Below are 55,132 nucleotides of genomic sequence, written 5' to 3'. Positions count from 1 at the left end.
ACGAAGATCCCGCCGTAGGCGGCGAGGATGCGGCCGAAGTGGGCGTCGGGCTGGAAGGTGGCGACGAAGCCGTACGCGCCGAGCGCGAGGACGCCCCCGGTGATCCACAGCGCGCCCCGGTGCTCCCGTACGCCCTGCCAGACCAGCCAGGCGCCGCCGATCTCGAACAGCGCGGCGACGACGAACAGGGCGGCGGAGCGGAGGATCGGCATGCGGGCAGCTTCGCACGCGGCGCTCGCGCGGTCCGTGCCGCCGGCCACGGGGACGGTCCGCGCCCTGCGGTACGGGTGAGGAATATCCGGGCCCGGGCTACAGTTGGAGGGGTGTAGTTGAACGATCAACCAAATGGAGGCGGTCATGCAGTTCGGGATCTTCAGCGTCGGGGACGTGACCACGGACCCGACCACCGGACGGACGCCGACCGAGGCCGAGCGGATCAAGGCGATGGTCGCCATCGCGCTGAAGGCGGAGGAGGTCGGGCTGGACGTCTTCGCCACCGGTGAGCACCACAACCCGCCGTTCGTGCCGTCGTCGCCGACCACGATGCTCGGCTACATAGCCGCCCGCACCGAGAGGCTCATCCTGTCCACCTCCACCACCCTGATCACCACCAACGACCCGGTGAAGATCGCGGAGGACTTCGCGATGCTCCAGCACCTGGCCGACGGCCGGGTGGACCTGATGATGGGCCGGGGCAACACCGGGCCGGTGTACCCGTGGTTCGGCCAGGACATCCGGCAGGGCATCAACCTCGCCATCGAGAACTACGCCCTGCTGCGCCGGCTGTGGCGCGAGGACGTCGTGGACTGGGAGGGGAAGTTCCGCACTCCGCTGCAGGGCTTCACCTCCACGCCCCGCCCGCTGGACGGGGTCGCGCCGTTCGTCTGGCACGGCTCCATCCGCTCCCCGGAGATCGCCGAGCAGGCCGCGTACTACGGCGACGGCTTCTTCCACAACAACATCTTCTGGCCCGCCGACCACACCAAGCGGATGATCGAGCTGTACCGCAAGCGCTACGCCCACCACGGGCACGGCACCCCGGAGCAGGCGATCGTCGGCCTGGGCGGCCAGGTCTTCATGCGGAAGAACTCCCAGGACGCGGTACGGGAGTTCCGCCCGTACTTCGACAACGCCCCGGTCTACGGCCACGGGCCCTCGCTGGAGGACTTCACCGAGCAGACACCGCTCACCGTGGGCTCCCCGCAGCAGGTGATCGAGAAGACGCTCTCCTTCCGCGAGTACGCCGGCGACTACCAGCGCCAGCTGTTCCTGATGGACCACGCCGGCCTGCCGCTGAAGACCGTCCTGGAACAGCTCGACATGCTCGGCGAGGAGGTCGTGCCCGTGCTGCGCGAGGAGTTCGCCAAGAACCGTCCGGCCGACGTGCCGGACGCCCCCACCCACCAGTCCCTGACCGCCGCCGCGCGGAAGGAGGCCGTCGCATGAAGCTCGTCGTCATCTCGGCGGGACTGAGCGTCCCGTCCTCCACCCGGCTGCTGGCCGACCGGCTGGCCGCCGCCGTCCACGGGCACACGCCGGTGGACGTCCGGGTGGTCGAGGTGCGCGACCTCGCCGTCGAGATCGCGCACCGGTTCACCAACGGCTTCCCGGGCAAGGCCCTCGCCGCCGCGCAGGACGCGGTGGCGGAGGCCGACGGGCTGATCGTGGTCACGCCGGTGTTCAGCGCGTCGTACAGCGGGCTGTTCAAGTCCTTCTTCGACGTGCTGGACAAGGACGCGCTGGCGGGCAAGCCGGTGCTGATCGCGGCGACCGGGGGCTCGGCACGGCACTCGCTGGTGCTGGAGCACGCGCTGCGCCCGCTGTTCGCCTACCTGCGGGCCGTGGTCGTCCCCACCGCCGTGTACGCCGCCTCCGAGGACTGGGGCGCCGAGGGACTGCCCGAGCGGATCGAGCGGGCGGCGGGGGAGCTGGCCGCGCTGATGCCGGCTACGGCGGCCCGGCGCGCGGCGGACGAGGATGTGGTGCCGTTCGCCGAGCGGCTGGCGGCGCTGGGGCAGTGACGGACCACGGGTCACGGGCCACCGTCGCCCGTCCCGGCCGGCGGGGAGGTACGCGTCGGCTGGGACGGGTGGCTCGGGACGGGGCCCGTGGGCCGGGACGGCGGTGGTCCGGGCGGCTCGTGGGCCGGGCGGGTGGCGGATCGCGTGGCCCGCGGGGCGGGTGGCCGGTCCGGCGGGCCCCTTCGGTCCGTGCGGGTGGTTCGGGCTCCCGGGGTGGTGAGGGGCCGCCGGGCCCCGGTGGGCGGGCGACGGGCTCGGTGGGCGGGCGGTGGCCGGTGAGAGAGCGGTAAAAAGCGTGCTCCGGGGCCATCGTGTCCGGCCGGGCCGCCGGGGGCCTTGGCAGACTGGGGACGTGCCCCAGACTGTGCTGCTCGCCGAAGACGACCGTGCCATCCGCCATGCCCTGGAGCGGGCCCTGACCCTGGAGGGGTACGAGGTCAGGGCGGTCGCCGACGGTGTGGAAGCGCTGGCGCAGGCCCACACCGACCCGCCGGACGTGCTCGTCCTCGACGTGATGATGCCCGGCATCGACGGCCTCCAGGTGTGCCGGGTGCTGCGCGCCGAGGGCGACCGCACCCCGATCCTGATGCTCACCGCCCTGGTGGAGACCGCCGACCGCATCGCGGGCCTGGACGCCGGCGCCGACGACTACGTGGTCAAGCCGTTCGACGTCGAGGAGGTCTTCGCGCGGCTGCGCGCGCTGCTGCGCCGCACCAGCCCCGCCCCGGCCGCCGCCGTCCCCCCGGAGGGCCCGGCGCGGGAGGCGGCGCAGGTCGCGGGCCGGCAGCTGGAGGCCGCCGGCCTGCGCATGGACCTCCAGGCCCGCCGGGCCTGGCGCGGCCGGCGCGAACTGGAGCTGACCCGCACCGAGTTCGAGCTGCTGGAGCTGCTGGTGCGCAACGCGGGCATCGTCCTGGACCACTCCACCATCTACGACCGGATCTGGGGCTACGACTTCGGCCCCGGCTCCAAGAACCTCGCCGTCTACGTCGGCTATCTGCGCCGCAAGCTGGACGAGCCCGGCGCCCCGCAGCCGATCCACACCGTGCGGGGCGTGGGCTACGTGCTGCGGGAGGACTAGATGGGCCCGCGTCGGCGGCCGCCGGAGCGGCCCCGGCCCAGGCTGGTCTCCCTGCGCACGACCTTCGCGGTCTCCTTCGCCGCCGTCACCGCCGCCGTCACGGTCCTCGTCGGTATCCTGTCGTACAACTCCGCCGCGCGGCTCGTCCGGGTCGACCAGCAGTCGGTGTTCACCCAGGTCATGCAGGACGTCCGGGACGAGGTCCGGCAGCAGCCGATGAGCCCCGACGACTTCTCCTCCTCCCGTCCCGGGCACGACCTGGTCCGCCCCGCCCGCACCGACGTCCAGGTGCTCGGCGCGTCGGGGCAGATCGTGGACCACGGCAGTCCGGTACTGCCCGTCACCGCCCAGGACCGTGCGGTGGCCGTCGCCCGGCGGGCCGGGGAGGTCGTCGAGCACAAGGACGTACGGGTGGACGCGGACCTGTTCCGCATCGCCACCGTCTCGCTCGGCGGCGGGCGGGGCGCGGTGCAGGTCGCGCAGGAGTTCAGCGACACCGAGGACCTGCTGCGGGCCCTGCAGCAGCGGACGCTGATCCTGATGGCGGCGGTCGTGGTGGCGGCCGGGCTGTTCGGCTGGTGGCTGGCCCGGCGCATCACCCGCCGGCTGGTGGTGCTGACCTCCGCCGCCGAGGACGTGGCCCGCACCCGGCGGCTGGGCATCCAGGTGCCGGTGACCGGGCTGGACGAGGTGGGGCGGCTGGGCCGCGCCTTCGACCGGATGCTGGGGCGGCTCGCGCAGTCGGAGGAGGACCAGCGCCGGCTGGTGCAGGACGCCGGGCACGAGCTGCGCACCCCGCTCACCTCCCTGCGCACCAACATCTCGCTGCTGCGGCGCATCGAGGAGCTGCCGCCCGAGTCCCGGGAGGAACTGGTCGCCGACCTCACCCAGGAGGCCCGGGAACTGACCGACCTGGTCAACGAGCTGGTCGACCTCGCCGCCGGGCAGTCCGACGCCGAGCCGCCGCAGCGGGTGGACCTCGCCGACCTCGCCGAGGACGTGGTCGGGCTGGCCCGGCGCCGTACCGGGCGGCAGGTCGTGCTGCGCGTGAGCGGTGAGACGACGGCCCACGGGCGGTCCGGGATGCTCCAGCGGGCCATCTCCAACCTGGTCGAGAACGCCGCCAAGTTCGACCGGGGCGGCACCGCGCCGATCGAGGTGAGCGTCACCGGGCCGGCCCGGCCGGGCACGGTACGGGTGGAGGTGCTGGACCGGGGGCCGGGCATCGCCGACGGCGACCTCGTGCGCATCTTCGACCGCTTCTACCGCGCCGCCGACGCCCGCTCGCTGCCCGGCTCCGGGCTCGGCCTGTCCATCGTCCGCGAGGTCGCCCGGGCCCATGACGGAGCGCCGTTCGCCTACCGGCGCGAGGGCGGCGGCTCGGTCATCGGCTTCACGGTGGCCGGCGGGCCGGTGGGGGACGGCGGGGGCGGCGACTGAGCCGGCTGCGGGCCGGGAGCGGTACGGGTGCCGGCTCCGGCCGGTGTGATCTTGTCGGGCCTGCGGGGACGCCACGGCCCCCGGACGACCCGAGGCCGTGACGCCGTCCGTGCTCGGACCGGGCGGCCGGTGAGCGTCAGGTGTTGTCGCCCGCGTCGCCCTCGCGCCGCCGGGCCGCCGTCAGCAGCCAGGCCAGGTTGCCCACCGCGGCTCCGGCGGCGACCGCGGCGGCGATCACCCCGCCGGTCGCCAGGCCGTCGCCGAACAGGTGCGGGCGCCGGTCCAGGCTGTGCAGCCCGAAGCCGCACAGCTGATACACGCCGACGGCGGCGATGACCAGGCTGACGACCAGCACGGCCACCGTCGGCGCGAGACTGTGCGCACAGACCTCCGTGCCGGGCTCCGTCTCGGTCGTGTCCTGCATGCGTCCCCCGTTGAACGGGCGTGTGAACGGCCCGGTAGTTGTCGGCGGTTGGGAACCTACAATACGTAGGGCCGGATAGGGTCGACGCCGTGCGGATCTACATCAGCGCGGACATGGAGGGCGTCACCGGGCTCGTCGACGCGGACGACGTCCAGCCGGGCGGCCGGGACTACGAGCGGGGCCGCGCCGAGATGGCCGCGGACGTGAACGCCGCCGTCCGGGGCGCGCTGGCCGCCGGTGCCGCCCACGTCCTGGTCAACGACGCCCACGGCCCGATGCGCAACCTCCTCCCCGAGGCCCTGCACCCGGCGGCCCGTCTGGTGCGCGGCAGGCCCAAGCGGCTCGGCATGCTGGAGGGGCTGACCGGGGAGTACGACGCCGTGCTGTGCGTCGGCTACCACTCCCGGGCCGGTGCGCCGGGCGTGCTCAGCCACAGCTTCATGGGCCACGAGATCGAGGACATGTGGCTGGACGGCCGCCCGGTCGGCGAGATCGGGCTCGCGCAGGCCACGGCGGCGGCCCTCGGCGTGCCCGTCGTCGCCCTCACGGGTGACGACGCGGCGTGCGCGGAGATGACGGAGTGGGACGCCTCGGTCGCCACCGTCCCGGTGAAGTACGCCCGCGACCGGTTCGCGGCCGAGCTGCGCGAGGCGATCGAGGAGACGGTGGCCGCCGCGCTGGCCACGGCCCCGCGCCGCCCCGCCCCGTCCGCCGCCGAGGCCACCCTCGCCGTCCGCTGGCAGTCCGCGTCGGTCGCCGAGACCCTGCTCGGCATCCCCGGGGTGACGGCCGACGACCCCCGGACGGTCCGGGCGAGCGGTCCGCTGCCCGCGCTGTACCGGCAGTTCGGGGTGTGGATGCGGGTGGCGTCCTCGCTCACCAACCAGCCGCCGTACTGCTGAGGACTCACCAGCCGACCGGCCGGAGCCCCCGGCCGGGGGCTCCGGCCGGGGGTACGGGTGCCGATGTCCGCGGAGACCAGGACGGCGGGTCTTCCGTGACCGGACGGGACCGGACGTGACCGGAAGGGACCGGCCCGCCCGTCACCGGTGGCGGGGCGTGCGCAGGAACACCGCGCTGCCGACGGTGCCGACGAGGGCGAGGGCCGCGTTCAGCGCGATCGCGGTCTTCAGCCCGCCGAGGACGGCCAGGGTGCCCGTACCGGTCATGGCGGCGGTGGCGACGGCGCTCATCACCGGAGTGCCCATGGTGATGCCGACCTGCTGGGTCATCGTCGCGAGCCCGGTGGCCAGCCCCTGTTCGTCGTCGGCGAGACCGGACGTGGCGGTCACCATGAACCCGACGATGACCAGCATGTTGCCCACCCCGCCCGCGAAGGTCGCGGCCAGGAGCAGCCACAGCGAGGCGTGCCCGGTGCCGAGCCCGAGCAGGGCCGCCGTGGACAGGGCCTGCACCAGCCCGCCGGCCAGCAGGGTGCGGGTCGCGCCGTACCCGCCGATCAGCCGCGGGGCGAGCGCGCCGCCGACCACGGTCCCCGCGCCCAGCACGCCGAACGACAGCCCGGCCGCCAGCGGGGAGAAGCCCAGCACCTCCTGGAGGTAGAGGGTCAGCAGGAACACCAGGGACGTCTCGGTGAGGAACGCGATCAGCCCGGCGAGGTTGCCCCATGCCACCGACCGCCGGCCCAGTACCCGGGGCGGCACCAGCGGCGCGGACACCCGGCGCTCCACGGCCGCGAACATCCCGAGCAGCACCGCCCCGGCCGCGAGCGGCAGCAGCGTGGCCGGCGCGCCCCAGCCGTGCTCCCCGGCCCGGGTCAGACCGAGGATGACCGCCAGCAGGCCGAGGGTGACCGTGACGGCACCCGGTACGTCCAGCTTCGGCCGCTCGGCGGGCCGGGACTCGGCGATGACGGCGGGCGCGACGAGGAGCACGGCGAGGGCCACGGGCACGTTGACGAAGAACGCCCAGCGCCACGACAGCAGGTCGGTCAGCAGGCCGCCGAGGATCGCGCCCGTGGTGAAACCGGCCGACATCAGCGCCCCGTTGGGACCGAGCGCCTTCTCCCGCAGCGGTCCCTCCGGGAACGACGTCGTCAGCAGGGACAGCCCGGCCGGGGTGACCGCCGCGGTGGCCAGTCCCTGGAACACCCGGGCCGCGAGCAGCACCTCGGGGCTCTGCGCCAGCCCGCCGGCCAGCGAGGCCGCGCCGAGGACGACGAGGCCGCCGAGGAACAGCCGGCGGCGGCCGAAGAGATCGGCGATCCGCCCGAACAGCAGGGTGAACCCGGCCGCGCACAGGGCGAACGCGGTGCCGATCCACTGGAGCCGGTCGAGGGAGAAGCCGAGGCCCGCGCCGATCACCGGCAGGGCCACGTTCAGGATGGAGAAGTCCACGGCCAGCATGAACTGGGCCGCGAGCAGCAGCACCAGCACCAGGCGCAGCCGCGGGGTCAGCACGGCGGGCGCGGCGTCGGCCGGCCGGGTCACGGTGACGGACATGGCGGGTCCCTTCTGTACGGCGGGATCGGGCGTCGGGGGGACGTCGGGGGTGGCGAACTCGCCGGGGAACAGCGGGAGTCGCCGTGCAGAAGACTCGTCCGCCGTGGTCGGACCAGCCAGCACCGCCGTGGGACCGGTCGCCGTGAGGGTGGTCATCGCGTGACCACCCTCGGGCATCCCGTTCGGGCCGCCGGGCGGGCAGGATGGACGACGACCGCGGCATCCGCCGTACCCGCCGTACCCGCCGTACCCGCCGTACTCGTCGTACTCGTCGTTCCCGCCGTACTCGTCGTCGGAGTGCGCCGCACGCCCCGGAGGCAGCCATGGACGCGTCGTCCGAGCTCGGAGAGTTCCTGAAGTCACGCCGTGCCGCGGTGCGGCCGGAGGAGGTCGGGATCGCGACCGCGCCGGCCCGCCGCCGGGTCGCCGGGCTGCGCCGCGAGGAGCTGGCCCTGCTCGCGGGCGTCAGCATCACCCACTACACCCGCCTCGAACAGGGCCGCGCGGCCGGGGTGTCCGACTCCGTGCTGGAGGCGATCGCCCGCACCCTGCGGCTCACCGAGGACGAGACCGCCCACCTGAAGGACCTGGCCCGTCCCGCCGCCCCGCGCCGCCCGGCCGCGCCCCGTGCCGGGCACGCGTCCCCCTCGGCCCGCCGGCTGCTCGCCGCCATGACGGACGTACCCGCGCTCCTCCTGGACCGGCGGGGCGACGTCCTGGCCTGGAACCGGCTCGGCCACGCCCTGCTCGCCGCGCACCTGCCGTGGGAGGCTCCGGAGACTCCCGGCGCCCGGCCCAACCTGGTGCGGATGCTGTTCCTGGACGAGGAGTACCGGGCGCGGTACACCGACTGGACGGAGGAGGCCCACCTCGCGGTCGCCTCCCTGCGCCTGGTCGCCGGCCGGCACCCCGACGACCGCGCGCTGGCCGGGCTGATCGGCCATCTGTCCATCCAGAGCGAGGAGTTCACCGCGCTGTGGGCCCGGCACCCGGTCCGCACCTGCGTCTCCGGCACCAAGATCCTGCGCCATCCGGCGGTCGGCACCCTGGAGCTGGGCTTCGAGAACCTGTGCCTGCCGGGCACCGCCGGCCAGCGCGTGATCACCTACACCGCCGAGCCCGGCTCCCCGTCCGACGCGGCCCTGCGCCTGCTGGCCGCCACGGCGGTACCGGCCGCGCGGGAGGACCTGCCCGCGTGAAACTCGGCGACTGAGCCGTCAGCGGCTGCCCCGCACGCGCGGGCAACCGTGGGCTACGACCGAGGTCCGGCCCCGAGGACGTCGAGCATGGCCCGGGTCGCCGGGCTCGGCGGGAAGCGGCTCCAGGCGAGGTACTCCACGCGGTGCGGCCCGTCGGCCACCGGGACCAGCGCCAGCGCGGGGTCGGCGGCGGCCAGTGGCCGGACGAACGCCGAGGGCAGCAGCGCGACGCCGAGCCCGCACCCGATCAGCCGGGGGATCAGCTCCACCACCCCCGCCTCGTAGGCGACCTCGCGGACCAGGCCGGCCGCGGCGAACGCCTGGTCCGACTGGGCCCGGGCGGGCGACCCGGCCACGAAGTCCACGAACGTCTCCCCGGCGATGTCCCGCAGCGTGACCCGCTCCGCGCCGGCCAGCCGGTGCCCGGCCGCCACCACCAGCACGTGTTCGTCGTGGTCGAGCACCACGCTCTCCACCCCCGTGGGCCGCTCTCCCTCCGGCAGCCCGAGGAAGGCGATGTCCAGCTCGCCGCGGCGGATCGCCGCCACCAGCGCGTCACTGCGCCCGGACCGCAGCAGCACCCGGACCTCCGGGTGCCGGTCGCGGTAGCGCCGCAACACCTCCGGTACGTCCACGGCGGCGGTGGTCACGATCACGCCGACGGCGAGCCGGCCGCGCACCACGCCGGTCGCGGCGGCGGCGTCGGCCACCGCGCGGTCGGCGGCGGCCAGCGCCTCGCGCGCCCGGGCCACGAACGCCTCGCCCGCGTCGGTGAGTTCGACCCGGCGGCTGGAGCGGGCGAACAGCCGTACCCCCAACTCCCGCTCCAGGCCCGCGATCCGGTGACTGAGCGAGGATTGCGTGACGTAACACCGTTCGGCGGCACGGGTGAAGTTACGGGTCTCGGCCACGGCGACGGCGTACCGCATCTGCTGGAGGTCCACCCAGCCATGGTTTCCGTACATGGCTGTGATGGCAACCATGTCTTGGACGCATGACGGGGGAGCGGCCGAGACTCCTGGCATGTCCTCGTCCGTCCACCCCCCGGCCACCGTCCTGCCGGCCGCGCACCGGCCGGCCTCCGCCCTGTCGGCCGCGCACCGGCCGGCCGCCGTGCTGCTGACCGCGCTCGCCCCCGCCGCCTGGGGCACCACCTACATCATCACCACCGAACTCCTCCCGCCCGGGCACCCGTTGTTCGCGGGCCTCATGCGCTCCCTGCCCGCCGGGCTGGTCGGCCTGGCGCTCACCCGGGTGCTGCCGCGCGGGGACTGGTGGTGGAAGGTCATCGTCCTCGGCCTGCTCAACATCGGCGCCATGCCCCTGCTGTTCGTGTCGGCCGAACGGCTCCCCGGCGGGGTCGCCGCCACCCTCGGCGCGGCCCAGCCGCTGCTGGTCGCCGGGCTGGCCCTGCTCGTCCTGCGCGACCGGCCGACGCCCTGGCGGCTGATCTGGGGCGTGCTCGGCGTGTTCGGCGTCGGACTCGTGGTCCTCGGTCCCGACGCCCGGCTGGACGCCGTGGGCCTGCTCGCCGGCTTCTGCCATACGGCGACCATGGGGGCCGGGGTCGTCCTGACCAGGCGCTGGGGCCGTCCGCCGGGGGTCGGCCCGCTAGCCCTGGCCGGCTGGCAGCTCACGGTCGGCGGCCTGCTCCTGCTCCCGGTGACCCTGGCCTTCGAAGGCGTGCCGGAGCGGATCGACGCCGGCGCGGTGGGCGGCTACCTATGGCTGGGCAGCATGGGCGGCCTGATCGCGTACACGCTGTGGTTCCGCGGCATAGCCACCCTGCCGGTGGGCGCCATCGGGCCCCTGGTGCTGCTGTCCCCCCTGGTCGCCACGGCCATCGGCGTGGCCCGGGGCGAATCCCTGAGCCCGGCCCAGGCCTGCGGCTTCGCCCTGTCCCTGGCGGCGCTGCTCGCCGCGCAACTGAACCCGCCCCGCCGCGGAAGGAGCACCGCCCCGATGACTTCCGCCATGACGATCGCGGTCCTCGGCGCCACCGGTACGGTCGGCAGCCGGATCACGGCCGAGGCCGCCGCGCGCGGGCACCGGGTGCTGGCCCTCGCCCGCAAACCGGCGAGCGGCCACCCGGCCGTGACCCCGGTCCCGCTGGACGCGGCCGACCCGGACGCCGTACACCGGGCGCTGACGGACTCGGGCGCGGACGCGGTGGTGCTGGCCCTGCGGACGTACCCGGCGGACGAGGACTTCCTGGTCGGCGCGACCCGGACCGTCCTGGACACCGCGGCCGGCCTCGGCATCCGGGTCCTGGTGATCGGCGGCGCCGGCGCCCTGCGCACGCCCGGCAGCCCGGACCTCCTCCTGGCCGACAACCCGGCCTACGTCCCCGCGGAACTGCGTCCGGTCGCCGCGGCCGGAGTGGCCCAGCTGCGTGCCTGCCGCACCCACGCCCACTCCGGCTGGACCTACCTCAGCCCCCCGGCCCTCCTCGAACCCGGCGCCCGTACCGCCCGCTACCGCCGAGGCACGGACACCCTGCTCACCGCTCCCGACGGCCGCTCCTGGATCAGCGCGGAGGACCTGGCGGCGGCGGCCGTGGACGAACTCGAACACCCGGGTGGGGAGCGGCACTTCACGGTCGTGCAGGCCTGACGGAAGCGTTCACGTCGGCCGCGCGTCCCGCCTTGACGCGTGCCCATGAGAAAGAAGTCCTGGCCCGGATCGCCATCGGCTACGGCTTGGCGCCGGCAGCGTCGTAAGCCGCGACTATCGCTCCGCGTAGCGCAGGAACTGCCAGCCCAGAACGGCCAGGGCGGGTATCTGCGCAAGGGAGACGATCAAGAGCAGAGGCTGGACGGCGGAGGAGCACCAGAAAGCCGTCACGCAGATCACCGGCACGGCCACGTACGTGAAGAGGTCCACCACAAGCTGCAGTCGCTTGCGCGTCGTTCGGGTGGCATCGACGCGGTGGTAGGTCTCCCAGCCGAACACCGTGCCGTGAGCGCCGCTGAGCTCGGCCAGCCGCGGTCCCAGCCGGTCGCGGATGTAGCAGCCGACCGCCGAGATCTTCTCGTCATTGACCAGGTAGGTCCAGCCCAGGACCAGGCAGACCGCGGGGACGGCGAGCAGCAGTTGGACCTGACTGCTCTGCACGGCGATCGCCACGATCGCGGTGACCGCGGCGAGCGTGAAGTAAAGCAGGTTGTCACGGAAACCTATTCGGGTTTTCTGCTCTTCCTTGAGGCGGTCGTACTCGGTCAGCAGCAGGCTGCTCTCGGTGACGTCTTCCGTGGTGGTCACGACCATTCCTGATCTCGGGTTCCGACTGGGGTGAGGAGCGGGCGGGGAACCGGCGCACCGGCCCCCGCTCGCTCCGCAGGTCCGGGAGGATCAGCCGACAGTATGGAAGAAGGGAAGGTTCTTGGGGTTGTTCCGGTCGATCCAACCCTTTCCGTCCGCCGCGATTCCTTCCAGGAGGTGGAAGGTGTGGACGAAACCAGCCGCATCGAGGTTGATGTCGGTGATTTCCTGGGCATTCTCGCCCGGCACGAGCTGATCGGTGTCGGCGTCCTTTACGCGGATGTTCCTGGCCGGCCCGTTGGTGAGGTAAAGCTCCAGTTCGTAGCCGGTCTCGCTGTGTTCCGTGACCTGCACGGAGGACAACGCGTCGAACCTGTAGTTGCTCCGCTGCCGGTTCCCGCGCCGCGCGCTGGTGAAATCGAATTCCGCACCGACTTCGCGAACGCCGTCCTGCGTGACCAGGAAAATCCGGAAGGTGTAGCGCGAGTATCGCCAGGGACCACCCTTCACGCGTCCTCGCCTGTAGGGGCGCGCGGGGGTCAGCAGGATGGTGTGGGTGATCAGATCATGCCAGGTGAGCTGGTAGTGGCGGAGCGCTTCGTCGATGAACAGGGTCTTGTCGCAGGCGAGCCAGGTCTCCATTTCCAGCTCACTGGGTCGCGTGGCGTCCAGGTGCGACTTCCACTTCTGGTACGCCGCCTGTCGCGCGGCGAGCTGCTCCTGGTATTCCCGGGTCTCCTCGGCCAGACGGCGCTCCTCGCCCCCGGCCTCCAGCCACGAGGACGCGGCCGCGCGTCCGGACCAGACCGCGCCGGCCACGGCCAGGACGGCCAGCACCAGCTGCGATCCGCCACCGCCCGAGGCCACCGTTCCGAGCAGGCTCAGCGTCATGAAGCCGAGAACGGCGAGGGCGACCACGCACAAGCCCTTGGCCCCCGCGGACGTCTGGTTCATGCGGCGCTGATCGAACAGAGTGCCCTTGCCGTACCGGTCCCGGGCATCCTCGGCGAGGTAGCGGATCAGCCAGTTGACGCGGTCCACGCTGATCCGGCTTTCGCGGTAGAGGACCGCGATCTCGGCGACGAGGTTGTCACGGATGTGGGTGGTGTGACCGAGCCATTCCTGCGGGGTGAATCCGTACGGCACGCGGACGCTGAAGTAGTGGTCGAACGAATGGCGGACGCGGTTGGTGAACCCGTCCCCGGTGGAGGCGGGATCGCGCAGGTTCGGGATCTGGAGCCATCGGCTCCTGATCTTCAGGTGATGTTCCTGGTACCACCACCGGCGACCGAAGTGAGCCGAGGTCAGGCCCGCGGCGAGCGCCACCAGTAACTCGACGGCCGCCGAAGCCGGATCCGCGACCAGAGCCAGGACCGCGAGGCCCGCCGTGACGACGGCGAACAGGCCGGCTCGGACGGGGAGAGCCGCCCGGGCGGCAGCAGCGGTGCTCGGACGGGGTGGCAGGGCCCGTGGGCCGATGGGGACGGCTTCGAAATAGGCCCAGACCCGTTGCACCCGCTGGTTGCCCAAACGCTCCGCCTCGGCCCGCATGCGGCGCTCGGCCCACAGGCCGTCCTTCAGCCCCCCGGTGAGCACCAGGTCGAAATGGTGGAGGATCTTGTCACGCAGGCCGGGAGACAGGGCCCGCAGCCGCTCCAGCACGCGTTCCGTCTCGCCGTCCGGGGTGCCGCGCATCGCCAGCAGGTCGAAAGCGACACGAAGAGCGTCCTTCCACTCTCCCTCGGCATAGGCGCGTACGGCCTCGGAGGCGCGCTGTAACTGCTGGCGTTCTTCGGTGCCGAGGTCGTGATAGGCGCGCGTACTGAGCATCGCCAGCACCCAGTGGAAACGGACCTCCGCGTTGTCGTACTTCTGGGCGATCGCCTGACGGATCAGGTCGCGAGCACGGCTGGGGACACCGTCCTCGAGGAACCGCACGCCGACCTTGTACTTTTCCTCGGGCGTCGCGTCCTGATGGCCGATGGAGATATTGGCGTTGTGTACGACCCCGGCCTGCATTCCGATGGTGGAGTCGTATGCCGTGTTGTGCGTGACACCGCTGTCGTCGTTCATGACCGGCCACCCGCCGCGACGACCAGAGGTGCCAGCCTGGTCACCAGCTCGGGGGAGTCCGCGACCAGGCCGCGTAACCTCTTGAGCGCGATGGTCGCCCTCTTGATCGACTCGGGAGCGTTCTCCCTCGCCGCGTGGCGGGCGAGGCCCAGCTCTACCAGCGCCTCCCGGTAGGTGTCGTCGTCGAGGACGCCCTCGGCGTGGGTGCGGCCCAGCAGTCCCTGGAAACCGTCGAGTTCGGCGACCAGGTCGGTCGTCGCGCCGGTCGCTTTCGGGTCCGCGTGCAAGTGGACGCTGCTTCCGTCGACCGAGCCGGCCATGATGCCGACGGTGCTGTTGTAGGCGGTGTTGCGGACATGGTCCTTGGGCCTGTCCGCCGAACGAGTCCTGTCTTCCTCGGACATCGCGGTCTTCTCCTGTTCCCCCACCAGTTCCACGGCGAGCCGTGCGGCGAACGCCGCCGCGTTCGCCGCGGCTCGTGGCTGCCAGTTGCGGTCCTTCGCGCTGTTCTTCGTGCCGTCCGCCCGGTCGCTGATTCCTCGGATGATGGCCACCGGTGCCCCGCTGAGATGACCGGCCTGCGCCACACCGGCGGCCTCCATCTCGATGGCCAGCGCGTCGTTGTAGTGCTGCCGGATCCACCGTGCCTCGGCGGAGATCGTCGAGTTCTGTACGATCTCGCCGGCGGCGATCGCGCCGAAGCGCACCTGAGGGGTGCGCCCGTGGCCGGTCGTGTCGTCGGCCCAGTCGTTCACGCGGGCCAGGTGCGAGCCGAGCTGGCTGATGCCGTGCGCCGTCTCCCACACCCGGGGGCGGCTCTTGAGCCCGTCGTCCTCGCTGGTCCCGCCGTGGTAGGCGTACACGTGGGTCGCCATCACCACGTCGCCCAGCCTGGCGGTGTCCCACAGGGCACCGGCGACGCCGACGAACAACACGGCCACCGGCGAGAACTCCTGGATCGCGCGCTCGGCGATCACCGCGGCGGAATGATTTCCCTTGTTCGTCAGACCGAGCGCGACACGGCATGAAGTGCCCTGCACGGCTCCCACCTCGAACAGCGTCCCACGCTCGTGCCGGTGCACCTGTGCGCCGGCCAGTTTCCGGCGCACGGCCTGGTATTCGAGATTGAGGGCGGTGAGAATCACCACCAGGTCTTTCGACATCTATTCTCCCTGCTCTCCCGTGCTCTCCTCCGGCGTGACCGGCACAGGCCGGATCAGCGGCGGGATCAGCACCTTCTTGGGCCCGGCCCGGTACAGCCGCGCGGGCCGCCCTCCCGTGCTCCTGCGTCCCGAACCGGCGGCGACGATGAACCCCTCCGTCGCCTGGACTTTGCGGTAGAAATTTCGGGTGTCGAGTTCCGTGCCCCAAACTGCCTCGTACACCTGTTGCAGCTCGGCAATGGTGAAGAGTTCTCCGCAGAATGCCGTGGCCAGTGCCGTGGATTCGAGTTTGGCACGCGCACGCTCGATCCCGTCCGTCACGATCCGCCGGTGATCGAAGGCCAGTCTCACCTCACCTGAGAGGACGGCTTCGACGGGGACCCACGTGGCGTCCGCGGCGTCGGTTCCCGCGACCGGCTCGGGGAGTCCCGGCGCGATCGCCAAATGGGCCACGGAGACGACTCGCCCGCGCGGATCGCGGCCCGCTTCCCCATAGGTGGCCAGCTGTTCAAGGTGCACCCACCCGGCGGTGAGAGAGGTTTCCTCACTCAACTCGCGGTGGGCGGCGTCCAGGATCTCCTCCCCGGCGTGATTCAGGAATCCGCCGGGCAGGGCGAGCATGCCCTGGAAGGGATCTTCACCCCGCTCCACGAGCAGGACGCACAATCGCCCCTCGCGCAGCGTCAGGATCACGAGGTCGACAGTCAGCAGTACAGAGGGAGGTGACCACTCGTCAGCTTCCATGTCGGCTACCGTACTTCGCTTACTGTCGTTTTGACAAGAAGCGAGTGTCCGGCGTCGCTCTTGCTGTACGGTGCGGTCCTTCGCAGAGGTCGAGCCGCCGTCCTCTCGTCGAGACCCGGACGACGAAGACGACCGTGAGGAAGCCGCCCGGGGCTTCCATGTCCCGGGCACCGTGGATCACGTGGGCGACCTTGAGCGCTTCCGGTCCGACGGTCGGACCGGTCTCCTCGCTACAGCTCGCGGACGGTCGTAGCGGTGCTCGGTTCCTTGGGCTCGTTCCTGCCGGAGGGGAAATCCGACCTGCCCTTGGCGAACTTCGCCCGCTCGCCGCGCTGGAGGAGGACCACGCGGCCGTCGGTCTCGCCGTGGACGATGACGGCGGCGACCGGCAGGGTCATGGATCCAATAGCGCGCTGGAATGCTTTGGTCCGGTCATCGGCTGTGAGCTGAGCCATGGGGATCTCTCTGTCGGCCGGGGTGGGCCTGCCGGGGCAGCTCCCCGTGGGCGCGGCGGCGAGTTCGGCGCCGCCAGCCGCCAGGGGAGAGAGAGCGGACATTCCTGTGCGCCTCGCAAGATCACAAGGTGCGGTATCCGCTCTGAGTCCCCTGGGCGGGGATGTGGTCCGCAGAAATGCTGAGCCTTATGTGTCACGGATCTCTGGCCTGACCAGGTGGTTGTTGGGGCGGCAGTGGTCAAGCAGTGGCCGGGCGCGGTTCGCCGTGGAAGACCTGCCGGGTGTGCCAGGCGCGGTGTGCGGCGGCGACCGGAGGGGTACCGGGCTGGGGGCCGGTGAGCGGCCGGCCGGCGAGGGCTGTGACGTGCTGCTGGGCGGCGGGGCTGTGCCCGACGAAGCGCCGGCTGACCAGGACGCGGTGATCGTCCCCCACCCCGAGGACGCCCTTGTCGAAGAGCTTGTGGTGCAGCGAGCACAGGCACAGCCCGTTGTCGATCTCGTCCGGGCCGCCGAACGCCCACCAGCGCACGTGGGCGGCCTCCAGCCCGACCGGAACGGTGCCGATCCTGCCGTCGTAGCCGCAGAAGGCGCACTGGTACTCGTAGGCGGTCAGCACCAGTTCGCGCATCCGCGGGTCCCGCTGCCTGCGCGCCGGCACCAGCCGCTCGGACTCGGCCGGCTCCAGCTCCAGCCCGACGGCCTCGCACAGTTCGCCGTGGAGGGAGGGCGGGAAGTGCAGGTCCAGCAGCAGCCGCGCGATCCTGCCGAGCAGGTCCGGCTCACGCCGCAGCGCCGCCCGCAACTCCGGCGAGAGCCGCCCGGTCGCACCCGTCTCCCGCAACTCCCGCACCCGGGACTGCCGCCTCCCCGGTCGGTACGCACCTCCCACACCCCGTCACTGACCAGGTGATGGAAGGGGTAGGCGGGCGTCGTCCTGTGGGGCGGACCGTACTCGGCCAGCAGTCGCCGCAGATCCTGCTCCACCGCGGTGAACCGCAGCTCCCCGTCGGCATCCTCCTGGAACCGCGCGAGGGCATACAGCAGCAACAACGGCTTGTGCGGAGCCCGCGCCCCGTTCCTGGCCCACTGCCGCAACGCCGCTATCCGGTCCAACCAGTTCATGGGGGGTGATCGTAGAGGGGCGGCGTGGCTTGGGGCGGGGCGGTACTCCGGGCCCGGCGGCGGCCGGCGGCGCCGTGGTGGTGAAGGGCGTTCGCCCGGCTCAGCGGTGGCGCAGCGTGGTGAGTGTCGTGTCGAGGTCGGCCGTGCGGGGCCGGTTGTGCGGCAGTTTGCCGAGTACGGCTGCCATGCCGCAGGTGTCGGTGAGGGCGGAGAGGACGAGGCCGCCCGCGATGCCCGCGGAGAGCAGTTGGAACGCCGGGTGCGCGAGCACGCCGAGCAGCAGCCCCAGGAGCACCACCGCTCCAGCGGTGAAGCGGACCTGCCGTTCCATGCTCCAGCCCGCTCGGGTGTCGCACGTGGCGGGCCGGTGCAGGTCGTACCCCTGCGCGGCCCACCCGTTGGTGCCGCCCGCGAGGCCGGCGGCCGGGATGCCCTGTTCGGCCAGCAGCGCTCGGGCCTTCTCCGAGCGGGCGCCGGAGGCGCACACCACGAGCACGTCCCCGCGGCCGGCCGCGTGCCGGAGTTCGGGCAGTGCGCGGCGGACGTGGTCCAGGGGGATGTTGAGGGCGCCCGGCAGGTGACCGGAGGCGTATTCGCCGGGGGTGCGGACGTCGATGACGATGAGGTCGTGGAGCCGCTCCCGTACCTGGTCGGCGCCGAGCGTGGTGGGGGCGAGGGGGCTGGTCATGACAGCGTGATCCTTGTCGTTGTTCGGTGATCGTCCAGAGGTTCGATCGACCCCGTCCGCGCAACCGGGGACGTACAGTACCCCTAGGGGTATAGGCGGAGGAGTGACCGTGGAACTGGAGCTTGAGGGCGCGTCCCTGAAGGCCGTGCTGAACCGGCTGCGCAGGGCGCAGGGGCAGATCTCCGGGGTGATCCGGATGATCGAGGAGGGGCGGGACTGCGAGGAGGTCGTCACCCAGCTGGCCGCGGCCTCGCGGGCGCTGGACCGGGCGGGTTTCGCGATCATCGCCACCGGGCTGCAGCAGTGCGTCGCGGACATCGAGTCGGGCAGGAAGAACGGGGAGGACGCGGAGGCGATGCGCGCGCGGATGGAGAAGCTGTTCCTGTCCCTGGCGTGAGGGCCGCGGTCATGCCACCGCGTCCACCAGCATGAAGCCGGCCACCGCGAGCAGGACGTACGCGAAGACGCGTCGCAGGGTCTCCCCGGGCAGCTTGGCCGACAGGCGTTTGCCGTCCCAGGCGCCGAGGACCGCCGAGCCGGCGAAGGGGCCGATGACGGCCCAGTTCAGGCCGCTGGCCGTGCCGGCGCGCACGGCCAGCGCCGCGAGCGAGTTGACGGTGATGACCAGCAGGCTGGTCCCCACCGCCGCGCGCATGCGCAGGCCGAGGACGTTGACCAGTGCCGGTACGGCGAGGAAGCCGCCGCCCACGCCGAGCACGCCGGTGACCGCGCCGAGCCCGGCGCCGGCGGCCACCGTCCTGAGCGGCCGCACCGGTGCGGCGGTTCCCGGCGCCGGGCGGTGCCGCAGCATGCGCAGCGCGGCGACCCCCGCGACCACGGCGAAGGACACCGCCAGCACCGCTTCCGGCAGGCGCCCGGCGAGCGCCCCGCCCAGCATCGCCGGGCCGATTCCCGCCGCCGCGAACAGCAGCCCCGTACGCCAGCGGACTTCGCCTTCGCGGGCGTGCGCGGACAGCGCGGTGGCGGAGGTGACGGTGACGATGACCAGGCTCGCGGTGGTCGCCGCGACCGGGGTGAAACCGAGCAGGTAGATCAGGGCGGGGACGGCCAGCACGCTGCCGCCGCCCCCGAGCGCGCCGAGGGCCAGGCCGATGACGGCACCGGCGATCAGCGCGAGTATCACGGCGCTCATCCGGCGGCCCCGCCCCCGCCGTGCCCGCCCCCGGCGTGCCCGCCCCCGCCGTGCCCGCCCCCGCCGTGCCCGTCCCCCACCGGCGGACCGGCGACGGCCCGGCCCCGCGTGCCGCCGATCACGCCGGCGGCCTCCACGTTTCCGACGAGCGCCGCCAGGGGAGCGCCCCCGGCCTGCCCCTCGTAGGGCTCGCGTACGTAGTGACTCGTCATGGTGCTCACCGCTGTTCTCTCTCGACTCCCGGTCCCTGGTCAGGAGGCGCGGACGGTGAGCCCGGCCGCCTCGGCCGAGTCGAAGGAGTCGTCCACGGCCACCACCTCCCGGCCGGCCGCGTCGAGCAGGGACGCGGCGATGGCGGCCCGCATGCCGCCCGCGCAATGCACCCAGACCCGCCCTGCCGGGATCTCGTCGAGGCGATGGCGCAGGGCGTGCAGCGGGATGTGGACGGAGTCCCGGAGGAAGCCGGCGGCCCGCTCGGAGTCCCGGCGGACGTCCAGCACGACGACGCCGTCCCGGGGGACCGCCGCGAGGTCGGCGAAGGTGGCGCGCGGGAAGGAGGCGAGGGCTTCGCCGTCCCTCACCCAGGCGGTGGGCCCACCGGTGGCGGCGGCGGCCGGGCGGTCGATGCCGACCCGGACCAGTTCGCGCTGGGCGGCGGCGAGTTGCTCCGGGGACTCGGCGAGGAGGGTCACGGGCTTGCCCCAGGGGATCAGCCAGGCCAAGTAGGTGGCGAGCCGGCCCTCGGCCTCGAAGTTGAAGGAGCCCGCGAGGTGGCGCTCGGCGAAGGCGACGCGGTGGCGCAGGTCGACCACCCACTCGCCGGCGGCCAGCCGGGCGCCGATCTCGTCGGCGTCGGCGACGGGGGGCGGGGTGAGGTCGACCGGGGCGGGGCCGCCCGCGTTGGCCGGTGCCATGTGGGCGTAGTAGGCGGGGGTGTCGTCCAGGCCGGCCAGCAGGTCCGCGACGAAGGTGTCCACGTCCCGGGTGAGCGCCTCGTTGACCGCCTTCTCCCGGCCGATCGTGGTGGACCCGCCCCGCGCCGGGGAGGAGGAGCAGAAGCTGCCGAAGCCGTGGGTGGGCAGCACGGCCGCGTCGTCGGGCAGCTCGGCGGCCAACCGGTGCGCGGAGGCGTGCTGGGCCCGGGCGAGGTCCCGCGTCAGCCGCGGCTCGACCAGGTCGGGCCGGCCGACGGTGCCGATCAGCAGCGAGCCGCCGGTGAACACCGCGACCGCCGTGCCGTTCTCCTCCAGGACGTAGGAGGTGTGGTGCGGGGTGTGGCCGGGGGTGGCGAGCGCCCGCAGGGCCAGTCCGGCGGTGGCCTCGATCTCCCAGCGGTCGCCGTCGTGCACGGGTACGCGTGCGTAGGAGACGTGGGCCGCGGCGGGTACGAGATAGGCGGCGCCCGTCATCCGCGCCAGCTCCAGGCCGCCGGTGACGTAGTCGTTGTGGAGGTGCGTCTCCACCACGTGGGATATCCGCACCCCGCGCCGCGCGGCGGCCGTGATCACCTGCTCGACGTCACGCGGCGGATCGACCGCCACCGCGCCCCGCTCGCCGCCGGCCAGGTAGCTGCGGTTGCCGATCCCGGCGATCTCAAGGGTGTCGATGAAGAACATGCGCTGCTCCGCTCCAGTGACGATTTACCCCGGGGGGTATGCATCGACGGTAGCACTGGTACCCCGGGGGGTATTCAGGAGGTCAGGGAAAGCCCTGGGGAGAGAGGTCAGGGAAAGCCCGGGGAAGAGAGGTCAGCGAAAGCCCTGGGAAGCAGGGCATGGATGCCCGCGGCGAGACGGAGAACCAGTGGGCGGCGGCCTGGACGCGCCCGGACCGCCACATGAAGAGGGCGGGGCCCGAAGACCCCGCCCATCGCTCAAGAGACCCGGCTCACGGCCACACCAGGCAATAAGGCTGATGCCCCGCCTCGTGCAGCCGTACCGAGAAGTCCTGCCACTCGTGCAGCAGCTGGTACACGTTGAACGCGTCCCGGGGGCCGCCGCGGTCCGGGACCGTGGACCAGATGAAGGCCGCCGCGCCGACCGCCTCCTCGCCGACGCCGCGCAGGGGGTCGACGACCGTCATGGGAAGTTTGACGACGGCGTAGTCGGGGTGCAGGACGACGAGTTCGAGGGGCGGCACCTTGTGCAGGGGGACGCCCTGGATGCCGGTGAGGACCATCGCGGCCATCGTCTCCGGCTTGATCTTCGTGAACATGCCGTTCATGCCCAGCTCGTCGCCGCCGAGTTCCTCGGGGCGCATCGAGATCGGGACGCGGGCCGCGGTCGCTCCGTCCGGCGCGCCGAAGTACTTGTACGTCACCCCCACCCGACCACCGTTCCCGCTCGCCGCGCGGAGAGGCTGCCGGTCGTACCGCTCGGGCTCACCCGGTCCACCCTGTGTCCGACGTGTCTCGGTCGTTTCCTCCGCGTCGCGCCGGTGCCTTCCCCGCCGGGCACGTCGAGGACCCAGGTCGTCAGTCCCCTCGCCCAGTCCGCCACCGCGATGCATATCTCCACCCGACTGCTTTTCTAGGACGCGTGGCCCCCGCCGCGCAACCCGATCATCGTGTCAGTGACCTCCCCCGCGTCCGCCTGCCGAAACGTACGGTGGAACGGCGATCCGCGCGGAAGATTCCCGGCTCTGATCATTACGTGCGTACGAGCCGTGTGTATCAGCTCTCAGTCTCGCAGACGAGGGATGGCGCCGCTTCGGTCCCGAGGGCGGGGGCGGCCTCGCCGGGGCGCGGCCTACCCTGAGGAGGTCACCCCGCAACCGGAGCCGAGAAGCCGGAGAAGCCGCACGTCATGAGTGCCATGAGCGAAACGCCCTATCCCTACGACGCGCCCGTCTCGCAGGCGCTCTTCGACCGCGCGTCCGCCGTGACGCCGGGCGGAGTGAACTCGCCGGTGCGCGCCTTCCGCGCGGTCGGCGGCACGCCGCGCTTCATGGTGTCGGGCCGGGGGCCCTACCTCACCGACGCCGACGGGCGCGAGTACGTCGACCTGGTCTGTTCCTGGGGACCGATGATCCTCGGGCACTCGCACCCCGAGGTCCTCGCCGCCGTGCAGGAGGCCGTCGCCCGCGGTACGTCCTTCGGCACGCCCGGTCAGGGCGAGGTGGAGCTGGCCGAGGAGATCGTCGCCCGGGTCGAGCCCGTGGAGCAGGTGCGGCTGGTCAGCAGCGGCACCGAGGCCACCATGTCGGCCATCCGGCTCGCCCGCGGCTTCACCCGGCGCTCGAAGGTGATCAAGTTCGCCGGCTGCTACCACGGGCACGTCGACTCGCTGCTGGCCGCCGCCGGCAGTGGCGTGGCCACGTTCGCGCTGCCCGACACGCCCGGTGTGACCGGGGCCCAGGCCGGTGACACGATCGTGCTGCCGTACAACGACCTGGAGGCCGTCCAGGAGGCATTCCACCGGTACCCGGGCGAGATCGCCTGTGTGATCACGGAGGCGTCGCCGGGCAACATGGGCGTGGTGCCGCCGGACCCCGGGTTCAACCAGGGCCTGAAGGACGCCTGCGGCAAGAACGGCGCCCTGTTCATCTCCGACGAGGTCATGACCGGCTTCCGCACCAGCCGCGCCGGCTGGTACGGCGTGGAGGGCGTCAAGCCCGACCTGATGACCTTCGGCAAGGTCATGGGCGGCGGGTTCCCGGCCGCCGCGTTCGGTGGGCGGGCCGATGTGATGGCCCACCTGGCGCCCGCCGGTCCCGTGTACCAGGCCGGCACCCTCTCCGGTAACCCGGTCGCCACCGCCGCCGGGCTCGCCCAGCTGCGGCTGCTCGACGACGCCGCGTACGCCAAGGTCGACGCCGTCTCCGAGCAGATCCGGACGCTGGTGAGCGAGGCGCTGGCCAAGGAGGGCGTCGCGCACCGGGTGCAGACCGCCTCCAACATGTTCTCGGTGTTCTTCACGGACCGGCGGGTGCGCGACTACGAGGACGCCAAGCGGCAGGAGTCGTACCGCTTCACCGCGTTCTTCCACGCGATGCTGGCGAACGGCGTCTACCTGCCGCCGTCGTCCTTCGAGTCCTGGTTCGTGTCCACGGCCCACGACGAGCGGGCCGTGCAGAAGATCGCCGACGCCCTCCCGGCGGCGGCCCGGGCGGCCGCGGAGGCCACGGCCGCATGAGCGAGAACAAGGACATCACCGTCGTCCACCTCATGCGGCACGGCGAGGTGGAGAACCCGGAAGGCATCCTGTACGGCCGGCTGCCCGGCTACCACCTGTCCGAGCTGGGCCGGAAGATGGCCGAGCGGGTCGCCGAGCACCTCGCCTCCCGGGACGTGACCCACGTCTGCGCCTCGCCGCTGGAGCGGGCGCAGGAGACGGCCACCCCGATCGCCCGGGCGCACGGGCTGGACCTGGCCACCGACGCGCGGCTGATCGAGGCCGAGAACGTCTTCCAGGGCAAGACCTTCGGCGTCGGCGACGGCGCGCTCCAGCGGCCGGAGAACTGGAAGCACCTCGTCAACCCGTTCCGGCCGTCCTGGGGCGAGCCGTACGTCGACCAGGTCGTGCGCATGATGGGCGCCCTGGACGCGGCCAGGGACCGGGCCCGCGGGCACGAGGCGGTGCTGGTCAGCCACCAGCTGCCGATCTGGATCGTGCGGTCCTACGTCGAGCGGCGGCGGCTGTGGCACGACCCGCGCAAGCGGCAGTGCACGCTGGCCTCGCTGACGTCGTTCACCTACCAGGGCGACAAGATCGTGTCCGTGGGGTACAGCGAGCCCGCCATCGACCTCGTCCCGGTGCACCTGCGGGCCGGTGCCAAGCCGCAGAAGGGCAAGGGGACCGCCCAGGGGAAGGCATTCGGCGCCTGAGGGAACCGGCCGGACGGGCGCCGACGGTCACAGAGCGTCCGTTTGGCGTGGCTTAGCGCACTGCTGCGCACATTATTGTGAAAAGCAGATGAAGTAGCGGAACCTCCCCGATCTTCCTGTCCTCTGACTGGGTGACCAGCAGGCAGTGACGATCGGGGATTTCCCATGCGCACCATCTCCCGGACCCTTTCCCGGCGGGGAGCACTCGGCCTCGGCGCGGGCGCGGCCGCCGCCGTGTCGCTCGCCGGGTGCGGCGGCTCCACGTCCTCGGACGACGCCGGGCGGCCGGGCGGTTCCAGGACCCAGGGCAGCAGGGGCGAGGCGCGTCCGGCGCGGCCCATCGGGGACGGCTCCACCTCCTTCACCGGCAGCCAGCCGCACCAGCCGGCCAAGCCCGAGCCGCTGGAGCCGGGGCAGACCCCGCCGCAGTTCGTCGTCTTCTCCTGGGACGGCGCCGGAGAGGTCGGCAACGGCCTCTTCCCGCGCTTCCTGGACCTCGCCAAGGAGCACGGCGCGTCCATGACCTTCTTCCTCTCGGGGCTGTACCTGCTGCCCGAGTCGAAGAAGCGGATGTACGAGCCCCCGAACAACCCGCGCGGTGCCTCCGACATCGGCTACCTCACGGACGAGCACATCAAGGCCACGCTGGCCAACGTGCGCCGGGCCTGGCTGGAGGGGCACGAGATCGGCACCCACTTCAACGGGCACTTCTGCGCGGGCGGCGGCACGGTCGCGCACTGGACCCCGCAGCAGTGGGGCAGCGAGATCCGGCAGGCCAAGGCGTTCGTGAAGGAGTGGCGCACCAACACCGGCTGGACCGATCTGCCGTCGCTGCCGTTCGACTACGACAAGGAGCTGGTCGGCGGCCGTACGCCCTGCCTGCTCGGCCAGGACAACCTGCTGCCCACCGCCCGCGAGCTGGGCTGGCGCTACGACGCCTCCTCCCCGGGCGGCCGTCAGGTGTGGCCGGTCAAGCGCCAGGGCCTGTGGGACCTGCCCCTTCAGCAGATACCTTTCCCCGGTCGTGCGTTCGAGGTCCTGTCCATGGACTACAACATGCTCGCCAACCAGTCGGTCAACTCCACCAAGGCGCCCGCGCACAACTACCCGGGCTGGCGCAAGCAGTCCGCCCAGGCGTACATCCAGGGGTTCCGGCGGGCGTACGAGACGAACCGGGCGCCGTTCTTCATCGGCAACCACTTCGAGCAGTGGAACGGCGGCATCTACATGGACTCCGTCGAGGAGGCCTTCAAGCACATCGCGCGCGAGAAGGAGAAGGGGGCCGACGTGCGGCTGGTCTCCTTCCGGCAGTTCGTGGACTGGATCGACGTGCAGAAGCCCGAGGTGCTCGCCAAGCTGCGCACGCTCGGGGTCGGGCAGCGGCCCGCCGGGGGCTGGAAGGAGTTCCTGCGGGAGACCAAGGGCGCCGCCTCCAACGCCGCCTGATGCCCGTAATGTCCCGTGTAAATACGCCCTGAAATGCGGTTTTCCGCCCGGCAGGGGGGTGCGCGAAATCCCCGGGACGGTCATGCGAAACTTTTCACATGAGTACCCGTAGCCGCGCCGTCCTGCTCACCGCCGCGGCCGCCGCAGCGGCCCTGGCCCTGTCCGCGTGTGGCAAGGGCGGTATCTCCGGTGGCGGTGGCGACACCCACTTCATCACCGGCAAGAACGGCATCGACACCGTCGCGGCGGGCAAGCGCGCCACGGCTCCGGACCTGTCCGGCAAGACCATCGACGGCAAGACCCTGGACGTCGCCGACTACAAGGGCAAGGTCGTCGTCATCAACGTCTGGGGCTCGTGGTGCGGCCCGTGCCGCAACGAGGCGAAGTACTTCGCCAAGGTCTCCAAGGACTACGCGGACAAGGGCGTGCAGTTCGTCGGCATCAACACCCGCGACACCAGCACCACCCCGGCCGTGAACTTCGAGAAGGAGCACGGCGTCGAGTACCCGAGCCTGTACGACCCCACGGGCAAGCTGATGCTGCGCTTCAAGAAGGGCACGCTCAACCCGCAGATCGTCCCCTCCACGCTCGTCATCGACCGGCACGGGAAGGTCGCCGCGCGGGCCCTGGAGGCGCTCGACGACACCGGCCTGGTGGAGATGATCAAGCCGGTCCTCGCGGAGAAGTGACGTGAGCGCACTGCTGACGCTGGCCGCGGAGACCGGCCGGAACCAGACGGTCCTGCACGGCGCCCTGCTGGTCGCCCTGCCGATCGCCCTGTTCGCCGGTCTCGTGTCGTTCTTCTCGCCCTGTGTCCTGCCGCTGGTCCCCGGCTACCTCTCCTATGTGACCGGCGTCGCGGGCACCGACCTGGCCGAGGCCAGACGGGGCCGGATGGTGGCCGGCGCCTCCCTGTTCGTGCTCGGCTTCAGCGCCGTGTTCGTCTCCAGCGGGGCCCTGTTCGGCTACTTCGGCTCCAACCTGCTGAGCTACCAGAGCGTCCTGTCCAAGGTGCTCGGTGCGCTCATGATCGTCATGGGTGTGTTCTTCATGGGCCTGACGCCCTGGTTCGCCATGCGCGAGTTCCGCTTCCACAAGCGGCCGACGGGCGGTCTGGCCGGGGCGCCGGTGCTCGGCGCGCTCTTCGGCGTCGGCTGGACGCCCTGCATGGGCCCGACGCTTTCTTCGGTGAACTTCCTCTCCCTCCACGAGTCGAGCGCCGCACGCGGCTCCCTGCTGATGGTGGTCTACTGCCTCGGCCTCGGCCTCCCGTTCGTCGTCACCGCCATCGCCTTCCGCAAGGCGCTCGGCGCCTTCGCCTGGGTCAAGCGTCACTATGTCTGGGTGACGCGCATCGGCGGCTCGATGATGATCGTGACCGGTGTGCTGCTGCTCACCGGCGCCTGGGGCGAGCTGGTGCAGCAGATGCAGACCTGGACCAACGGCTTCGATGTGGGGATCTGACCGATGAGCAAGACCGACACCGGCACCGACCGGGACCGGGAGGAACTGGGCGCGGCCGGCTCCCGGCTCTCCACCGCCCCGCAGGAGGAGGCGGTGAGCCTGCCGGGCCTCGGTGTCATCGGCTGGGCCCGCTGGTTCTGGCGGCAGCTGACCTCGATGCGGGTCGCGCTGCTGCTGCTCCTGCTGCTCTCGCTCGGCGCGATTCCCGGCTCGCTGATCCCACAGACCGGCGCGGACGCCACCAAGGTCGAGGACTTCCGCGCCGCGCACAAGACGCTGGCGCCGCTCTACGACAAGCTCGGCCTGTTCCACGTGTACAGCTCGGTGTGGTTCTCCGCGATCTACATCCTGCTGTTCGTCTCCCTCATCGGCTGCATCATCCCCCGCACCTGGCAGTTCGTCGGCCAGCTGCGCGGCCGGCCGCCGGGCGCCCCCAAACGGCTGGACCGGCTGCCCGCCTACACCACCTGGACCACCACCGCGGACCCCGAACAGGTCCGCGCCGCCGCGCTCGGCCTGCTGAAGAGGCGCCGCTTCCGCGCCCACGCCGTCGGTGACGCCGTCGCCGCCGAGAAGGGCTACCTGCGCGAGCTGGGCAACCTGGTCTTCCACATCGCCCTGATCGTGCTGCTGATCGCCTTCGCCTCCGGCCAGCTGTTCAAGTCGGACGGCACCAAGCTGATGGTGGAGGGCGACGGCTTCTCCAACGCGCTGCCGATGTACGACGACTTCAAGTCCGGCAGCCTCTTCGAGCCGGACGACCTGGTCCCGTTCAGCTTCGACCTGGAGGACTTCAAGGGCACCTACGAGCTGACCGGTCCCAACCGGGGCACCCCGCGCACCTTCCAGGCGAAGATCCGCTACAGCGAGGGCGCCTACGGCAAGGAGACCGAGACCACCGTCAAGGTCAACGAGCCGCTGGAGATCGACGGCTCCAAGGTCTACCTGGTCAGCCACGGCTATGCCCCCGTGATCACCGTCCGGGACGGCAAGGGCGAGGTGGTCTACCGCGACGCCGTGCCGCTGCTGCCGCTCGACGGCAACGTCACCTCCCAGGGCGTCGTCAAGGTCATGGACGGCTACCGCGACGCCAAGGGCAAGAAGGAACAGCTCGGCATCAAGGCGTTCTTCCTGCCGACCTACGGCGGGGCCGGCATGGAGATCGCCTCGGCCTTCCCCGCGCTGCTGAACCCGGTGCTGAACCTGGAGCCGTACCACGGTGACCTGGGCGTCGACTCGGGCCTGCCGCAGAGCGTGTACCAGCTCGACAAGACCCACATGAAGGACTACAAGGACGCCAAGGGCGCGCAGCTGAGGGTCAACCTCAAGCCCGGCGAGTCCATGAAGCTGCCGAACGGCGCCGGTACCGTCACCTTCGAGAAGGACGTCAAGGAATGGGCCGGCTTCCAGATCGTGCAGGAGCCGGGCGGCGGCTGGGCGCTCGGCGGCGCCGTCGCCGCGATCTTCGGTCTGGCCGGGTCCCTGTTCATCCAGCGCCGCCGCGTGTGGGTGCGGGCGGTGCGCGGCGACGACGGTGTCACGGTGGTCGAGATGGCCGGCCTCGGCCGCAGCGAGTCGGCGAAGGTGCCCGAGGAACTGGGCGAGCTCGCCGGACACCTCTACGACCGGGCGCCGGGCGCGCCGGACCCCGGCGACGAACCCTCCGCACCCACACCAGACCGCCACGTCGTACCTGCCGAAGGGGCTGAGAAGTGACTCTCGCCGCCGCGACCAACGAACATCTCGCGAGCGTCAGCAACACGCTGATCTACTCGTCGATGGCCGTCTACACCCTGGCTTTCTTCGCCTACATCGCCGAGTGGCTGTTCGGCAGCCGCAGCAAGGTCGCCCGGACGGCCGCCGCGCTCACCGCCGACGGCGCGCGGGCGGCGGCCGGCCCCGCCGTCGCGGTCCGCAAGGGCGGCGGCACCGCGGTGCTGGAGCGGCCGAAGGTCGTCGTCCGCTCGGCCGCCGGCGCGCGGGACGTGCCGGACGGGCCCGGCGCGCACGGCGGCGACGCGCAGGGCGACCTGTACGGCCGGATCGCCATCTCGCTGACCGTGCTCGCCTTCCTGGTGGAGCTGGCCGGTGTCATCGCCCGCGCGGCGTCCGTGGAGCGGGCGCCGTGGGGCAACATGTACGAGTTCAACATCACCTTCTCCACGGTGGCCGTCGGCGTGTACCTGGCGCTGCTGGCGCTGAAGAAGAACGTGCGCTGGCTCGGGCTGTTCCTCATCACCACGGTCCTGCTCGACCTGGGCCTCGCGGTCACCGTGCTGTACACGGCCAGCGACCAGCTGGTGCCGGCCCTGCACTCGTACTGGCTGTACATCCATGTCTCCACCGCGATCTTCTGCGGCGCGGTGTTCTACGTCGGCGCGGTCGCCACGATCCTGTACCTGTTCAAGGACTCGTACGAGAACAAGCTCCAGGCCGGCGGCAAGCCCGGCGGGTTCGCCCGCTCGGTGCTGGAGCGGCTGCCCGCCTCCGCCTCCCTGGACAAGTTCGCCTACCGGATCAACGCGGCCGTCTTCCCGCTGTGGACGTTCACGATCATCGCGGGCGCGATCTGGGCGGGCGACGCCTGGGGCCGGTACTGGAACTGGGACCCGAAGGAGACGTGGTCCTTCATCACCTGGATCGCCTACGCCTGCTACCTGCACGCGCGGGCCACGGCCGGCTGGAAGGGCCGCAAGGCCGCCTACCTGGCGCTGATCGCGTTCGGCTGCTGGCTGTTCAACTACTACGGCGTCAACATCTTCGTCTCCGGCAAGCACTCCTACGCGGGCGTGTGAGCCTTCGGTCGGCCGCGAGGCCGGTTCCCGTGGCGCGGGCCACGGGGACCGGCCTTCCGCCGTTTTGGGCAGGCGTGCGTGAACCCGGGGCCGGGGGCACGCTGGAGACATGAGCGGTGCCATCGCGCTGGGTTCCAGCCAGACCCACGGGAACACGCACATCCTGCACTTCGTCGTGCGGCTCCCGCGCCGCATGGAGGAGGTCTGGCCCGCGGTGTCCACGCCCGAGGGGCTGGCCGCCTGGTGGACCCCCGCCGAGGTGCTCGAACCCCGGCTCGGCGGCGCGGTCACCCTGGGCGGACTGGGCAGCGGGCACGTCACCGCGTGGGACGTGGACCGGGTCGCGGAGTACACCGTCGAGGGCGGTGGCCGGATCCGGTTCCACCTGGAACGCGAGGGGGAGGACGGCAGCGCGCTCCGCTTCACCCACGAGTTCCAGGGCGAGGAGGAGACGGAACAGCGCTGGCGGGACCGGCTCGAACGGCTGATCGAACTCCAGGGAGGGGGCCGGCCCCGGCCCGGCGCGGACCCCCGGTGACCTACGACACCGCGGACAGGCTGCCGTCGGCCACCGAGACGATCCGGTCCCGCAGCCGCTCCGCGTACAGCCGCATGTTCTTCGCCGCCACGTCCGTGTCCGGGTACCGGCTCGCCAGCCACAGCCCCTCGGGCAGCCGGTTGACCCACACGCACACCTGGTCGCCGTACGACACCCGCAGCAGCCCGTACGCCTTCAGCTCGGCCCACCGCCGCGCGCCCGGCAGGTCGCGGGTGTCGACGTAGGAGACGATCGAGCACGGGTCGGGGGAGATCAGCGGGAAGTCGGCGCCGAGCAGGCGCAGCACCCGGGCCAGCGGCATCCGGGCCAGCGCCCGGTTGGCCCGCAGCTCCGCCCGTACCGCCCGCAGGGCCTCCGGGAAGCCGCGGATGCTGCCGACGGGCACCTCGATGGGGGCGCCGCCCACGTACCAGCCCACCGACTCGTTCCAGCGGGATCCGGTCCGGGTGTGGAAGGGCACCACCGTCCGGTACACCGGCTGTCCGCCGAGTTCGTGCACGATCAGCCCGGTCGCGGCCAGCAGCCCGGTCATGCTGCCGCCGTAGGGCCGGCAGTACGCCTCGAACGCGGCGGCCGTGTCCGCGTCGGCCAGCGGCTCGGCCAGCATCCGCTGCCGGGGCAGCGGATCACCCGGCGCGAGGCCCAGGTCGACCGGGAAGCCCGGCAGGGTGCCGTCGCAGCGGCGGATGAACTCCCGCCACCGCTCCACGACCGCGTGCCGTCCGTCCACGCCGTCGGCGCGCGACCGCTCGATCTCGCAGAAGTCGACGTAACTGGCCGCCGCCGGACCCGCCCCGGACCCGGCCGCGCCCGTGCCGCCCGTGTACAGGTCGTGGATCTCGGCGGGCATCCGCTGCACCGAGTAGGCGTCGACGTTGCTGTGGTCGAAGGCCAGGTACACGCTCGCGCCGTCGTCCCGGACGACCGCCGCGTACACGAGGTTCGGCCAGCGCAGCGCGTCCGCGATCGTGTCGAAGCGGTCCTGGAGGTGCTGGACGAGGGCGTCGGCGTCGGCGAAGTGGCCCGCCTCCCGCCGGTGCAGGGACACGTCGGCCGCGTCCAGGGTGAACCGGCGCAGCTCGTCACCGGCCCAGCGGAAGCCGCTGCGCAGCGTCTCGTGCCGGACGGTCCAGGTGTGCAGGGCCCGCTCCAGCGCGTCGAGGTCGACCGGGCCGGGCAGGTCGAAGGCGGTGCCGAGCCAGGTCGGCACGAACAGCCCGTCCTCCCTCAGGGACCGGGCCGTCCGGATGTGCCGCTCCTGGTTGTAGGCGGGTGGCCGGGAGTCCTCGGGGAGTGCCGCCGCCGCCGCGACGGTCGCCGGGCTCAGCGTCCACTCGACGAGCCGTCCCGGCCGTACCCCGCAGCGCTGGATGTCAGTGATTCGCACGCGTCTCCCATCGAAGAAGGGGCCCCCGGATGCGGGCCCCCTCCAAGGCAATGCCGTGGGACGCGGCCGGGACATGCCCGTTGGGTCCATTTCAACGGAACGGGTGGCGGGCCGAACGCGGAAGTGATTAACGGTCGGTGACCACCCGGCGCGGGCCGCCGGCCCGTTTCCACCCGCTGTGACCTGCGCGTTCAAGGTTTCCCGCAAGGTTCGTCCCAGGACGGTCGGCGAGAGTGGGTGACGTGGTCCCGGCCGTCGGCCGGCGAACGGTCCACGGGGGACGCCCACGGGGGGCGGTACGGGGAGGAACGCCTCCCCGTACCGGGGCCTCAGCCGAGGGCGTCGAGCAGGGCGCGGGTCTGGGTCACGCGGGCGGGGTTGACCTCCATGTCCCGGAAGACGTCGAGGGCCTGTTCGTAGCAGCGGCGGGCGGCCTCCCGGTCGCCCAGGGCCTGGTGCGCCTCGCCCAGGTGGACCAGGGCCTCCGCCTCGTTGAAGCGGTGCCCCAGGGCGCGGTTCAGTTCCAGGCACCGCTCGTGGCACAGCAGGGCCTGGGCGTGCTCGCCGAGCTGCTGGTAGGCGTAGCCGAGGGTGTCCAGGGTGTCGGACTGGCCGCGCAGGTCGCCCAGTTCGTCCTGGAGGGCCAGGGCCTGCTCGCAGCGGGCCACGGCCTGCCGGTGGTCGCCGGCCTGCACGTGGTCCCACGCCACCGCGTTCAGGGCGCGGGCCAGCCCGGTCCGGTGGCCGAGCCGGGTGAAGAGGGCGACGGCCAGCTCGTCCTGGCGCAGCGCCGCCGCACGGTCGCCCATGTGCTCGTACAGCCAGCCCAGGGTCAGCCGGGTGTGCGCCTCGGACAGGGCGTGGCCGCTGCCCTCGGCCAGCGCCAGCGCCTGGTCCAGCCGGTGCCGCGCCGAGGCGTGGTCGCCCGCCTCGACGCGCTCCAGCGCCAGCACCCGGTACGACTCGCCCCGCGCGACCGGATCGCCGAGCCGGGTCGCGGCCCGCAGCGCCGTGGCGTGCACGGCGGCGGCGTCGCTCCACCGGCCGCGCCGGGTCAGGAAGGTGGTGACGGCCCAGGCCAGCTGCCAGGCGTGGGTGTCGTGACCGTGCCGCGCGGCCAGGTGCACGGCGGCGACCAGCGCCTGCTGCTCCCGGGCGAACCACGCCATGGCCCCATCGTGCGTGGTGATCTCCTCGGGCCGTACGCCGTCGGCCGCCGGCGGCAGCCGGATCGGGTCCCGGTGCGGAAGCAGCAGCCGGTCCGCCGACCAGGCGGTGCGCAGATAGTGGTCCAGGACCCTCAGCCGGGCGGCCCGCGCCTCCGTCTCCTCCCCGGCGGCGGCCTCCAGCGCGTAGGCGCGCAGCAGGTCGTGGCCGGCGAACCGGCCGGGCGCGTGCTCCTGGAGCAGGTGGCGGGTGCGCAGCCGGTGCAGCGCCCGGAGCGCCCCCGCCGGCCCCAGCCCGGTGAGGCTGCCGGCCGCGGACACGCCGATGTCGGGGCCGGGCGCCTGCACGAGCTGCCGGAAGACCCGGGCGGTACCGGTGTCGAGCGCCCGGTACGACGCGGCGAGCACGGTCCGTACGTCGGTGGCGTCCTCGCCGGTGCTCAGCGCGTCCAGGCGGCTGCTGTCGCGCAGTTCCTCGCTCAGGGCGGTCAGGGTGGCGACCGGGTTGGTGGTGACGCGCCCGGCCAGCACGCTCAGGGCGAGCGGCAGCCCGGCGCACTGGCCGACCAGTTCGGCGGCGGCCTCGGGCTCCGCCGCCACGCGTTCCGCGCCCAGCCGGCCGGCCAGCAGCTCGCGCGCCGTGGCGGGGTCGAAGGCGTCGACGGTCAGATGGGTGACCTGGTGCGCGGCGGTCAGCCCGGTCAGCTGGTCCCGGCTGGTGACCAGCACCGCGCAGCCGGGGGTGCCCGGCAGCAGCGGCAGCACCTGCGCCGAGTCCCGGGCGTTGTCCAGGACGACGAGCACCCGCCGGCCGGCCAGCAGACTGCGGTACAGCGCGGCCTGGGCGTCGAAGGCCGCCGGGATCCGCCCGGGCTCGACGCCGAGCGCGTCGAGGAAGCCGCGGATCACCACCCGGGGGTCGGCCGGCTCCCCCGACGGGGTGAAACCGTGCAGGTCGACGAAGAGCTGCCCGTCGGGGAAGTGGTCCTGCCGGCGGTGCGCCCAGTGCAGCGCGAGGGAGGTCTTGCCGACCCCGCCGATGCCGCAGACCACCGTCACCGGCAGGGTGGCGCGCGGCCCGGCCTGGGCGGCCAGGGCCTTGTCCAGGACGGCGAGTTCGGCGTCCCGGCCCACGAAGTACGGCGGCGGGGCCAGCAGTTGCCGGGGCGTGGTGGGCCGGGCCTCGGCGGGCCGGGCCGACTCGGACGGGGCCGACTCGGACGGGGCCGGCTCGGGCGGGGACAGCGCGGGGTCGTTGGCGAGGACGCGCTGGTGCAGGGCGAGCAGCCGCGGGCCCGGGTCGGCGCCCAGCTCCTCGGCCAGCCGGTGCCGCAGCTCCTGGTAGTGGGCGAGGGCTTCGGAGGGCCGGCCGGCCCGGTACAGGGCGAGCATCAGCTGACCGGCCAGCCGCTCGTCCAGCGGGTGTTCGCGGGCCTTCACGGCCAGCTCGGACAGCAGCCCGCCGTGGTCCCCGGCGGCCAGGCGGAGGTCGATGTGGTCCAGCTCGGCCGCCAGCCGCTCGCGCAGCAGGGCCTGGCGCTGGTCGTCGAACCACGGGACGTCCACGGTGGCGAACGGCTCCCCGCGCCACAGCCCGAGCGCCCGCCGCGTCAGCGCCTCCGCCTCGGTGCCGCCGGCCGTGCGGGCCCGCCGGACCAGGTCGCGGAACAGGTGCAGGTCCACCGAGAGCGGATCGGCGTCCAGGACGTATCCGCCGGGGCGCCGGGCGACGGTCACCTCCGGGGCCGGGCGCAGCGCCTGCCGTAATCGGGACAGATAGCCGTACAGCGTGTCCTTGGTGCGCCGCGGCGGCCGGTCGCCCCACACCCGGTCGACGAGCGTGTCCGCCGGGACCGCCCGGCCCACGTCCACGAGCAGCGCGGCCAGCACACAGCGCTGCCGCATGTGCCCCACGTCCACCGTGCGGCCCCCCAGCCGCACCTCGATCACGCCCAGCAGGCCGAACTCCACCGCCATCGCGTCCCTCCCCCTGCCCCACCGTAGGCACACGGCCCCCGCGCCCGCCATCCGTCCGACGGCCGCGGGCCGGGTGAACGAGGGCCTCCGCAACTGTCTGACGGACGTTCACCTCGCTTGCCACACGCGTTGGTCGGCCGTTCCGTGAGCCGTCGTCCCGTCCGTGCACGATCCTGCCCCCGCCGACGCAGGAGAACCGGGTGGACACTCACAGATCCGACGACGACCGGCCCCGGCCGGGCCCCGAGCACCGCCTGACGGTCGGCGCCCCGGCGGTCGCGCCCGCCCGCCGCTCCCTGGCCCGCAGACTCCTCCCGCGCGCCGTCGCCGCCGCCACCGCGCTGTGCGCCATCGTCGTCCTCGTCCAGGGCCACGCGGCGCTGCCGTTCGAACGGATCGTCACCATCCGGGCCAAGATGGCCTCCAAAGCCGACTTCTTCGAGGACCCCGAGGTCCGGCGGCTGCTCGTCCGGCACGGCTACCGCGTCCACCTCACCCGCATGGGCTCCCGGGGCATCGCCACCCAGCGCTACGACGGCTACGACATCGTCTTCCCGTCCGGACAGCCCGCCGCCGACCTGATCACCTCCCGCCGCGCGGCCGAGGGCCACCCGGCGACCACGTACCGGCCGTTCGTCAGCCCGATCGTGCTCGGCACCTACCGGGAGTACGCCGAGACCCTCCGCGAGGCCGGGATCGCCACCCCGCTGCCGGGCGTGCCGGCCGGGGCGAAGCCGATGTACTACTCCCTGGACATGCGGAAGTTCCTCGGCGCGTCCGCCGCCGGGCGCCGCTGGGACGACCTCGGCACCGACCGGCACGGCATCCACAACGGCAACAAGGTCCTCGCCCAGACCTCCGACATCTGCCAGGCCAACTCCGCCGGCACCTATCTCGGCCTGGTCTCCTACGTCTGGAACCACGAGGACATCCCGCAGACCCCCGCCGAGGCCACCCGCTTCGCCGAACGCATCCGGCTCCTCCTCAACGACCAGGGCATGCCGTCCTCCGAGAAGAACGAGACCTACGTCTCCGCCGAGGGCAAGAGCATCTCCCCGATCGCCGTCATCTACGAGCACCAGTTCCTCACCCACCAGATCGCCACCCGGTCCGCCACCGGGCACGTCGACGCCGGACGGGTCCTGCTCTACCCCTCGGCCCGCTTCGTCACCGAACCCCAGCTGATCGCGCTCACCCCGCGCGGCGACGCCCTCGGCGAGCTGATCACCAGGGACCCGGCGCTGCAACGGCGCGCCATGGAACTCGGCTTCAGGGTCCGCGACGCCCAGGGCGGCTCCGCCACCAGCGACGCCCTGACCCGCTTCCTGACCGGGCGCGGCATCCAGGCCCCCGTGCTCTCCGACGACGACACCAAGGCCGTACTGCCCCGCCTCGACCTGCTGGAACGCATGATCGAAACCGTCGGCGACTGCCCCCCGGCCGCCCCCGCCGCACCCCCCGGGGAGACCCCATGACGCCCGCCCCCCGCACCCTGCCGCTCGGACCGCTGTGCCTGTGCCTGGTGCTGGCCGTGGTGCTCGGCGGGCTCTCCTCCTGCTCCGGCGACGGCGGCTCCAAGACCACCCTGCGCGTCCTGGCCAGCGACGAACTCACCGACATGAAGCCGCTGCTCGACCGGCTCCGCGAGGACACCGGCGTCCGCCTGGACCTGGACTACCGCGCCACCAACGACGCCTCCGACACCCTGCTCACCGGCCGCCACTCCTACGACCTGGCCTGGCTCTCCTCCGACCGCTACCTGCGCCTGCGGGCCAAGCACGCCCCCGCCGGAGCCACCCCCGCCACCGGAGCGCAGCGCGCCTCCATCATGCGCTCCCCGGTCGTCGTCGGCCTCACCCCCGACGCGGCCCGCGCCCTGGGCGCGCAGACCCCCGGCAGACGCCTGTCCTGGGCCGACATCGCCGACGCCGCCGCAACCGGCACCGTACGCTTCGGCATGGCCGACCCCCGGCGCAGCAACAGCGGCCTCGCCGCCCTGGTCGGTGTCGCCACCGCCGCCGCCGGCACCGGCCGCGCCCTGCGCCCCGCCGACGTCAGCTGCGACCGGCTGCGCGGCTTCCGCTCCGGCCAGACCCTCACCGCCACCGGCTCCCGCGCCCTGCTGGACGCCTTCGCCACCCGCCCCGGCCGCACCAACGCCCTGATCACCTACGAGTCGGAACTGCTCGCCCTGAACGCCTCCGGCCGGCTCCCCGCACCCCTGACGATCGTCCACCCCGCCGACGGCATGGTCCTGTCGGACTACCCGCTGCTCCTGCTCGACCCCGGCCGCCGCGACGCCTACGACCGGGTCGTGGACTGGCTCACCGCCCCCGCCCACCAGCGCGAGATCATGCGCCGCACCCTGCGCCGCCCGGTCAGCACCGAAGTGCCCCGCGACGCCCGGCTGACCGCCCCCCTCGACAACGCCCTCTACTACCCGGACGACCCCGCCGTCCTCGACCGCCTCCTCGCCGACTACGGCGACCCGGCCCGCCGCGGCGCCGACCAGGTCATCTTCCTGCTGGACTTCTCCACCTCCATGCGCGGCGCCCGCACCCGCGCCCTGCGCGCCGCGTTCGCCGCGCTCAGCGGCGCGGACGGCTCCGCCCGCGCCAAGTTCGTCCGCTTCCACCAAGGAGAGCGGCTGACCGTCGTCCGCTTCGGCGGCCGCCCGCTGGCCGAGCGCACGGTCACCGTGCGCGGCCCCGCCGACCTGAAGGCGCTGGCCGGCTTCGTCGCCGAGGACGGCTACGACGACTCCACCGCCGTCTGGTCCGCCCTGGACCACGGCTACCGCACCGCCGAACGGGCCCTGCGCGCGGACCCCGGCCGACCGGTGTCCATCGTGCTGATGACCGACGGCGAGAACAACGCGGGCATCGACCCGGCCGCCTTCGCCGCCCGCCACCGCTCCCGCCCCGCCGACGTCCGCGCCGTGCGCACCTACCCCATCGGCTTCGGCGACGCCGACGCGGACGGGCTGCGCCGGGCCGCCGAGCTGACCGGCGGGCGCCTGGTCGACGCCCGCTCCTCCTCCCTGTCCACCGCGTTCAAGGAGATCCGTGGCTGTTCTTGACGGCACCTGGTGGAGCGCCTGGTGGGGCCCGATGACCTGGTGGCTGCTGGCCCTCGCCGGCCTGCTCGCGCTGGCCGGGCGGGCGCTGCGGCGCGGACTGGCCCGGCTCGGCAAGACCGCCGCCGACCCCGCCTACCTGCCCCTGTACCTCGACAACGACGCGGTCATGGGCCTGTTCAAGATGGGCAACTACAAGGCGGCCCTGCGCAAGGAGGTCGAGGAGCGGCGCATCCGCAACGCCGGCTGCCTCGCCGTCATCCCGCTGGTCTCCCTGCTGCTGAAGGTGACCGGCGGCAGCACCACCGAGGTGGTCGCCAAGTACGTGGAGAAGAGCGAGCCCATCTCCGTGATCGGCCTGCTGCTGTCCGTGCTGCGCCGGGGCGACGCCCTGGTGGAGGTCCGGCTGCGGCCCGGCTCCGGGACCGTCGTCCCCAACCGCGCCCTCCTCGCCGAACTGGCCCGCACCGGGCCGGCCACGGCGGTGCCGCTCAGCGAGATAGGGGAGTTCGTCATGGTCACCGGCCGGTTCGAGGCGGGCGACAGCCGGGGCGAGACCCTGCTGATGCGGGCTCCCTACGCCGACGGCGGCCCCACCGCCCACCTCAGGGTCGTGCTGCGCGGCGACGGCCTGCTCACCCCGGACAAGGAACTGCCCGAGGGCCAGTTCCAGGCGCACTGCCTGGGCAAGGTGACCAGCTGGGACCCCGACGCCCGCGAGGTCGTCCTCCAGTACCCGGTCGCCGTCTTCCGCTGACCCGGCCGCACGCCGGAACCGGGGGGTGGCCACCGGGACAAAGCGGTACGTCGGCGATACTGGGGCACATGGCTTACGACGATCTTCGCTCCCTGCTCCGGGCGCTGGAGCGCGAGGGCGACCTCAAGCGCATCAAGGCCGAGGTCGACCCGTATCTGGAGGTCGGGGAGATCGTCGACCGGGTACAGAAGTCCGGCGGCCCGGCGCTGCTCTTCGAGAACGTGCGCGGCTCGGACCTGCCCCTCGCCATGAACGTGTACGGCACCGACCGCCGGCTGCTGAAGGCACTGGGCCTGAAGTCGTACGACGAGATCTCCGACAAGATCGGCGGCCTGCTGCGGCCCGAGCTGCCGCACGGCTTCGTCGGCGTCCGCGAGGCCTTCGGGAAGCTGGGCGCGATGGCCCACGTCCCGCCGCGCAAGGTCAAGGAGGCGCCGGTCCAGGAGGTCGTCCTCCAGGGTGACGACGTGGACCTGGAGCGGCTCCCGGCGCTGTTCACCTGGCCCGAGGACGGCGGCTCCTTCTTCAACCTCGGCCTGACCCACACCAAGGACCCCGAGACCGGCATCCGCAACCTGGGCCTGTACCGCCTCCAGCGCCACGACAAGCGCACGATCGGCATGCACTGGCAGATCCACAAGGACAGCCGGAACCACTACCAGGTGGCCGCGCGCCGGGGCGAGCGCCTCCCGGTCGCCATCGCCTTCGGCTGCCCGCCCGCCGTGACCTACGCCTCCACGGCCCCCCTGCCCGGCGACATCGACGAGTACCTCTTCGCCGGCTTCCTCGCGGGCAAGCGGATCGAGATGACCGACTGCAAGACGGTCCCGCTCCAGGTGCCCGCCCACGCCGAGGTGGTCCTGGAGGGCTGGCTGGAGCCCGGCGAGATGCTGCCCGAGGGCCCCTTCGGCGACCACACCGGCTTCTACACCCCGCAGGAGCCGTTCCCGGCGCTGAAGATCGACTGCGTGACCATGCGGCGGCGCCCGCTGCTCCAGTCGATCGTCGTCGGCCGCCCCCCGACGGAGGACGGCCCCCTCGGCCGGGCCACGGAACGCTTCTTCCTGCCCCTGCTGAAGATCATCGTCCCGGACATCGTGGACTACCACCTGCCCGAGGCCGGCGGCTTCCACAACTGCGCGATCGTCTCGATCGACAAGAAGTACCCCAAGCACGCGCAGAAGGTGATGCACGCCGTCTGGGGGGCGCACATGATGTCCCTCACCAAGCTGATCGTGGTCGTGGACTCCGACTGTGACGTCCACGACCTGCACGAGGTCGCCTGGCGGGCCCTCGGCAACACCGACTACGCCCGTGACCTCACGGTCGTGGAAGGCCCCGTCGACCACCTCGACCACGCCTCCTACCAGCAGTTCTGGGGCGGCAAGGCGGGCATCGACGCCACGCGGAAGTGGCCGGAGGAGGGCTACACCCGCGACGGCGGGTGGCCGGAGATGGTCCTGTCGGACCCGGACACGGCCGAACGGGTGACCCGGCGCTGGAAGGAGTACGGACTGTGAAAGGCACCGACATGAGGGTGCGGGGCAGCGCGGAGACGGGGTTCCCCCGCCGCCGCGGGGACGATCCGGAGTACGGACTGTGACGTCAGCCTCCGCCGCCGTCGCCCAGCCGGGCCGGACCAGGGCGTTCCTGCGCCTGGTGATGATCGAGCACTCGGTCTTCGCGCTCCCCTTCGCCTACATCGCCGCCCTGACGGCGATGTACGAGTGGGACGAGAACATCCACTGGGGCCGACTGCTCCTGGTCACCGTCTGCATGGTGGGCCTGCGCACGTTCGCGATGGCGGTCAACCGGATCATCGACCGCGAGATCGACGCCCGTAACCCGCGCACCGCGCACCGGGAACTGGTGACGGGCGCGATGTCGGTCCGGCACGCCTGGACCGGCGCGCTGGTCGCCCTCGTGGTCTTCCTGGGCGCGGCGGCCCTGCTCAACCCGCTGTGCCTGGCCCTCGCCCCGGTGGCCGTGGTGCCGATGGTGGTCTACCCCTACGGCAAGCGGTTCACCAACTTCCCGCAGGCCATCCTCGGTCTCGCCCAGGCCATGGGCCCGGTCGGCGGCTGGCTGGCGATCAGCGGGGAGTGGTCGTGGCACGCGGTGATCCTCGGCCTGGCCGTGGGCATCTGGATCGGCGGGTTCGACCTGATCTACGCCTGCCAGGACGTGGAGACGGACCGCGAGATCGGCGTGAAATCGGTCCCGGCCCGCTTCGGCATCCCGGCCGCGATCTGGGGCGCCCGCGCCTGCCACACGGTCACCACGGCCCTGTTCGTCTGGTACGCCCTGGCCACCGACGCGGGCGCGTTCTTCTGGCTGGGCCTGGTGATCGTCGCGGCGGCCTTCGGCTACGAGCACCGGATCGTCCGCCCGCACGACCTGTCCCGTTTGAACAGGGCGTTCTTCTCCGTCAACGGATTCATCGGCATCGCCTTGTTCGTGTGTGCGCTGCTCGATCTCCTGGTGCGCGGTCTGACCGTCTGAGAAACGGAAGCCTCGCGGTGGGTATCTCCCGCCCGCCCCGGACCCCCACCGGTCCTGAGCCCCTGTGCGCGCGCCGGTACTCTCAAGGTGTGAACGCAGGAGAAACGCAGCGCGTGCCTTGGATCGTGGGGGTGTCCGGAGCTTCCGGGACGCCGTACGCGGCGGCCGTGCTGCGGGCGTTGCTGGCGGCCGGGGAAGCGGTGGACCTGGTGGTCAGCCGGGCCTCGCGGCTGACGCTGCTGGACGAGACGGGCCTGCCCTTCCGTGACGCCCACTGGCAGGACGACCTCGCGGAATGGCTGGCCCGCGGCGCCGACGGCAAGCCCGGGACCTTCGACGTGGACGTCAGCGGCGTCCGCCACTGGAGGGCGGGCGACCTCGCGGCCGGACCGTCCTCCGGCTCGTACCCGGCCCGCGGCATGATCGTGGTGCCCGCCTCCACCGCCTGCGTGGCCGGTGTGGCGCTCGGCCTGTCCAAGGACCTCCTCCAGCGCGCGGCGAGCGTCACGCTGAAGGAGCGCCGCCCGCTGGTGGTGGCCGTGCGGGAGGCCCCGTTGAACGGCCAGACGCTGCGCCACCTCGTCACGCTGGACGACGCCGGCGCCTCGGTCGTCCCGGCCTCGCCCGCCTTCTACGCGGGCGCCACCCACATCCAGGACCTGGTGGACTTTGTGGCCGGCCGGGTGCTGGACGCGGCGGGCGTCGCCCACGGCCTGTACCGGCGCTGGCGAGGAGACCTGGGCGGCGGCCTGGCGGACGGCACCCGGGGCGAGTAGCAGTACGTACGTCTCATCACTTCAGGAACTTTCACCGGAAGGCTTCGATCGCATGGACGCGGTGGACAGGCAGCTCATCCAGGCCCTGAGGGAGAACGGCCGGGCCTCGTACGCGGAGCTGGGGCGCCTGGTCGGCCTGTCGGGCCCCAGCGTCACCGACCGCATCAACCGGCTGGAGGCGGCCGGTGTCATCACCGGCTACCGGGCCACGGTGGACTCGGCCTCGCTCGGCCTCGGCGTCACCGCGCTGATCGGCATCTCCCTGTCCGACGCGGCCGACCACGAGGACGTCGCCCAGCGGCTGCGGGACCTGCCGGAGATCGAGGACTGCTGGTTCATCGCGGGCGACGACTCGTACATGCTCAAGGTCCGGGCGTCGGACGTGGACGGGCTGGAGCGGACCATCCGCCGGCTCAGCGGCACCAAGGGCGTCTCCCGGACCCGTACCACGATCGTGCTGTCCACGAAGTGGGAGAACCGGGTCGGGGAACTGCCCGAAGAGGTGTAGGGATACCGTTGGTCGGGCTGTCGTAGAAAGGTGTTGCCATGGACGTCGGGCTCAAGCGCGAGCTGGAGGAGAAGGTCCGCTCCGGGGAGCGGCTGACCCGCGAGGACGGCATCGCGCTGTACGAGTCGGACGACCTGGCCTGGCTCGGCGGCCTCGCCCACGAGGTGCGGACCCGCAAGAACGGTGACGTGGTCCACTTCAACGTCAACCGTCACCTCAACATGACGAACGTGTGCACCGCGTCCTGCGCCTACTGCTCGTTCCAGCGCAAGCCGGGGGAGAAGGACGCGTACACGATGCGCATCGAGGAGGCCGTCAAGCTCGCCAAGGCGATGGAGTCGGAGAACCTCACCGAGCTGCACATCGTCAACGGTCTGCACCCGAACCTGCCGTGGCGGTACTACCCGCGGTCGCTGCGGGAGCTGAAGGCGGCCCTGCCGAACGTCTCGCTGAAGGCGTTCACGGCGACGGAGATCCACCACTTCGAGACGATCAGCGGCCTGTCGGCGTCCGAGATCCTGGACGAGCTGATCGACGCGGGCCTGGAGTCGCTGACCGGTGGCGGCGCGGAGATCTTCGACTGGGAGGTCCGGCAGCACATCGTGGACCACCGCACCCACTGGGAGGACTGGTCCCGCATCCACCGGCTGGCGCACGAGAAGGGTCTGAAGACCCCGTGCACCATGCTGTACGGCCACATCGAGGAGCCGCGGCACCGCGTCGACCACGTGCTGCGGCTGCGTGAGCTCCAGGACGAGACGAACGGCTTTCAGGTCTTCATCCCGCTGCGCTACCAGCACGACTTCGTGGACATGAAGGACGGCAAGGTACGCAACACGCTCCAGGCGCGGACCTCGATGGCGACCGGCGCGGAGGCGCTGAAGACGTTCGCGGTGTCCCGGCTGCTGTTCGACAACGTGCCGCACGTGAAGGTCTTCTGGGTGATGCACGGCGTGCAGACCGCCCAGCTGGCCCTCCAGCACGGCGCGGACGACATGGACGGCTCGGTCGTCGAGTACAAGATCACCCACGACGCGGACAACTACGGCACGCCGAACAAGCTGACCCGGGAAGACCTCCTGGAGCTGATCCGCGACGCCGGCTTCCGCCCCGTGGAACGCAACACCCGGTACGAGATCATCCGAGAGTACGAGGGCCCGAACCCGACCCGCCGCGACGAGCCCCAGCCGATGCGCGTCTGACGCACCGTCCTGCCCACCCACCCACCCGACTCGGTAGGCGGAAAGGCTGAACGGGGGACCACAGCGCGGCGGCCCCCTACCGGCGGACGGCGCCTGGCCCACCAAAGGGATGCGGAGCCGTGCTGGACATGCGGCTCCGCCGCCCGGGCACGACCGGCCACGACGCGGGGCTCCGTGCAAGCCGGCGGCGCCTGGTCCCACCCAGGTGCGCGGGGCCGTGTCCGATATGCGGCTCCGCCACGTGGGCGCGACCAGCCCCGACGTGGGGCCCGTGCAAGCCGGCGGCGCCTGGTCCCACCCAGGTGCGCGGGGCCGTGTCCGATATGCGGCTCCGCCGCGCGGGCACGACCAGCCTCGACGTGGGGCCCCTCCCCGCCGACAGTGCCTGGTCCCACCCAAGGGGCGCGGGGAACTGCGCGACAAGCCACGACGCAGCCGCAGCCGGGCGACGGCAGGCACGACCCCCTCGCTTCTCCGCCGAAGCGAGGGGTACTCGCCCGGCATGCCAGCAGCGAAGGCACCCGAGGACGCGTACACCGCGGCCCCCTTCGTCCCCGAGGGCGCCGACCTGCCCACCCTCCGCCAAGCCGCCGGAGGTTGCCGCGGTTGCCCCCTCCACCTCCCCGCCACCCAGACGGTCTTCGGCGTCGGAAGCGCCGACGCCCGCGTCATGCTCGTGGGGGAGCAGCCCGGCGACCAGGAGGACCGCCAGGGGAAACCGTTCGTCGGCCCGGCGGGCAAACTGCTCGACCGGGCGCTCGAAGAGGCCGGTATCGATCCCGCCGAGGCATACGTGACGAACGCGGTGAAGCACTTCAAGTTCACCCGGGCCGACCCCCGCAAGCGCCGCATCCACAAGGCGCCGAGCCTGCGGGAGATGACGGCCTGCGGCCCCTGGCTCGCGGCGGAGCTGGCGCTGGTGGAGCCGGAGCTGATCGTGGTCCTCGGCGCCACGGCCGGAAAGGCCCTGCTGGGCTCGTCGTTCCGGGTGGGCGAGGTACGCGGCACGGTGCTGGAGCGGGAGATCCACGGCCGTCCCGAACGCCTCGTACCGACCGTGCACCCCTCCTCGGTGCTGCGGGCGCGGGACGACGACCGCAGGGCCGCGTACCAGGGCCTGGTGGCCGACCTGGAGGTGGCCGCGCGCACCCTTAAGTAATAGATACACTCCGCTGGTGCCTCTTACCTTCACCTTGGATCCAGCGATCACCCCCGCTCTGCGCGAGGGCATCCTCGACCTGTGGACGGACGTCTCGAACGCGGGCGGTTCCGTCGGCTTCGTACCCCCGGTGACCTCCGAGGAGATACGGCCCGAGCTGGTGCGCCACTTCGTGGCGATGGCCGAGGGCCGCACCCGGCTGCTCGTCGGGCACGACGAGGCCGGCCGGGTGGCCGCGACCGCCTTCCTCACCCGCAACACCCACCGGCTGATGACCCACTGGCTGTGGCTGTACACGGTGATGGTCCACCCCCGCCACCAGGGCCGGGGCTACGGCCGCGACCTGATGGCCGCCGCCGAGGAGGCGGCCCGCGGCCTCGGCGGCGTCGAGGCGATCCGGCTGACCTGCCGGGGCGGGCACGGCCTGGAGCGGTTCTACGCCTCCTGCGGCTACAAGGAGGTCGGCCGGGTCCCGGACGCCGTCCGGGTCGGGCCCGGCGACGACCGCGACGAGATCGTCATGCTGCTGTCGCTGCGCTGACCGCGCCCGGCGCCCGTACCACTCCCTTGCGCGACCCCCTTGCATGATCGCCGCCGGGACGTGCTCTACTGGACGATGACCCTATTTGGAATCGGACGAGTGGATTGAGATGCTCCGCTACACGCTGATGCGCCTCGGTATCTTCGCGGGCTGCCTCGTGATCGTCTGGGGAGCCGTCTACTCGGGCATCTTCCCGCGCGGCTTCGGTGACTCCAACTTCCTGTGGGTGCTGCTGCTCTCCCTGGTCCTGTCGGCGCCGATCAGCTGGGTGGTGCTGCGCAAGGAGCGGGACCGGGCCTCGGTGCGGATCGTGAAGAAGGTCGACCGGATGAAGGCCAACCTGGAGGCCAACCGCAGCCAGGAGGACCTCGCCGACGACGTCGCGCGGGCGCAGGGCGGGGCCACCGCGTCCAGCTAGCGCGTGCCCGGGCCGACGGGTGGCTCCCGGCCGACGCGTGCCCGGCCGGGTACGGCACCCGGCCGAACTAGGCTTGCCCCATGGGTGCCGTGAAGACCAAGCGGATGCCGCGGGCGGTGCGCGAGCGGCAGATGCTCGACGCCGCCGTGCGGATCTTCGGGCAACGCGGGTACATGGCCGCGTCGATGGACGAGATAGCCGAACTCGCGGGCGTGTCCAAGCCGTTGGTCTATCTGTACCTGAACTCGAAGGAAGACCTCTTCACCGCCTGCATCCGCCGGGAGGCCGCCGCGCTCACGGCGGCCGTGCGCGCCGGGGTCCGCCAGGACCTGCCCGCCGAGCAGCAGTTGTGGGAGGGCCTGCGGGCGTTCTTCGCGCACACCGCCGAGCATCCGGACGGCTGGTCGGTGCTGTATCTGCAGGCGCGCAGGCACGGTGAGCCGTTCGTGTCCGAGGCGGCGGCGATGCGCGCGGAGATCGTCGCGTTCGTGACCCGGCTGGTGGCGGTGGCGGCACGGGAGGCGCACCGGGATCCCGGCCTGCCGGAGCGCGAGGTGGCCGGGCTCGCCGAGGCGCTGGTCGGGGCGGCGGAGTCGCTCGCCGCGTGGGCCAACAGCACGCCGGAGGTGACGGCGCACCAGGCGGCGTCCACCTTGATGAACTTCGCCTGGTCGGGCCTGGGCAACCTCATGGAGGGCAAGGTCTGGGCCCCGCCGCCGGAGCGGGACCGGCGCCCGGCGCCCCTCAGCTCCCCCTGACCGTCCCCGCCAGGCACAGCCTCCCGTCCTCGCCCCGCAGTTCGAACCGCCCCGCGCCGTCCGCCCCGTAGGCCACCGTCCCGGGCAGCGGCACCGGCGCCCGGAACCGGGCCCGTACGGCGGTCGCGGCCGGGGTGCCGTGCGCGGCGAGGCAGCGGGCGAGGGTCCACATGCCGTGGGCGATGGCCCGGGGGAAGCCGAAGAGGCGGGCGGTGAGCGGGTGCAGGTGGATGGGGTTGCGGTCGCCGGACACGGCTCCGTAGCGCCGTCCCACGTCCCCGCCGAGCCGCCACTCGGCGAGGGTGGGCAGCCGCGCCCCGTCGTCCGCCGGACCTCGGCGCCGCGTCGGCCCGGTCCGGGCCAGGTAGGCGCTGCGGGACGACCACACCGCCTCGCCCCGCGACCGTACGGCCGTCGCCACCACCGCCTCCGTCCCGTGTCTGCGCGCCGCCAGTTCCTCCACCCACACGGAGAGCTCGTACTCGCCGTCGGCCGGCAGCGCCGAACTCCGCTCGATCTCGACCGACGTGTGGACCAGCCCGAGCAGCGGCAGCGGGAAGTCCCGGCCGCTCATCAGCCGCATGGCCAGCGGGAAGCCGAGGACGTGCGGGTAGGTGAGGGGGAGGGCGGACTCGCCGGTGGGGAAGCCGCAGACGCGTTCGTAGGCGGCCAGGCGCGCGAGGTCGACGCGTACGCCGGGCAGCACGAGCCGGGTGCGGGGGACGGGCGCGTCCGGCGCCGGGTGTTTGAAGGGGGAGCGCAGGGCGCCGCGGGCCAGCAGGGGGCCGAGCGCGGGCGGCGCGGCGAGGGTCACGGTGTGCATCGGGTCACGCCCCAGCGGTCTCTCCGGATTGCCTACTCCGAAGTAACGTTACCGGAGGTAAGCCGGGTGGGCGCTCACCCCCCGAGGCTGCACATCCCCGGCCCCGGACCCGCCCGGAACCCGCACAACCCCCTCACAGAGGAGCCGTACGATCACCAGGCCTGACCAGCGGTAACCCCGCCCGCACCGGGGCCCGCCGCCGGTGCACGCACGCAGGAGGAGCCGCCCGTGTCCACGTCGTACCCGAACGCCCCCGCTTCCTCCGGCGCCCCCGTCTCCGCCGTCGACTACGACGGCCGTCCGGTCCTCGTGCAGCCCGACGTACGGCGGCTGGACGGCGCGGTGCGGGAGGTGTCGGTGCCGCCGTTCGCGCCCCCGGTCACCCACGGCTCCCTCGCCGAACTGCCGTACGACAACGCGGAGTCGGCCCCCGACGCGGTCGTCATCGGCCGCAAGCTGCCCGGTGGCCGCTGGACGGACCTGACGGCCGCGCGGTTCGCCGCCGAGGTGCAGGCGGTGGCCAAGGGACTGATCGCCGAGGGCCTGCTGCCCGGCGACCGGATCGCGATCATGGCCCGTACGACCTACGAGTGGACCCTGCTGGACTTCGCCGCGTGGGCGGCCGGACTGGTCACCGTGCCGGTGTACCCGACCGCGTCCGCCTACCAGACCCGCTGGATCCTGCACGACTCCGGCGCGGTCGCCCTGATCACGGAGACCTCCGCCCAGGCCGCCGCGATCGGCCCCGAACTCCCGCACCTGCCCGACCTGCGCCATGTCTGGGTGATGGAGAAGGAGCACGTGGCCCGGCTCGCCGACGCGGGCGCGGCGGTGCCGGACGGGGAGGTGGCCGTGCGCCGGGGCATGCTCGTGCCCGACACGCTCGCCACCCTGATCTACACCTCCGGGACCACCGGCCGCCCCAAGGGCTGCGCCCTGACGCACGGCAACTTCTTCGCCGAGGTGGACAACGCCATCGAACTCCTCCACCCGGTGTTCAAGGCGCGGGACCACGATCCGTCGGTGCTGCTCTTCCTGCCCATGTCCCATGTCTTCGGCCGGATGGTGGCCATCGCCTGCGTCCGCGCCCGGGTCCGCCTCGGCCACGCGCCCAGCCTGGCCCCCGAGGACCTGCTGCCGGACCTCGCCGCCTTCCGGCCCACCGCGCTGCTGACGATCCCCTACATGCTGGAGAAGGTGTACAACTCCGCGCGGGCCAACGCGGAAGCCGGCGGCCGGACGGCGGTGTTCGACCGGGCGGCGGCCGTGGCCCGGCGCTACGGCGAGGCGCTGGAGGCCCGCCAGACCGGCACCGGCGCCGGCCCGAGCCGCGCCCTGAAGACCCAGCGCGCCTTCTACGACCCGTTGGTCTACCGCCGCATCCGCACCGCCATGGGCGGCCGCGTCCGGTACGCGATCTGCGGCGGCTCCCCGCTCGGCCGGCGCCTCGCCGCGTTCTACGCGGGCGCGGGCATCGAGATCTTCGAGGGCTACGGCCTGACCGAGACCACCGGCGCGTCCACGGTCACCCCGCCGCTCAAGCCCCGGCTGGGCACGGTGGGCTGGCCGCTGCCCGGCACCCGGGTGCGGATCGCGGCGGACGGCGAGATCCTCGTCGCCGGCGACCACGTGCTGCGCGGCTACTGGGACGCCCAGGCGGGCGGGGTGGTCCCCGCGACCCGCGACGGCTGGCTGCCGACCGGCGACCTCGGCACGCTGGACGACGAGGGGTACCTGACCATCACCGGCCGCAAGAAGGAGCTGCTGATCACGGCGGGCGGCAAGTCGGTGGCCCCGGCCCCGCTGGAGAACTGGCTGCGCCAGCACCCGCTGATCTCCCAGGTGATGCTGGTGGGCGACGGCCGCCCCTACGTCGGCGCGCTCATCACCCTCGACCCCGACGGCATCACCCACTGGCGCCAGATGCTCGGCAAGCACCCGGTGCCGCCGGAACTCCTCATCGGGGACGAGGAGCTGAAGGCCGTCCTCCAGCGCGCGGTGGACGAGGCGAACAAGCTGGTCTCCCGCCCCGAGTCGATCCGCCGCTTCGCCGTCCTGCCGACGGACTTCACCGAGGCGTCCGGCCATCTGACCCCGTCGATGAAACTCCGCCGGGACCGCGTCCTGGAGGACTTCGCGGCGCAGGTCGAAAGCCTGTACGAGCGCGCGGAATAGCGCTGTACGAGCGCCTGGAGCAGGCCGTACCCTGCCGGGACGCAGATACATCGGGGGAGTACATGAACCACACGAACGGCACCGGCGCGCCACCGCCCGGACGCCCGCCCGGGCCTCCGCCCGCCCCGCCGTCCGCGCCACCACCGCCGGCCTCCGCGCCGCAGACCGGGCAGACGGGCGATGTCCTCGTCCTCCGGGTCAGCCGCCGCATGCTGTGGGCGGGCTCGGCGGCCTTCCCTTTGCACAACATCACGATGGTCGACGCCTACCTGTACCGGCCCAGCCGGCTCGCGGCGCTCGTCCGGTGCCTGAAGTGGCTGGTCGGCGCCCTCCTGGTCTACCTGGCCTACGTCGCGGTCAACACCATGGACAACGGGGGCGGCGGGGACGCCGGCAACCCCGCGCTCCTGGTCGTCCTCTGCCTCGCGGCGCTGATCGTCCCCCTCAAGGACCTCTTCGCCCCGCCGAAGCCGGTGCTGTCCGTGCAGGTGGCCAGCGGCACCGCGCTGGTGGTGACCCTGCCGAACCTGGAGGAACTGCGGCAGATCGCGGACCGGATCGCCTACGCCATCGACCATCCCGAGGCCGAGTTCACCGCCGTCGTGCACCAGTACAACACCAACAACTACGGGCCGGTCGCCAACCTCAACGGCGGCCACGGGAACACGGGGTTCAAGCTGTGAGCGACACGACGAACTACTACGGGCAGGTCGCCAACATCAACGGCGGCCAGGGCAACGTCGGCTTCAACTACGGCACGGTCGGCGGCGGTGCCGGAGATCCCGAACTCCGCGCCGCCGTCGAGGAACTGACCCGCGGCCTCGCGGAACTGCGCCGCCACCTCACCCCGGAGCAGGACCGGACCGTCGAGGAGGCCCTGCCCGCGCTGACCCCGGACCGTGCCGCGCTGCGCGAGCGCGGTCTGGTCCTGGCGTCCGTCGCCCAGATCGCCGCCGCCGTCGGCGCGGTCGGCGAGCCCGTCGTGACCGCGGTGGGGCGCCTGATCGCGCTGCTGGGCCAGGGCTGACCGAGCGGTCGGCACTGGCTGACCGAGGGGGTCGGCACCCGCTCCCCGCACATCCCGCGTCGTCCGGACTCGGCGGGGCGGGGAGCAGGGTTGCCGCCTGGGTCGGTCGCGGCCCGGGAACGATCCTCGTACGACGCCAACACCCAGTCAATCCTGGGGTTTTCTTCCCAGACCCAAGCATTACCTTGGGTCTCATGACTCTGGACGACCTCCGTGTGTTCGTGGCCGTGTGCCGCGCGGGCAGCCTCAGTTCGGTCGCCCGGGACCTCGGCCGCACCCAGTCCGCCGTCAGCCAGCACGTGAAGCGGCTGGAGCGGGAGACCGGCGTCGCCCTGCTGGAGCGCCGCCCGCGCGGGGTCGTCCCGACCGGGGCCGGCCGGATACTGGAGGCGGCGGCGGCCGAGGGCATCAACGGCCTCGACCTGGCCGTACGACAGCTCCGCGACCTCGTCGACGGCCACAGCGGCCACGTCCGCGTCGCCACCGGCGCGACGACCGTACGGCACTTCATGTCCGAGGCGGTCGTGACCTTCCGGCGCAGCCACCCCAAGGTCAACCTGGAGTTCCGCACGGTCAGTTCGGGCCGCGGCAGCTTCGACGCCCTCGCCGACGGCACCCTCGACCTCGCCTGGATCACCATCGGCCCGCCGGTCCGCGGCATCGAGCAGCGGACCGTGGTGGAACTGCCCTGGCTCCTCGCCGTGCCGGCCGACGACCCCCTGTCCGGCCGCCTCCACCTCGCCCCCGCCGAACTCGCCGACACCCGGCTCATCCGGCTCCCGCCCAACTCCGCCTCCGCCGCCCACCTGGAAGCGGCCTGCGCGGAACGGGGAGTCCGGTTCGCCTACGAGCCGAGCGTGGCCGACTGGGACACCGCCCTGCTCCTCGCCGAACTCGGCGTCGGCAGGGCGGTCGTGCCCGCCGTACCCGGCCTGCCCGTCCCCGGCGACGGCCCCCTCCGGCTGATCCCGCTGCCCGGACTGCGCCCCCTCCCCGTCGGCTGGGCCGTACGCCGCTGGGACGCGCTCAGCCCACCGGCCCGCGCCTTCGCGGACACGGTCGCCTCCGTGCGCTGAGCGACAGCTCGGCCCACAAGGTCCGCGAGATCGCCGACCGCCATGGGGTCATGCGCGCAGTGGCACTCACCCCCATCCAGTCCCGGTCTGTGATCGAGAAGAAGCTGGAGGATCGAAGCAACTCCTCGCCCCCGCCTCACCGTCACCCCGAAGACCTGGTCAGTCTTCCTTCTGGGCGAGAAGGAACGCCTGCGGGGCTGACTCCCCGTGCTCGGCCACCCGCTCCCGCACCGTGCTGGAGCGGACGGCGAAACCGGCGCCCCTCAGCAGCTCGGCCATCCGCTCGGGGCGGCGCCGGTGGAAGTCCAGGGAGACGGGGTGACCCCAGGGCCGGTCCAGGTGGAGTGGTTCGTCGCCGGTCTGGAAGGCGAGGAGGAGCCGGCCGCCGGGGGACAGGACACGGTGGAACTCGGCGAAAAGGGCGGGGAGTTCGTCCGCGGGCGTGTGGATGCTGGAGTACCAGGAGACCACCCCGGCCAGCGAACCGTCGGCCAGGGGAAGGTCCCGCATCGAGCCCCGCTCGAACCGCAGCCCGGGGTACCCGCGGCGGGCGACCGTGATCATCGACTCGGACAGATCGAGGCCGAACACGGACAGACCGAGCCCGTCGAGGTGCGCGGTGATCTCACCGGGGCCGCAGCCGAGGTCGGCCACCAGGCCGGAAGGCCCGACCTGTTCGGCGTACGCCGCGAGCAGGGCCCGCTCCAGGGGCCGGTGCGCGAGCTGGTCGCGGAAGTGGACGGCGTAGTCCTCGGCGATGGTGTCGTAGAAGGCACGGGTGTCGGTCATGGGGAGGGACCCTAGCGGCCCGTGACGACAACCCCCGTACCTGATGGCCGTTGGCCGGAATATGACGTGCGGGGCTACGGGCCGATGGTCCGGAGGAGGACGCGGCCTAACCGGTCCCGGCCAGCCGCAGCAGCGCCGTCGTCCCGGCGGCGGCCAGCACCACCGCGGCGAACGGGGCCCGGCGCCAGGCCAGTACGGCGCCGACCAGGACCCCGGCCGGGCGGGCCCAGCCGGCGAACCGCCCGGACTCGGTCAGCGTGCCCGTGGCCAGCAGGGCGACCAGTATGACCACCGCGCCCGCCGACGCCAGCTCCTGCACCCGCGGCGGCACGGTGACCCGGCCGTGCAGGACCGGGCCGACGAGCCGGAAGGCGTACGTGCCGACGGCCAGGGCGACGATCACGGTGACGGTCGCGTTCATAAGGCGGCTCCGGAAGCCCCGTGGCGTCTGTGCGCGAACAGGCCGGCCAGCGCGAGCAGCATGGGGGCCCCGGCCGGGACGGCGGGCGTGACCGCCAGGGCGAGCCCGGCGCCGAGCAGGGCACAGCGGCGTACCGTCGCGTCCGTGCGCAGGGCGGGCAGGACCAGGGCGGCCAGGACGGCGGGGAAGGCGGCGTCCAGGCCGTAGCGCCTTGTGTCGCCGAGGGCGCCGCCCGCGAGCGCGCCGGCCAGGACGCCCAGGTTCCACACCGCGTACAGGCCGAGCCCGACGATCCAGAAGGCCCGGCGCCGCCGGGCCGGGTCCGGCTCGGCGAGGGCGAAGGCGACCGTCTCGTCCGTGACCAGGTGGGCGCCGAGGAACCGGCTCACCCGGCCGGAGCCGATGATCTCGGCCACGGCCAGGCTGAAGGCGGCCGTCCGGGTGTTGAGCAGCAGCCCGGCGGCCACGGCGGCGGCCGGGCCGCCCCCGGCGAACAGCACGCCGACCGCGCTGAACTGGGCCGCTCCCGCGTACACCACCACGGACATCAGCACCGGCACCCACAGCGGCAGGCCGCCCCCGACGGCCACGGCGCCGAAGGACAGGCCCACGATGCCGCCGGCCAGCCAGACGAGCGCGCTGTCCCGGACGAGGGCACGGTCGTCGGCGCTTTCCGTGGGCCCGGGGCCCGTTCGCTGTGCCGAACGCATGTTTTCTACGATGAACGCTGAGCACATTGTCCGTCAAGACACACGTTCGTGTGATGGAGTGAACGACATGTCCGAGGCCACCCCCGTCCGACTCCCCCTGGAATGGCTCGCCGCCGCCCTGAAGCGGGAGCGCGGCCGTGTCGGGCTGTCCCTGTCCGAGCTGGCCAGGCGGGCCGGCGTCGCCAAGTCGACGCTGTCCCAGCTGGAGGCGGCGAGCGGGAATCCGAGCCTGGAGACCGTCTGGGCGCTCGCGGTGGCGCTCGGCGTGCCCTTCAGCGCGCTGGTCGAGCCGCCCGCGTGGCAGGTGCGGGTGATCCGGGCCGGACAGGGGCCCGCGGTCCGCGCCGAGCGCTCGGGTTACGCGGCCTCCCTGCTCTCCGCCTGTCCGCCGGGCGCCCGCCGGGACCTGTATTCCGTATGGCTGGAGCCGGGTGCCGTGCGGGAATCGGAACCCCATATTCCGGGGAGCGTGGAACACCTCGTGGTGAGCGAGGGCGCGGTGAAAGCGGGGCCGCGCGGGGAGACCGTGGAACTGGGGCCGGGGGACTACATGTCCTACCGGGCGGATGTGCCGCACTCGTATGAGGCGCTCGCGGCCGGGGCGAAGCTCGTGCTCGTCATGCAGCACATGTGAGACGCCATGGGTCCATGGGGCCGCTGTGGTTTCTGAACGGGAAATGAACGGGAAAAGGCAGGAGCCCCGTCGCCGGATGGCGTGGGGCTCCTTGGGTACTGCTCTCAGGTTCTGCGATCAGGCAGGGAATCAGACGGGGGTGACGTTCTCCGCCTGCGGGCCCTTCGGGCCCTGCGTGACGTCGAAGGACACCGCCTGGTTCTCCTCAAGGGAGCGGAAGCCGGTGGCGTTGATCGCGGAGTAGTGAACGAAGACGTCGGGGCCGCCGCCCTCCTGGGCGATGAAGCCAAAGCCCTTTTCGGCGTTGAACCACTTAACGGTTCCGGTAGCCATAAGCCCTCCTTGGGCTCAAAAGGGTTGCCCTGCTCCAGAACCTGCAAGTGTGAAACGGTGCCGCATCACTGCATACTTCTGAAAACGACGAGAGCCCGCGGTTACATGCTCCGCAGGCTCTGTACTGCAAGGGAAACCAAACTGCAACTTGCGGCGAGCCTAGCACGGAGGCGCCGGAAAGCAATAGAGGTCAAGATCACTTCACCCGGATGTTTGAACGCTCGTTAGGCCGTTCGGGGCCGGGCTGCTCCGACCGCCGTACCGGGCGGGGGCTAGTCTCGCGATGTGGACAATTCTCGCACCCGGCCGCGTGTCGGCCACATCCAGTTCCTGAACTGCCTGCCCCTGTACTGGGGGCTCGCGAGAACCGGCACGCTTCTCGACTTCGAGCTGACCAAGGACACCCCGGAGAAGCTCAGCGAGCGGCTGGTGCGCGGCGAGCTGGACATCGGCCCCGTCACCCTCGTCGAATTCCTCCGCAACGCCGACGACCTCGTCGCCTTCCCGGACATCGCCGTCGGCTGCGACGGGCCGGTGATGTC

At 72.6% G+C, this 55,132-nt stretch carries 54 protein-coding genes and 2 pseudogenes (2 of these 56 cut by a window edge); 34 read left to right on the top strand and 22 right to left on the bottom strand.

The features are described 5' to 3' along the window. Nucleotides 1-212, bottom strand: the 5' portion of a protein-coding gene (locus ACSURM_RS16060; RefSeq protein WP_436955752.1) for a YnfA family protein. It extends 127 nt beyond the left edge of the window; 212 of the gene's 339 nt are visible here — the first part of the coding sequence; the start codon lies at nucleotides 210-212; its stop codon lies off the left edge, out of view. A 145-nt stretch (nucleotides 213-357) separates the two neighbouring features. On the opposite strand from ACSURM_RS16060, the gene ACSURM_RS16055 reads away from it, so the two are divergent. The 4 genes from ACSURM_RS16055 to ACSURM_RS16040 all read left to right on the top strand — a co-directional run bounded on the left by ACSURM_RS16055 (nucleotide 358) and on the right by ACSURM_RS16040 (nucleotide 4,542). Beyond that, nucleotides 358-1,446, top strand: a complete 1,089-nt coding sequence (locus ACSURM_RS16055) for an LLM class flavin-dependent oxidoreductase (RefSeq protein WP_436955750.1) — start codon at nucleotides 358-360, stop codon at nucleotides 1,444-1,446. After that, a complete protein-coding gene (locus tag ACSURM_RS16050; RefSeq protein ID WP_436955748.1) occupies nucleotides 1,443-2,021 on the top strand; it encodes a CE1759 family FMN reductase in 579 nt (192 codons plus the stop codon). Before ACSURM_RS16055 ends, ACSURM_RS16050 begins: the two co-directional genes overlap by 4 nt. A 352-nt stretch (nucleotides 2,022-2,373) precedes the next feature. Beyond that, entirely contained in the window at nucleotides 2,374-3,102 is a 729-nt protein-coding gene (locus tag ACSURM_RS16045; RefSeq protein ID WP_436955746.1) for a response regulator transcription factor, read from the top strand. Beyond that, nucleotides 3,103-4,542 carry a HAMP domain-containing sensor histidine kinase gene (locus tag ACSURM_RS16040; RefSeq protein ID WP_436955744.1) on the top strand — a complete coding sequence of 480 codons (1,440 nt, stop codon included), beginning with the start codon at nucleotides 3,103-3,105 and terminating at the stop codon, nucleotides 4,540-4,542. Nucleotides 4,543-4,678: 136 nt separating this feature from the next. Here the strand turns inward: ACSURM_RS16040 and ACSURM_RS16035 are convergent, their stop codons facing one another. After that, entirely contained in the window at nucleotides 4,679-4,966 is a 288-nt protein-coding gene (locus ACSURM_RS16035; RefSeq protein ID WP_436955742.1) for a hypothetical protein, read from the bottom strand. An 89-nt stretch (nucleotides 4,967-5,055) separates the two neighbouring features. Here ACSURM_RS16035 and ACSURM_RS16030 point away from each other — a divergent pair, with 89 nt between their 5' ends. Continuing rightward, nucleotides 5,056-5,868 (top strand): M55 family metallopeptidase, encoded by an 813-nt coding sequence (locus ACSURM_RS16030; protein ID WP_436955740.1) that lies wholly within the window; start codon nucleotides 5,056-5,058, stop codon nucleotides 5,866-5,868. A gap of 141 nt (nucleotides 5,869-6,009) precedes the next feature. On the opposite strand, the gene ACSURM_RS16025 is transcribed toward ACSURM_RS16030, so the two are convergent. Beyond that, entirely contained in the window at nucleotides 6,010-7,428 is a 1,419-nt protein-coding gene (locus ACSURM_RS16025) for an MFS transporter (RefSeq protein WP_436961111.1), read from the bottom strand. A 323-nt stretch (nucleotides 7,429-7,751) separates the two neighbouring features. Here ACSURM_RS16025 and ACSURM_RS16020 point away from each other — a divergent pair, with 323 nt between their 5' ends. After that, complete coding sequence (locus ACSURM_RS16020) at nucleotides 7,752-8,627, top strand: helix-turn-helix transcriptional regulator (RefSeq protein WP_436955738.1); 876 nt, start codon at nucleotides 7,752-7,754, stop codon at nucleotides 8,625-8,627. A 53-nt stretch (nucleotides 8,628-8,680) separates the two neighbouring features. On the opposite strand, the gene ACSURM_RS16015 is transcribed toward ACSURM_RS16020, so the two are convergent. Then, entirely contained in the window at nucleotides 8,681-9,571 is an 891-nt protein-coding gene (locus tag ACSURM_RS16015) for a LysR family transcriptional regulator (RefSeq protein ID WP_436961110.1), read from the bottom strand. Nucleotides 9,572-9,650: 79 nt separating this feature from the next. Between ACSURM_RS16015 and ACSURM_RS16010 the strand changes: the two genes are divergently transcribed. Then, entirely contained in the window at nucleotides 9,651-11,240 is a 1,590-nt protein-coding gene (locus ACSURM_RS16010) for an EamA family transporter (RefSeq protein ID WP_436955736.1), read from the top strand. A 114-nt stretch (nucleotides 11,241-11,354) separates the two neighbouring features. Here ACSURM_RS16010 and ACSURM_RS16005 read toward each other — a convergent pair whose 3' ends face one another. From ACSURM_RS16005 to ACSURM_RS15975, 7 genes and pseudogenes are all read right to left on the bottom strand, one after another. Beyond that, nucleotides 11,355-11,894 carry a hypothetical protein gene (locus ACSURM_RS16005; RefSeq protein ID WP_436955735.1) on the bottom strand — a complete coding sequence of 180 codons (540 nt, stop codon included), beginning with the start codon at nucleotides 11,892-11,894 and terminating at the stop codon, nucleotides 11,355-11,357. Nucleotides 11,895-11,978: 84 nt separating this feature from the next. Beyond that, nucleotides 11,979-13,961, bottom strand: coding sequence for a hypothetical protein (locus tag ACSURM_RS16000; RefSeq protein ID WP_436955733.1), 1,983 nt, complete (start codon nucleotides 13,959-13,961; stop codon nucleotides 11,979-11,981). Further along, a complete protein-coding gene (locus tag ACSURM_RS15995) occupies nucleotides 13,958-15,124 on the bottom strand; it encodes a phosphorylase family protein (protein ID WP_436955732.1) in 1,167 nt (388 codons plus the stop codon). The genes ACSURM_RS16000 and ACSURM_RS15995 overlap by 4 nt, the downstream gene beginning before the upstream one ends. Beyond that, nucleotides 15,125-15,868, bottom strand: a complete 744-nt coding sequence (locus ACSURM_RS15990) for an NUDIX hydrolase (protein WP_436955730.1) — start codon at nucleotides 15,866-15,868, stop codon at nucleotides 15,125-15,127. Between the two features lie 124 nt (nucleotides 15,869-15,992). Further along, nucleotides 15,993-16,323: pseudogene (locus ACSURM_RS15985) on the bottom strand (NUDIX domain-containing protein); the annotation flags it as partial. Between the two features lie 238 nt (nucleotides 16,324-16,561). Next, nucleotides 16,562-17,445, bottom strand: a pseudogene (locus ACSURM_RS15980) (phosphorothioated DNA-binding restriction endonuclease). A 100-nt stretch (nucleotides 17,446-17,545) separates the two neighbouring features. Beyond that, nucleotides 17,546-18,133 (bottom strand): rhodanese-like domain-containing protein, encoded by a 588-nt coding sequence (locus ACSURM_RS15975; protein ID WP_436955728.1) that lies wholly within the window; start codon nucleotides 18,131-18,133, stop codon nucleotides 17,546-17,548. A gap of 109 nt (nucleotides 18,134-18,242) precedes the next feature. Between ACSURM_RS15975 and ACSURM_RS15970 the strand changes: the two genes are divergently transcribed. Beyond that, on the top strand, nucleotides 18,243-18,530 hold the full coding sequence (locus tag ACSURM_RS15970; RefSeq protein ID WP_030778221.1) for a metal-sensitive transcriptional regulator: 288 nt from the start codon (nucleotides 18,243-18,245) through the stop codon (nucleotides 18,528-18,530). 9 nt (nucleotides 18,531-18,539) lie between these two features. Here ACSURM_RS15970 and ACSURM_RS15965 read toward each other — a convergent pair whose 3' ends face one another. From ACSURM_RS15965 to ACSURM_RS15950, 4 genes are all read right to left on the bottom strand, one after another. Then, nucleotides 18,540-19,286, bottom strand: a complete 747-nt coding sequence (locus ACSURM_RS15965; protein ID WP_436955726.1) for a sulfite exporter TauE/SafE family protein — start codon at nucleotides 19,284-19,286, stop codon at nucleotides 18,540-18,542. Next, nucleotides 19,283-19,507, bottom strand: coding sequence for a hypothetical protein (locus ACSURM_RS15960; protein WP_436955724.1), 225 nt, complete (start codon nucleotides 19,505-19,507; stop codon nucleotides 19,283-19,285). The genes ACSURM_RS15965 and ACSURM_RS15960 overlap by 4 nt, the downstream gene beginning before the upstream one ends. A 30-nt stretch (nucleotides 19,508-19,537) precedes the next feature. Beyond that, nucleotides 19,538-20,902, bottom strand: a complete 1,365-nt coding sequence (locus tag ACSURM_RS15955; RefSeq protein WP_436955722.1) for an MBL fold metallo-hydrolase — start codon at nucleotides 20,900-20,902, stop codon at nucleotides 19,538-19,540. 271 nt (nucleotides 20,903-21,173) lie between these two features. Further along, nucleotides 21,174-21,794 (bottom strand): hypothetical protein, encoded by a 621-nt coding sequence (locus tag ACSURM_RS15950; RefSeq protein ID WP_436955720.1) that lies wholly within the window; start codon nucleotides 21,792-21,794, stop codon nucleotides 21,174-21,176. 305 nt (nucleotides 21,795-22,099) lie between these two features. On the opposite strand from ACSURM_RS15950, the gene hemL reads away from it, so the two are divergent. The 8 genes from hemL (at nucleotide 22,100) to ACSURM_RS15910 (ending at nucleotide 30,354) form a co-directional block, all read left to right on the top strand. Beyond that, entirely contained in the window at nucleotides 22,100-23,419 is a 1,320-nt protein-coding gene (gene hemL, locus ACSURM_RS15945) for a glutamate-1-semialdehyde 2,1-aminomutase (RefSeq protein ID WP_436955718.1), read from the top strand. Continuing rightward, the gene (locus ACSURM_RS15940) at nucleotides 23,416-24,111 is read left to right on the top strand and encodes a histidine phosphatase family protein (protein ID WP_436955716.1); all 696 of its coding nucleotides are present in this window, start codon (nucleotides 23,416-23,418) and stop codon (nucleotides 24,109-24,111) included. The genes hemL and ACSURM_RS15940 overlap by 4 nt, the downstream gene beginning before the upstream one ends. Before the next feature lie 165 nt (nucleotides 24,112-24,276). Further along, a complete protein-coding gene (locus tag ACSURM_RS15935; RefSeq protein WP_436955714.1) occupies nucleotides 24,277-25,557 on the top strand; it encodes a hypothetical protein in 1,281 nt (426 codons plus the stop codon). A gap of 98 nt (nucleotides 25,558-25,655) precedes the next feature. Further along, nucleotides 25,656-26,246 carry a TlpA family protein disulfide reductase gene (locus ACSURM_RS15930; RefSeq protein WP_359048870.1) on the top strand — a complete coding sequence of 197 codons (591 nt, stop codon included), beginning with the start codon at nucleotides 25,656-25,658 and terminating at the stop codon, nucleotides 26,244-26,246. Nucleotide 26,247: 1 nt separating this feature from the next. Next, nucleotides 26,248-27,021 carry a cytochrome c biogenesis CcdA family protein gene (locus ACSURM_RS15925; RefSeq protein WP_359048868.1) on the top strand — a complete coding sequence of 258 codons (774 nt, stop codon included), beginning with the start codon at nucleotides 26,248-26,250 and terminating at the stop codon, nucleotides 27,019-27,021. 3 nt (nucleotides 27,022-27,024) lie between these two features. Then, nucleotides 27,025-28,737: a cytochrome c biogenesis protein ResB gene (resB, locus tag ACSURM_RS15920; RefSeq protein ID WP_436955712.1), complete on the top strand. Its 1,713-nt coding sequence runs from the start codon at nucleotides 27,025-27,027 to the stop codon at nucleotides 28,735-28,737. Then, nucleotides 28,734-29,816: a c-type cytochrome biogenesis protein CcsB gene (gene ccsB, locus ACSURM_RS15915; RefSeq protein WP_436955710.1), complete on the top strand. Its 1,083-nt coding sequence runs from the start codon at nucleotides 28,734-28,736 to the stop codon at nucleotides 29,814-29,816. Before resB ends, ccsB begins: the two co-directional genes overlap by 4 nt. Nucleotides 29,817-29,925: 109 nt before the next feature. Next, nucleotides 29,926-30,354, top strand: coding sequence for an SRPBCC domain-containing protein (locus ACSURM_RS15910; RefSeq protein WP_436955708.1), 429 nt, complete (start codon nucleotides 29,926-29,928; stop codon nucleotides 30,352-30,354). Nucleotide 30,355: 1 nt separating this feature from the next. On the opposite strand, the gene ACSURM_RS15905 is transcribed toward ACSURM_RS15910, so the two are convergent. Beyond that, nucleotides 30,356-31,762 carry a condensation domain-containing protein gene (locus tag ACSURM_RS15905; protein WP_436955707.1) on the bottom strand — a complete coding sequence of 469 codons (1,407 nt, stop codon included), beginning with the start codon at nucleotides 31,760-31,762 and terminating at the stop codon, nucleotides 30,356-30,358. Nucleotides 31,763-32,091: 329 nt separating this feature from the next. Further along, nucleotides 32,092-34,905: a BTAD domain-containing putative transcriptional regulator gene (locus ACSURM_RS15900; RefSeq protein WP_436955705.1), complete on the bottom strand. Its 2,814-nt coding sequence runs from the start codon at nucleotides 34,903-34,905 to the stop codon at nucleotides 32,092-32,094. Nucleotides 34,906-35,105: 200 nt separating this feature from the next. Between ACSURM_RS15900 and ACSURM_RS15895 the strand changes: the two genes are divergently transcribed. The 12 genes from ACSURM_RS15895 (at nucleotide 35,106) to ACSURM_RS15840 (ending at nucleotide 46,602) form a co-directional block, all read left to right on the top strand. Next, nucleotides 35,106-36,380: a hypothetical protein gene (locus ACSURM_RS15895; protein WP_436955703.1), complete on the top strand. Its 1,275-nt coding sequence runs from the start codon at nucleotides 35,106-35,108 to the stop codon at nucleotides 36,378-36,380. Continuing rightward, on the top strand, nucleotides 36,377-37,984 hold the full coding sequence (locus ACSURM_RS15890; protein ID WP_436955701.1) for a substrate-binding domain-containing protein: 1,608 nt from the start codon (nucleotides 36,377-36,379) through the stop codon (nucleotides 37,982-37,984). Before ACSURM_RS15895 ends, ACSURM_RS15890 begins: the two co-directional genes overlap by 4 nt. Then, the gene (locus tag ACSURM_RS15885; protein WP_436955699.1) at nucleotides 37,971-38,738 is read left to right on the top strand and encodes a hypothetical protein; all 768 of its coding nucleotides are present in this window, start codon (nucleotides 37,971-37,973) and stop codon (nucleotides 38,736-38,738) included. The genes ACSURM_RS15890 and ACSURM_RS15885 overlap by 14 nt, the downstream gene beginning before the upstream one ends. Nucleotides 38,739-38,806: 68 nt before the next feature. Continuing rightward, the gene (locus tag ACSURM_RS15880) at nucleotides 38,807-40,258 is read left to right on the top strand and encodes a menaquinone biosynthesis decarboxylase (RefSeq protein ID WP_359048854.1); all 1,452 of its coding nucleotides are present in this window, start codon (nucleotides 38,807-38,809) and stop codon (nucleotides 40,256-40,258) included. Between the two features lie 79 nt (nucleotides 40,259-40,337). Further along, on the top strand, nucleotides 40,338-41,240 hold the full coding sequence (gene mqnP / locus ACSURM_RS15875) for a menaquinone biosynthesis prenyltransferase MqnP (protein WP_436955697.1): 903 nt from the start codon (nucleotides 40,338-40,340) through the stop codon (nucleotides 41,238-41,240). A 113-nt stretch (nucleotides 41,241-41,353) separates the two neighbouring features. Then, on the top strand, nucleotides 41,354-42,016 hold the full coding sequence (locus tag ACSURM_RS15870) for a UbiX family flavin prenyltransferase (protein ID WP_436955695.1): 663 nt from the start codon (nucleotides 41,354-41,356) through the stop codon (nucleotides 42,014-42,016). A gap of 52 nt (nucleotides 42,017-42,068) precedes the next feature. Beyond that, nucleotides 42,069-42,524 carry an Lrp/AsnC family transcriptional regulator gene (locus ACSURM_RS15865; protein WP_189994340.1) on the top strand — a complete coding sequence of 152 codons (456 nt, stop codon included), beginning with the start codon at nucleotides 42,069-42,071 and terminating at the stop codon, nucleotides 42,522-42,524. A gap of 38 nt (nucleotides 42,525-42,562) precedes the next feature. After that, nucleotides 42,563-43,726, top strand: a complete 1,164-nt coding sequence (gene mqnE / locus ACSURM_RS15860; protein WP_436955693.1) for an aminofutalosine synthase MqnE — start codon at nucleotides 42,563-42,565, stop codon at nucleotides 43,724-43,726. Between the two features lie 502 nt (nucleotides 43,727-44,228). Then, on the top strand, nucleotides 44,229-44,885 hold the full coding sequence (locus tag ACSURM_RS15855) for a UdgX family uracil-DNA binding protein (protein ID WP_436955691.1): 657 nt from the start codon (nucleotides 44,229-44,231) through the stop codon (nucleotides 44,883-44,885). A gap of 16 nt (nucleotides 44,886-44,901) precedes the next feature. Further along, nucleotides 44,902-45,426: an N-acetyltransferase family protein gene (locus ACSURM_RS15850; RefSeq protein WP_436955689.1), complete on the top strand. Its 525-nt coding sequence runs from the start codon at nucleotides 44,902-44,904 to the stop codon at nucleotides 45,424-45,426. Between the two features lie 109 nt (nucleotides 45,427-45,535). Beyond that, entirely contained in the window at nucleotides 45,536-45,844 is a 309-nt protein-coding gene (locus ACSURM_RS15845) for a DUF4229 domain-containing protein (RefSeq protein ID WP_030778266.1), read from the top strand. 80 nt (nucleotides 45,845-45,924) lie between these two features. Further along, complete coding sequence (locus ACSURM_RS15840) at nucleotides 45,925-46,602, top strand: TetR/AcrR family transcriptional regulator (protein WP_436955687.1); 678 nt, start codon at nucleotides 45,925-45,927, stop codon at nucleotides 46,600-46,602. Here ACSURM_RS15840 and ACSURM_RS15835 read toward each other — a convergent pair. Then, a complete protein-coding gene (locus ACSURM_RS15835) occupies nucleotides 46,589-47,425 on the bottom strand; it encodes a MaoC family dehydratase (RefSeq protein ID WP_436955686.1) in 837 nt (278 codons plus the stop codon). The genes ACSURM_RS15840 and ACSURM_RS15835 overlap by 14 nt on opposite strands. 228 nt (nucleotides 47,426-47,653) lie before the next feature. Between ACSURM_RS15835 and ACSURM_RS15830 the strand changes: the two genes are divergently transcribed. The 4 genes from ACSURM_RS15830 (at nucleotide 47,654) to ACSURM_RS15815 (ending at nucleotide 51,703) form a co-directional block, all read left to right on the top strand. Continuing rightward, entirely contained in the window at nucleotides 47,654-49,600 is a 1,947-nt protein-coding gene (locus ACSURM_RS15830) for an AMP-dependent synthetase/ligase (protein WP_436955684.1), read from the top strand. A 62-nt stretch (nucleotides 49,601-49,662) separates the two neighbouring features. Continuing rightward, a complete protein-coding gene (locus tag ACSURM_RS15825; RefSeq protein ID WP_436955682.1) occupies nucleotides 49,663-50,283 on the top strand; it encodes a DUF6232 family protein in 621 nt (206 codons plus the stop codon). Next, on the top strand, nucleotides 50,280-50,627 hold the full coding sequence (locus tag ACSURM_RS15820; protein WP_436955681.1) for a hypothetical protein: 348 nt from the start codon (nucleotides 50,280-50,282) through the stop codon (nucleotides 50,625-50,627). The genes ACSURM_RS15825 and ACSURM_RS15820 overlap by 4 nt, the downstream gene beginning before the upstream one ends. A 194-nt stretch (nucleotides 50,628-50,821) precedes the next feature. Continuing rightward, nucleotides 50,822-51,703: a LysR family transcriptional regulator gene (locus ACSURM_RS15815; protein ID WP_436955680.1), complete on the top strand. Its 882-nt coding sequence runs from the start codon at nucleotides 50,822-50,824 to the stop codon at nucleotides 51,701-51,703. A 159-nt stretch (nucleotides 51,704-51,862) separates the two neighbouring features. Here ACSURM_RS15815 and ACSURM_RS15810 read toward each other — a convergent pair whose 3' ends face one another. The 3 genes from ACSURM_RS15810 to ACSURM_RS15800 form a co-directional block, all read right to left on the bottom strand. Further along, nucleotides 51,863-52,492, bottom strand: a complete 630-nt coding sequence (locus tag ACSURM_RS15810) for a class I SAM-dependent methyltransferase (RefSeq protein ID WP_436955678.1) — start codon at nucleotides 52,490-52,492, stop codon at nucleotides 51,863-51,865. A gap of 106 nt (nucleotides 52,493-52,598) precedes the next feature. After that, complete coding sequence (locus tag ACSURM_RS15805; protein WP_436955676.1) at nucleotides 52,599-52,913, bottom strand: AzlD domain-containing protein; 315 nt, start codon at nucleotides 52,911-52,913, stop codon at nucleotides 52,599-52,601. Continuing rightward, nucleotides 52,910-53,623 (bottom strand): AzlC family ABC transporter permease, encoded by a 714-nt coding sequence (locus tag ACSURM_RS15800; RefSeq protein WP_436955675.1) that lies wholly within the window; start codon nucleotides 53,621-53,623, stop codon nucleotides 52,910-52,912. The genes ACSURM_RS15805 and ACSURM_RS15800 overlap by 4 nt, the downstream gene beginning before the upstream one ends. Before the next feature lie 67 nt (nucleotides 53,624-53,690). On the opposite strand from ACSURM_RS15800, the gene ACSURM_RS15795 reads away from it, so the two are divergent. Beyond that, nucleotides 53,691-54,257: a helix-turn-helix domain-containing protein gene (locus tag ACSURM_RS15795; RefSeq protein ID WP_436955673.1), complete on the top strand. Its 567-nt coding sequence runs from the start codon at nucleotides 53,691-53,693 to the stop codon at nucleotides 54,255-54,257. A 129-nt stretch (nucleotides 54,258-54,386) separates the two neighbouring features. Here ACSURM_RS15795 and ACSURM_RS15790 read toward each other — a convergent pair whose 3' ends face one another. After that, the gene (locus ACSURM_RS15790; RefSeq protein WP_176189615.1) at nucleotides 54,387-54,590 is read right to left on the bottom strand and encodes a cold-shock protein; all 204 of its coding nucleotides are present in this window, start codon (nucleotides 54,588-54,590) and stop codon (nucleotides 54,387-54,389) included. 285 nt (nucleotides 54,591-54,875) lie between these two features. Here ACSURM_RS15790 and ACSURM_RS15785 point away from each other — a divergent pair, with 285 nt between their 5' ends. Next, nucleotides 54,876-55,132, top strand: the 5' end (the start) of a protein-coding gene (locus ACSURM_RS15785) for a menaquinone biosynthetic enzyme MqnA/MqnD family protein (RefSeq protein ID WP_391342197.1). Its footprint extends 592 nt past the window's final position; 257 of the gene's 849 nt are visible here — the first part of the coding sequence; the start codon lies at nucleotides 54,876-54,878; its stop codon lies off the right edge, out of view.

The sequence above is a fragment of the Streptomyces sp. SudanB182_2057 genome (genome assembly GCF_964272715.1).
Lineage (GTDB): Bacteria > Actinomycetota > Actinomycetes > Streptomycetales > Streptomycetaceae > Streptomyces > Streptomyces rubradiris.
Note: the sequence above shows the minus strand (reverse complement) of the source record. Positions and strands in the feature narration are given on the sequence as shown.

Bases quoted from the DNA above. Each gene is read 5' to 3' on its own strand.
- ACSURM_RS16035 (WP_436955742.1), bottom strand. From the start codon at position 4,966: ATGCAGGACACGACCGAGACGGAGCCCGGCACGGAGGTCTGTGCGCAC.
- ACSURM_RS16005 (WP_436955735.1), bottom strand. From the start codon at position 11,894: ATGGTCGTGACCACCACGGAAGACGTCACCGAGAGCAGCCTGCTGCTG.
- ACSURM_RS15955 (WP_436955722.1), bottom strand. From the start codon at position 20,902: ATGTTCTTCATCGACACCCTTGAGATCGCCGGGATCGGCAACCGCAGC.
- resB (WP_436955712.1), top strand. From the start codon at position 27,025: ATGAGCAAGACCGACACCGGCACCGACCGGGACCGGGAGGAACTGGGC.
- ACSURM_RS16050 (WP_436955748.1), top strand. From the start codon at position 1,443: ATGAAGCTCGTCGTCATCTCGGCGGGACTGAGCGTCCCGTCCTCCACC.
- ACSURM_RS16040 (WP_436955744.1), top strand. From the start codon at position 3,103: ATGGGCCCGCGTCGGCGGCCGCCGGAGCGGCCCCGGCCCAGGCTGGTC.
- ACSURM_RS15950 (WP_436955720.1), bottom strand. From the start codon at position 21,794: ATGCATCGCGGTGGCGGACTGGGCGAGGGGACTGACGACCTGGGTCCT.
- ACSURM_RS15810 (WP_436955678.1), bottom strand. From the start codon at position 52,492: ATGACCGACACCCGTGCCTTCTACGACACCATCGCCGAGGACTACGCC.
- ACSURM_RS15990 (WP_436955730.1), bottom strand. From the start codon at position 15,868: ATGGAAGCTGACGAGTGGTCACCTCCCTCTGTACTGCTGACTGTCGAC.
- ACSURM_RS15845 (WP_030778266.1), top strand. From the start codon at position 45,536: ATGCTCCGCTACACGCTGATGCGCCTCGGTATCTTCGCGGGCTGCCTC.
- ACSURM_RS15910 (WP_436955708.1), top strand. From the start codon at position 29,926: ATGAGCGGTGCCATCGCGCTGGGTTCCAGCCAGACCCACGGGAACACG.
- ACSURM_RS15890 (WP_436955701.1), top strand. From the start codon at position 36,377: ATGACGCCCGCCCCCCGCACCCTGCCGCTCGGACCGCTGTGCCTGTGC.
- ACSURM_RS15825 (WP_436955682.1), top strand. From the start codon at position 49,663: ATGAACCACACGAACGGCACCGGCGCGCCACCGCCCGGACGCCCGCCC.
- ACSURM_RS16000 (WP_436955733.1), bottom strand. From the start codon at position 13,961: ATGAACGACGACAGCGGTGTCACGCACAACACGGCATACGACTCCACC.
- ACSURM_RS16020 (WP_436955738.1), top strand. From the start codon at position 7,752: ATGGACGCGTCGTCCGAGCTCGGAGAGTTCCTGAAGTCACGCCGTGCC.
- ACSURM_RS15855 (WP_436955691.1), top strand. From the start codon at position 44,229: ATGCCAGCAGCGAAGGCACCCGAGGACGCGTACACCGCGGCCCCCTTC.
- ACSURM_RS16010 (WP_436955736.1), top strand. From the start codon at position 9,651: ATGTCCTCGTCCGTCCACCCCCCGGCCACCGTCCTGCCGGCCGCGCAC.
- ACSURM_RS15965 (WP_436955726.1), bottom strand. From the start codon at position 19,286: ATGAGCGCCGTGATACTCGCGCTGATCGCCGGTGCCGTCATCGGCCTG.
- hemL (WP_436955718.1), top strand. From the start codon at position 22,100: ATGAGCGAAACGCCCTATCCCTACGACGCGCCCGTCTCGCAGGCGCTC.
- ACSURM_RS15995 (WP_436955732.1), bottom strand. From the start codon at position 15,124: ATGTCGAAAGACCTGGTGGTGATTCTCACCGCCCTCAATCTCGAATAC.
- ACSURM_RS15865 (WP_189994340.1), top strand. From the start codon at position 42,069: ATGGACGCGGTGGACAGGCAGCTCATCCAGGCCCTGAGGGAGAACGGC.
- ACSURM_RS15975 (WP_436955728.1), bottom strand. From the start codon at position 18,133: ATGACCAGCCCCCTCGCCCCCACCACGCTCGGCGCCGACCAGGTACGG.
- ACSURM_RS15900 (WP_436955705.1), bottom strand. From the start codon at position 34,905: ATGGCGGTGGAGTTCGGCCTGCTGGGCGTGATCGAGGTGCGGCTGGGG.
- ACSURM_RS16025 (WP_436961111.1), bottom strand. From the start codon at position 7,428: ATGTCCGTCACCGTGACCCGGCCGGCCGACGCCGCGCCCGCCGTGCTG.
- ACSURM_RS16055 (WP_436955750.1), top strand. From the start codon at position 358: ATGCAGTTCGGGATCTTCAGCGTCGGGGACGTGACCACGGACCCGACC.
- ACSURM_RS15930 (WP_359048870.1), top strand. From the start codon at position 25,656: ATGAGTACCCGTAGCCGCGCCGTCCTGCTCACCGCCGCGGCCGCCGCA.
- ACSURM_RS15800 (WP_436955675.1), bottom strand. From the start codon at position 53,623: ATGCGTTCGGCACAGCGAACGGGCCCCGGGCCCACGGAAAGCGCCGAC.
- ACSURM_RS15805 (WP_436955676.1), bottom strand. From the start codon at position 52,913: ATGAACGCGACCGTCACCGTGATCGTCGCCCTGGCCGTCGGCACGTAC.
- ACSURM_RS15835 (WP_436955686.1), bottom strand. From the start codon at position 47,425: ATGCACACCGTGACCCTCGCCGCGCCGCCCGCGCTCGGCCCCCTGCTG.
- ACSURM_RS15840 (WP_436955687.1), top strand. From the start codon at position 45,925: ATGGGTGCCGTGAAGACCAAGCGGATGCCGCGGGCGGTGCGCGAGCGG.
- mqnE (WP_436955693.1), top strand. From the start codon at position 42,563: ATGGACGTCGGGCTCAAGCGCGAGCTGGAGGAGAAGGTCCGCTCCGGG.
- ACSURM_RS15935 (WP_436955714.1), top strand. From the start codon at position 24,277: ATGCGCACCATCTCCCGGACCCTTTCCCGGCGGGGAGCACTCGGCCTC.
- ACSURM_RS15880 (WP_359048854.1), top strand. From the start codon at position 38,807: ATGGCTTACGACGATCTTCGCTCCCTGCTCCGGGCGCTGGAGCGCGAG.
- ACSURM_RS15795 (WP_436955673.1), top strand. From the start codon at position 53,691: ATGTCCGAGGCCACCCCCGTCCGACTCCCCCTGGAATGGCTCGCCGCC.
- ACSURM_RS15815 (WP_436955680.1), top strand. From the start codon at position 50,822: ATGACTCTGGACGACCTCCGTGTGTTCGTGGCCGTGTGCCGCGCGGGC.
- ACSURM_RS15790 (WP_176189615.1), bottom strand. From the start codon at position 54,590: ATGGCTACCGGAACCGTTAAGTGGTTCAACGCCGAAAAGGGCTTTGGC.
- ACSURM_RS15940 (WP_436955716.1), top strand. From the start codon at position 23,416: ATGAGCGAGAACAAGGACATCACCGTCGTCCACCTCATGCGGCACGGC.